The organism is Leifsonia sp. HAY1-4F, assembly GCF_056755275.1.
In genome coordinates this window covers 1-55942 of record NZ_JBNDHX010000011.1, presented here as the reverse complement: position 1 = coordinate 55942, position 55942 = coordinate 1, and the positions used below count along the sequence as shown (strand labels likewise).

The window sequence follows — 55942 nt, the reverse complement described above, 5'->3', positions numbered from 1 at the left end:
AGGGCACCTCGGGTGTCGCGGACGCCACCAAGAACGCGAAGAACTCGATCACGTACATCGACGAGTCGGGCTCCGCAGGCCTCAGCATCGCCCAGCTGAAGGTCGGCAGCGACTACGAGAAGATCAGTGCCGACGGTGCTGCCGCGGTGGTCGCCGCCTCCCCGATCGCCTCCGGTCGCGACACGAACGACCTGGCCATCCAGATCGACCGCAAGGACACCAAGAAGGGCGCCTGGCCGCTCGTCCTGGTCTCCTACGTGATCGCCTGCCAGCAGTACAAGGACGCCGCCAAGGCGGACCTGGTCAAGGGCTACGTCGGCTACCTCATCTCCAGCGACGCCCAGAAGGCCGCTTCCGAGCAGGCCGGCTCGGCCCCGCTGGCGAACGACCTGTCCGCCAAGGTCCAGAAGGCCGTCGACAGCATCAAGTGACACCGGACCGTTCGGCCCGGGCTGCTCCTAGCCCGGGCCGAACGGTGCTTCCATCCTCAGCCGCCCGCAACGGCTCACCCGATGAGAGAAAGCAAGGAATGACCGCCGGAACCGCAGGAGCCATCAGGCCGAAGGCGAAGGTCCGCCTCGGCGACCGGGTCTTCTCGACCAGTACCGTCGTCGCGGGATCGCTGATCCTCGCCACTCTCGCCGCTGTGGCGATCTTCCTCGTGGTCCAGAGCATCCCGGCCCTGTTCGCCGGCCCCGGCCAGCTCCCGAACATCGCCAGCAACTTCTGGGCATGGGTCTGGCCCCTGGTGTTCGGCACGATCTGGGCCGCAACACTGGCATTGCTGATCGCCACGCCGCTGTCCATCGGCATCGCGCTCTTCATCTCGCACTATGCGCCGCGCCGCGTGGCCGCGGTGCTCGGGTACATCATCGACCTGCTCGCGGCCGTTCCCTCCGTCGTCTTCGGCCTGTGGGGTATCGCGACGCTGTCAACCTTCGTCCAGCCGTTCTACGCCTGGCTCGGCTCCAACCTCGGCTGGATCCCGCTGTTCGCACCGCCCGTATCCGGTACCGGCCGCACCATCCTCACCGCCTCGATCGTGCTCGCGGTCATGGTCATCCCCATCATGACCGCCATCTGCCGCGAGATCTTCCTCCAGACCCCGCGCCTCCACGAGGAGGCCGCGCTGGCACTCGGCGCGACCCGGTGGGAGATGGTCAAGATGGCCGTCCTGCCCTTCGCCCGCAGCGGCATCATCTCGGCGATCATGCTCGGCCTCGGTCGCGCCCTCGGCGAGACGCTCGCCGTCGCGATGGTCCTCTCCCCGGCCCTGATCGTGAACATCTTCGTTCTGCGGGCTCAGAGCCCGAACACGATCGCCGCCAACATCGCCCTCCAGTTCCCCGAGGCGAGCGGCGTGAGCGTGAACGCGCTGATCGCATCCGGCCTCGTGCTGTTCGTCGTGACGCTGCTCATAAACATGCTCGCCCGGTACATCGTCAGCCGCCGCAAGGCCTTCTCTGGAGCGAACTGATGGCCACGACCACCGCCACCGCCCCGCGTCCCCTCGCCAACTCGTACACGGCGGGGAAGCTGCCCCGCTGGGCTCCGTGGACGATGCTCGTCGCCTCCTGGTTCGTGTTCGGCGCCGTCTTCGCCATGCTGGCGGCCAGCGGCGCGACCAAGGACTTCAACATCGTCGGCGCGGTGTTCTTCGGCACGATCCTCTTCGACATCGCCATCTACGCCACCTCGCTGCTGGTGGAGGGCTCCCGCAAGGCGATGGACCGGCTCATCACGTCGCTCGTCGCCACGGCGTTCATCATCGCGCTGCTCCCCCTGATCTCCCTCGGCTGGACCGTCGTGTCGCAAGGCCTCGCACGATTCGACGTGGCCTTCTTCTCGGAGTCCATGCGGAACGTCATCGGCGACGGGGGCGGGGCGCTCCACGCCATCGTCGGAACCCTCGAGATCACCCTCCTCACGGCCGTGATCTCCGTGCCGATCGGGCTGCTCACCTCCATCTACCTGGTGGAGTACGGGCGCGGGATGCTCGCCCGCGGCATCACCTTCTTCGTCGACGTGATGACGGGCATCCCGTCGATCGTGGCCGGCCTCTTCGCCTACGCGCTGTTCGCCCTGTTCCTCGGCCCCAGCATCCGCAACGGGTTCATGGGCGCCATCGCCCTCTCCGTGCTGATGATCCCGGTGGTGGTGCGATCCAGCGAAGAGATCCTGCGGATCGTTCCCAACGAGCTGCGCGAGGCCGCGCTTGCCCTCGGCGTGCCGAAGTGGCTGACCATCCTCAAGGTCGTGCTGCCCACCTCCATCGCCGGCCTCGTCACGGGCGTCATGCTCGCCATCGCGCGAGTGATCGGCGAGACCGCACCGCTGCTCATCGTCGCCGGCTTCACGACGAGCATGAACTACGACCCGTTCAGCGACCGGATGATGGCACTCCCGCTCTTCGTCTACACGCAGTACTCCCAGGCCGCCGGATTACACGCGCAGGCCTCGATCGACCGCGCGTGGACGGCCGCCCTCGTCCTCATCATCATCGTGATGCTCCTCAACCTGGTCGGACGCATCATCGCCAAGGTCTTCGCCCCCAAGTACGGCCGCTGAGCCGCGACAACCCGTAGCCTGAAGGAAACCATGTCCAAGCGCATCGAAGTCAACGACCTCAACGTCTACTACAGCGCCTTCCGCGCGGTGGAGGGCGTGTCGCTCACCATCGAGCCCCGCACCGTCACCGCCTTCATCGGGCCGTCCGGCTGCGGCAAGTCGACGTTCCTCCGCACCCTGAACCGGATGCACGAAGTCATCCCCGGCGCGTACGTCGAGGGCGAGGTCCTCATCGACGGCAACAACCTGTACGGCACGGGCGTGGACCCGGTCCTGGTGCGGCGCCAGGTGGGCATGGTGTTCCAGCGCCCGAATCCATTCCCGACCATGAGCATCCGCGACAACGTGCTGGCCGGCGTGAAGCTGAACAACCGGCGGATGTCGAAGAGCGAGTCGGACGAGCTGGTCGAGCGGTCGCTGCGGGGCGCGAACCTGTGGAACGAGGTCAAGGACCGCCTCAACCTGCCCGGCTCCGGCCTCTCGGGCGGGCAGCAGCAGCGCCTCTGCATCGCACGCGCGATCGCCGTCTCGCCCGATGTGCTGCTGATGGACGAGCCGTGCTCGGCCCTCGACCCGATCTCGACGCTCGCCATCGAGGACCTCATCGAGGAGCTGAAGAACGAGTACACGATCGTGATCGTGACCCACAACATGCAGCAGGCGTCGCGTGTCTCCGACCGCACCGCATTCTTCAACATCGCGGGCACCGGCAAGCCCGGCAAGCTGATCGAGTACAACGACACGAACCTGATCTTCTCGAACCCGACCGAGCAGGCCACTGAGGACTACGTCTCCGGCCGCTTCGGCTGATCCATCCGGGAGGTCGCTCTTCTCGGGCACAGAAATGCCGGGCCGCAGAACGCCTCTCGGCGCGAGGCCGCTCGAAGCGGCTAGTTTTGGAGCCCGGGGTTACTGCGGCCCGGCGGATTCCAGTGTACAGGAGCGTCTCCCGCGGGTCTCGGCGTGGCGTTCGCAGCCAGAGAACGTGGATGCGGCTGAGACGAGTGCGAGCGCGGTGCGGCTCAGGGCATCCCGCGGCTCACCGCATCCAGATCCGGAATCTCAGTCGAGCGAATCCGACCGCCACAGCCGTGCGCACACCGTCAGCTCCTCGGCGGTGCGGGTGAAACGCAGGGCGCGGGTCGTCAGCTCGCTCGCGCGATCCGGGTCGACCGCGTCACGGTCGTCGGCGACGGACGCCGCGCCGGACGCCGCCACCCGGCAGAAAGCGGCGGCCCGGTCCAGGGCGACCGCGAAGTCGCCCTCGAACAGCCCGCGGAGGATGCGGTCCGCGAGTTCCGTGATCTCCGCCGGCCCCGTCGGGTTCGGCGCCCCGGCGACGACGACGTCGATGGACGCGAGCCCCTCGCTGCCCCGCTGGTACAGGTACGCCGTGCCCTCCGCATCCTGCCGGATGAGCAGTCGCAGCAGGTAGATGCGCCACAGGGCGCCCGGGAGGCTCTTGGCGTTCGACCGTGACCACAGTTCGGCGAGCGCATCGATGCCGTGCGCGTCGGTGAAGGCGACGAGCCGATCCACAACCTCCGGATCCGGATCGGCTCGCACGCGTGCCAGCAGCGCCTGCGCGGTCTCGTGGGCGACCCTGCTGATCTGGGCAGGGTCCTCCCCTCCGAGGAACGCCTCGAACATTCCGCTCGTGAACAGCGTGGGCTTGTGGAACCGGTCCGACATCCCTCCATTCTGCCCCCGCCACGGGGACGGGTGAATCCACGCTAGATTGGTGGTGAGGGCCTGTAGCTCAGTTGGCAGAGCATCGGACTTTTAATCCGCGGGTCGTGGGTTCGAGCCCCACCGGGCCCACCCTTACATTTATTGGGATCCCAGCCCAGGCGTGACCGAAGCCGCCAAGCCCCAAGCAAACGCCCACGCTGCCGAGCACAAAACGATAAATGGTCAACCATCCGACGGCGAAGACCGCTTCGTCGAGCGCCGATCGCGACGTATACGGACTATGGCGACCGTCACCCCGACCGTTAGCAGGAGACTGTATAGCCATCCGGAGATCGCGAGGCCGAGATCAATCCAATCCATTTTCTTCGGCGTTGCTACAGAGGCCCATACCGCGAAGGCAGCTCCCGCCGTCATGACGATCGTGGCTGTCCAGCGAACCGCGAGCCTCCAAAGCATTCCCCACGCATCAAGATGCGGCGGGGGCACCGCGACTCGAGCAAGCCACATTCCTGGGCGTACCAGGCCGGGCGCACCCTTTGCCTCGCTCATACACCGAATCGTACTTGTTGGCCTAGAGCGCGGAATGGTACGATATCTTGTACCACTTGGAGGAACCATGGCCATCACAGCAAGCGAGGCGCGCAGCGACCTGTTCGGCCTCATCGAACGCGTCAACCTCGACCAGACCGAGGTTGAGATCACGTCCAAGCGCGGTTCGGCCGTGCTGATGTCCAAGGACGAGTACGACTCGCTGCTCGAGACCACCTACCTCCTGCGCTCCCCCAAGAACGCACGCCGCCTCATCGACGCCATGGAGAGCGCCCGCTCGGGAAGCATCAGCGAGCACGACCTGACCAGTGAGTGAACGCAAGGTCGCCTGGACCGCCGGCGGCTGGGAGGACTACCTCTACTGGCAGGGCCAGGACCGGCGAACGCTCAAGCGGATCAACCTGCTGATCGAAGACATCCTGCGCGAGGACCCCTTCGAGGGCGTCGGCAAGCCGGAACCGCTCAAACACGCGCTGGCTGGGGCGTGGTCACGACGCATCGATGAGGCGAATCGACTTGTGTACTTCGTCGATGACGCCTATGTGATCATCCTTCAGGCTCGATATCACTACTGACCCGAAGGACTAGATAGCGCGTCCGTTGTCCGTCTGATGCAGAACCATGATTGGGCTGCGGAAGACCCGACGTCAGCAGGTTGTGAGAGTGAGCAGCTCGTCGCCAAGAGGGTTCGGGCCGCCGACAACCGCGACGTAGCGAGTTGCGAGCGAGTGGATGAGATCTCTGGCCGCGACGGGAACGCAGCCGGGCTCCGCGAGCAGAAGTGGAGCCCCGGCATTTGCGGCGACTGCGGACGCTGCAAGCGCGTCGGGGAATTGTAGCCCCGTAGCGATGTACGCCTGATCCGAAGGGCCCAGGAAAGCGCTCTTCGCGACAAGGAGCGATGTCTCGAAGCGATCGCTACCCGCAATCCTGTTTACGTTGTGCAGAACGGTCGCCATTGAGTTCTGCAAGCCCGATGACACGACCGCCGGACCGCCGACGATCGAGACGCTGGCGTTTGCGTACGGGGTTAGTGCGGCCTCGGTGGGCGAGTCGAGTGCGGTTGCTAAACCGTCGACGAGAAGCAGCGCTCCGTGGTAAGCACCTGCTGCGGCCGATGCGGAGAGTGCGTCGGGGAAGTCGCGCCCGGTTGCGGCGTACAAAATGCCGGCCCCGTTCGGAAAGGCGTAAGCAAGCAGTTTGCGCGAGGTGTCATATCGGTCGGCGCCGGCTATTCGTGTGACGTTCGGGCCGAGGCGGCGGATCGCCTGCTCAACGCCGGCCGAGACCACGGCCGGCCCACCGACAATAACGACCTGCGCGGGACGGAGACGCGATATCTCTGCGCCGACCGAGTCGGGGAGCCAGTTCGGTCCGGTGAGCAAAAGCGGACCGCCCGCCAAAGCAGCCGCGGGCCCTGCGGACAGAGCGTCAGCGAAACCATACCCGTCGACGACATATACGGTCGGCGCGGTCGTAGGGAACGCCGATTGTGAGAGCGCGATCGCAGTGGCGAAGCGGTCGGTTCCAGCGACGCGCGAAACGTTTGGGAGGAGAGGATTGGGTTTCTGCAGATCGACGGCGCCCTCGATACGGAGGGTATCCATCGGTGCCGGAGAGGTCTCCGAACCACCGCTCACCTCGAATACGGCCGGTGTCGGTGTTGGCCAGAAATACGGGGAGAAGTCCGCGTCGGCCGGCAGTGTCGCGTCCAGTTCTGAGGCACCCACTTCAGTCTCAGAGAGTCCGGTGTCGTGAGCGTTCATCGAAGAGGTCGGAGTGGCCAGTCCTCCTCCCCAGGTCATCCCGGCGAACAGGCCTGGCGTTCCGCCGAAGTGAATCGAGTCGCCGGGCGCGAGTGGGATCGTGTCGGGGACCCAGTAGCTGGACGCATTTATGACGTTGCTCGGATCGGCAGCCGAGGTTGCCAGCGAAACGTCCGCTTCGGATCCGCCAGCGGTCGACGAGTAGGCGATGGTTCCGGAGACGATAATGCTGTACGGCATGTTCGAGATGACCTCACCCGGCGGCGCAGGGGCGCTGGACCGTGCTGACACACCCTTGATCAGGAAATCGACATGTGGTGTCGCGGTCTTGTTGTCCGTTGCTGCCGGCGTGCCAGCGGGGATAGTCACTGTGACCGACTCTGTTGCGGTATCGATCGGCGCAGTCGCCGCCGGGCTGGTCCCCGTCAGCCAGTATGTGACGGTGTCAATTCCGTGGCCCTGCCACGCGCCGTCGGGGAGGTGCAGGACGACCGTTGTCGTCGACGGCGTAATTGCGGTTGCGGTGATGTTGTACTTGATCAACGTGAACGCGGCATATGCCTCGGGAAGAGGAACGTCGTGCGTCGTTCCAGCGGGCACAGGGACGGCTCCCGCCACAACGGCTTTCGTTTTCGGTGTCAGGCCCTGGGCGGGCAGCCCCGAAGTCGCGACTCCAGCTAGGGCGAAGACAAGAACTGCGGCGGCTGAAACCACATTCCTACGACGCTGCGACACTTCGTCCCCTGACCTGATCGATGCGGCCGATAGCTCGGCGCTCATGAGGTCACACCGATCATTCATTGATGAAGCAGCGAAAGACTATCGGTGGTCTAGCGCCCTAGCAACCAATGGCGGTCTGGGGCCTAAAAGACCCACAGCCCAAGGGCCCCGCCGACCTGTCACCGATGTCTTGGTACCACGCTGCCGATGGGGTCCCAGCGCCCGGCATCTGCCCACACTTTGCCCACACTTGGTTGAGATCTCTTGAGATGACAGTGATCTACTGTTATTCAAAATCCGCGGAATTCCGCGGAGTTTCGGACCCGCGGCTCCCCTGGCGCGGGACCTGAGCGGACTTTTAATCCGCGGGTCGTGGGTTCGAGCCCCACAGGGCCCACCCTTACATTCCTTGGGATCCCCGGGAATCGTCGGGCGAAGCAGACCTGCGCGCTCAGGGTCTGCGACTTCGGCCGGACAAGTGCTGTCACTCCCCAGCCGCAAGTCCGGCAAGCTTCAGGAGCTTCGGTGTCAACGCGACTCCAAGACGGAATGTGGTTCCGTTCGATGCAATCCTGCAACCGGATAGGCCGACAGTCAGTTCGCTGCGGGCTGTCCGACTCCAGAAGGCGAAATAGGCGGACTCGCCGTCGTCCATCGGGCAGTTGATGGACCCCGTGTTGTACGTACCCGTGTGATCCAGGAAGGACGCCAGCTCGGCGGCATCCTTCGCGCTATACACAGCGGCGCTCGACACGAGCGACTCGGACTGCTGCATGCCGCCGTAGTGACACACCAGGACGCCGGTAGGCCTGATCGGCACCAACTGGGAGTGAGCACTCGGGAGCGTCGACGCGGTCAATCTCGGCACGGGTCGGGGAGGACACGACGCCGCCTCTCCTGCAGGGTGGGAAGCAACCGGTGCGGAAGGCGCTGAAGGCGTGCACCCGACAAGGGCCAGCACGCATACGGCAGCAGCGACCAGGATCCCGGACCACCTCATCGCCGCCATAGGAACACGATAGACCTGCAGTACTGTCCGGCGGTGAGATTCGTGATACCCCTCCGCCGCCGGACCGGTCGTGCGCAAGAGGGTCGCGGGCCGGCGACTGCTGCAGTTTGGAACGTTTGCGGGTGCTCGCGCACAGGCAGTTGTACCGCGCCGCCGCATTCGCGTCGAGAGTGAGGTTCCGGGGTCGGCCTCGACGCCGGATCAGCTTTTGGGGAGCGATCGGTCGTTCGCGAGATCGATCAAGGTGTCGAGTCGGGCGACTGAGACGGCCAAAGCGGCCGGCGACTCCCCATCCGGATGCTCAAGGGAATGAAGAGTCGCTCGGTGACGCCTGATCATTCGTGCAGCCGCGTTCAGCAACAGACGTGTTCCGCTTGGATGCAAGGGTCGTCGGTACGTCGCGCTTCGCGGGCCTGCGATGGTGCGCCTTCGCTGTCGCCCTACGGCGTCTTGGAAAGAGGGAGCGTGCGCTCTGTTCTGGGGGCAGATGGTGGCCCGCGCTGCGGCTAGGGTATGAAATCGAGCCATTTCCGCCTGAGGGCGTTCGCGGTCCAGGACGATTCCGCCGTGCTGGCGTTGAGGAAGGTCACGTATGAGCGCACCGCACGGTACCGGTCGGACTATTCAGGTTCGGCCGGTCGGCTGGCAGCGAACCCGCGGGTTCGTCCACTCGGCGTGGCGGGTGCGGGTGGCGGCGCTGATCGGGGCGGTCGCCCTGGCGGCCCCGCTGGCTGTGTTCGGTGGCGCGGTGTCGGCCTCCGCCGCCACCAGCTATGTTGAGAGCGCCGCCGTGTCCGTCGGAAACGACCCGACGGGGGTGGCGGTGAATGCGACCACCGACACCGTGTACGTGGCCAACTCCAGCGACAACACGGTGTCCGTGATCAACGGGGCCACCAACACGGTCACAGCCACCGTGCCCGTCGGCGGCAGCCCGACTGAGGTGGCGGTGAATGCGACCACGGACACCGTGTACGTGCCCGACTCCAGCGACGACACGGTGTCGGTGATCAGCGGGGTCACCAATACGGTGACCGCCACCGTGCCGGTAGGCAGCAGCCCGTACGGAGTGGCGGTGAATGCGGCCACGAACACCGTGTACGTGACCAATCAGAACGCCGACACGGTGTCGGTGATCAGCGGGGCCACCAACACGGTGACCGCCACCATCACCGTCGGCGGTGGCCCGTATGGGGTGGCAGTGAATCCGGCCACGAACACCGTGTACGTGGTCAACTCCGGCGGCCTCACGGTTTCGGTGATCGACGGGGCCACCAACACGGTGACCACCACCGTGCCCATCACCGGGACCTCATACGAGGTGACGGTGAATGCGGTCACAAACACCGTGTATGTATCCAACTACGCTGCAGGCACGGTGACCGTGCTCGATGGGGCCACCAATACGGTGACCACCACTGTGTTCACCGGCGGCGGCGGCAGCACCTATGGGGTGGCGGTGAATGCGGCCACGAACACCATCTACGTGACCAACCAGGGCGACTTCGAGGTGTGGGTGATCGATGGGGTCACCAACACGGTGACCGCCGAAGTGCCCATCACCGGCAGCAACACGGATGCGGTGGCGGTGAATCCGACAACGAACACCGTCTACGTGACCAGCTACCCCGGCAACACGGTGTCGGTACTCAGCCCGGAAACGACTCCGGGTGCACCGACAGGAGTTTCGGCTACGGCCGGTAATGGGCAGGCGTCCGTCGCGTTCTCTCCTCCGGCCAGTGACGGCGGCTCGGCCATCACCGGGTACACGGTCACCGCCACCGATACGACGACGCCGGGCAACGGTGGACAAACCGCGACCGGCACAGGTTCTCCCCTCACCGTGACCGGGCTCACCAACGGAGACACGTACACGTTCACGGTGACCGCGAGCAACGCCATCGGTACCGGCGCGCCCTCTCAGGCATCCAACGCCGTCACCCCGGCAAAGCCGACGACCACGCCGGTACCAACGCCAGCAAGCCCGGTGACCTCATCGGCGACGACGACATCGTTGGCCGCGACCGGTTCGGACCAGTCGCTGCCAGCCGGACTGGCTGGACTTCTGCTGATCGCTGGAGCGGCCGCGCTCGGCGCCGCCCGGTTGCGCAGCCGGCCGAAGAAGTCCCAGATCGGCTGAGCCGGCAACGCACACCGCACACCGCACAGCCAGACCGGCGAGCGCCCGTTGAAAACGGTGTGGATGGGTTGGCGTCGCATCGGGATCCCCGGCCCCTCCGGCGCCGGACCGGTCGTGCGCAAGAGGGTCGCGGGCCGGCGACTGCTGCAGCTTGGAACGTATGCCGGCGTTCGCGCACGGGCAGTTGCACCGGGCCGCCGCATTCGCGTCGAGAGTGACGTTCCGCGGTGGATCCCGACGCGGATCAGCTTTTGGCGAGCGATCGATCGTTCGCGAGATCGATCAAGGTGTCGAGTCGGGCGACGTCACTGAACAACATGAGCGATGACACCAGGATCAGGAGCACGGACACCGGCGCTCCCAGGGCGTGGGTGACGAACGCGAGCCACAGGAGCGCGACGTAGAGGGCACACTGCCAGCCGCGGCGAAGGTAGACGGCGTGCGCGCCGATCATGCCGGCCACAGCGAACAGGCTCGCCGCCGGACGGAAACGCCGGCGACGGACGCTCGGCGCGGGAACCCTGGGTGCGATGACAGCGGGTCTTCGGGGGAGCGACCACGCAATCGTCGCCGCGACGCACAAGGCCGCAGCGCATACGAGATTGGCCCACCACAGGGAAACGAGCCCGCTCTGGAACAGCGGCGCGACGTTCAGGACTGCGACGAGGGTGAGAAGGATGCGGCCAAAGAGCGCTCCCCGAGCGGCGGCGCGTAGCGAGAACAGGGGCAGCACGACGAAAAGCGCCCACGCCGGCGCCGAGACGACGGAAAGGACGAGCGCCGCCGCGCCACCGAAACGCTGAACCAGCTCTGCGGAAGTGGTCAGGCCCAGCCATCCCGACCCCGTCACTGTCGAGGAGATGACCGTCCCGAGTGCGCCGGCGATGACGAAAGACCAGAATCGGCGCGGTGCCGACGAGGCGACGACGCCGAACGGACGGAGGCGGGTCACGGCCGCGAATACACCCTGGCGGTCGAGGACATTCAGACGTGATCCATCCACAAGCGTTGCCCTCTCAGCGGTGCCGCGATCGTTACGTGGTCGGCGTTAGGGCCGCCTCACCGCGGTGGCGGTCAGCGTCCATAGGTTATCAAGCGGCGTGATTGCTGCGATTCGGTACGTGTGCCGGTGCTCGCCCGCCCGCAGACGTAACGAAATGCCGCATTCGCGCCGCGCCGCCATGCGATTCGGCGGCGACGCGTTCGGCAAACCTTCGCCGGAAGCCTCCCTCGCAGGGGCCGGATACGACATGCTGGAGGGCGTGGAGCCCCAGGTAGACGAGCCCGCCGCCGATGCCGGCATCGACGCCGACCCGCGCGCGGACCCCCGCAGCGCCCGCGACCTAGCGGAGGATGCGCCAGCGCGCGGATGGTCGGATCGCGAGGCGAGTGGACGGTACGGTCGCAGCGTGTCCGCCGCGCCCGGCGGCGTCGACGTGTGGTGGTGGCTGGGCGCGCTCGCGCTGGGGTGCCTCGCGGCCATCCTGATCCTGGCGACGGCCCTGCACACCGAGTTCCCGCTGTTCTCGGAGGCGTCGGCCGCACGGGGACGTGATTGCGCCACGATCCGCAGCGCGCGCCATGCCCTCGAACCCGCGCTGGAGCTCCGCCTCGACGCGCTCGCAGCGCATCCGGTCGAAGCGGGTTCCGGCATCCGGCATGCGGTGGATGCGTTCCGCGCCTCCACCGCGGACATTGCGACACCGGCCGTGTCGGATGCCCTCTCGCCGGTCGACGGCGACCTTGAACGGCTCGCCGACGCCGTCGACGGAGCGGCGATGGTCGACGACCCGGTTCACGCCGTTCAGTCGGCGCGCGACGCCATGGCCGATCTCCAGGACTCCTGGGGAGGCGCGCTCGCGCGCGTCTGCGCGTAGCGAGAGCGCCTAGCGTCAGCCGGCGACGAACGCCCCGACGGTGAGCAGCGAGACGGAATCGGAGGTGCAGGCGGTCACGCCGGCGTCCTTGATGAAGAGCGACTCCGTCGATCCGGGCGGGTACACCCGGAAGCCGTCCGCCGGCTTCGGCTTGCACTCGGACTCGGAGTAGTTGAGCGCCTGCACGATCCGCAGGGGCGCCTGGGCTGTGCCTCCCGGCTGCAGCACGACGGTGGGATGCGGCTTCGTCCGGTCGAGCTGCGCCGCCGCTCCCAGCTGGGTGCCGTTCCCGTCGCCGACGAAGGAGACGCCGGGCCAGCCCTGAAGCGAGCACTCCGCCGAGCCGTTGTTGGTGAGGACGATGCTGACCTCGACGCTTCCCGCCGCTCCCCCGCCGCCCTGCCCGATGGCGCCGCTGAGCTTGCCGGTGTCGCACTGCCCGTTGATCGGGACCGCGGTGGTCGTCCCGGTGGGCCGCGGCGAGGCCGATGGCGAGTCCGAGGACGAGGCGGACGCACTGCCCGTCGTCGGCGCCGAGTTCGGCGTTGTGCAGCCGGCCAGGACGAACGCCAGCGTGAGAGCGACAAGAGCGGAGCCCGCGAAGCGCGGAGCAGGGATGCCAGTCATGTGGCCATTCAACCGGTGCTGACAGGGAAGCGCCTGCGACTCGCCGGACGGTCGCCGGTCCGGAAGCGGAGCCGGGCTCTCGTCCGGCTAGCGGGTAGCGGCGTCGAACAGCTGCTCGGCGGCGAGGCGGGCGGCGTCGGGCGTCCCACCGCGCACGGCGGCGCTCGCGGAGGCGCCGTCGAACAGCAGCGTCAGCTGCTGGGCGAGGAGATTCGGCTGGCGGGCGCCGGCCGCGGCGGCCTGACGCTCGAAGTACGCCGTCAGCTCGTCCTTGAAGCGCCGGGCGACCACGGCGGCTGGATGATCCCGGTCGCGCAGCTCGGTGGCCACGTTGACGAAGGGGCAGCCGAAGAAGTCGCCCGCTTCGGCGGCCGTCTGGAGCGCGTCGAACACGTGGAGGGTGCGCTCGCGTGGCGTCTGCTCCTCGTCGTCCGAGAAGTACCCGGCGACCACGCGCGGGCCGTACTCCCGGAGCATCGTGGCGACGATGTCGTCCTTGCCCTCGAAGTGCTGGTAGACGGAGCGCTTGGAGACCTCGGCCTCCTGAGCGAGCCGGTCGACGCCGACGGCGTTGACGCCTTCGCGAATGAACAGCCGCGCCGCCGCAGCCAGGACGCGGTCGCGCGGCTTCGGCCGAGGGAGGGTGGACGTCGTGCTCACAGTTCTCATGCTAGAGCCGGGCTTGCAAAAAGTAAACCGATCTGTGTACATTGCAGGTACACCAATCGGTTTACTTTGGAAGGACTCCCCCATGACCGACATCACCGGACGTGTCGCTCTCGTCACCGGCGCCAACCGCGGCCTCGGCGCCGCCTTCGTCGCCGAGCTCCTCGAGCGCGGCGCCGCCAAGGTCTACGCCGCCGCACGGCGCCCCGAGAGCATCGTGTCGGACGACCCCCGCGTCATCCCCCTGCAGCTGGATGTGACCGACGCCGACAGCATCCTCCGCGCCGCCGCCGTGGCCACCGATGTGACCGTGCTCGTCAACAATGCGGGAATCGCGTCCGACCAGTCGCTCGTGTCCGGCGACCTCGACGAGATCCGGCATGAGTTCGACACCAACTTCTGGGGCCCGGTGCTGATCACGCGCGCCTTCACACCGGTGCTCGAGGCGAATGGAGGCGGCGCCATCGTGAACATGCACTCGGCGCTCAGCTGGCTCGGCACCGGCTCGTACAGCGCGACGAAGGCAGCACTCTGGTCCGCGAGCAACTCGGCGCGCGTGGAGCTCGCGCCCGCGGGCATCCAGGTCGTCGGCGTCCATGTCGGCTATGTCGACACGGAGATGGCCGCGCACGCCACCGGCGACAAGGTGCCGCCGCGCCAGGTCGTGGAGGAGGCGCTGGACGCCGTGGCGGCGGACGAAGCGGAAGCGGTCGTCGGCGACACCGCGCGCTACGTCAAGTCGCACCTCCACGAAGACGTCCGCGCGCTTTACCCCCAGCTGGCCAGGTAGGCCTCCCCGCCGAACCCCTCCGGCCGGATGCCCCAACTCACCGTCCACGTCTCTCCGGGCTCCAGCCAGCGCAGACCGCGACCGGAGTTGAGGGCGTCCGCCGGCGCGGTCATCGGCTCGATGGCGAGAGCCACTCCTCCCGGCTTCGTGGCGAAGGAGCGGTGGGTGAAGACCTGCACATAGCGGAAGGCCTCGTCGCCCCAGAGCACGAGGCGCCGGCCGTCGTCGGCGGCTAGCACATGCTCCGCCGGTCCGTCCGGCAGGTCGCCGAAGCCGGTGTCCAGCTCGAGCTCGCTAAGGCGGCGGCCGCCGGACAGGTCGAAGGGCGTCCCCTCGACAGCCGATTCCCCGATGACGTTGCTGCGCTCATCCGTCTCGAAGCGGGTGCGCGCGGCGACGGTCACCGTCAGCTGCTCGGGCGGCACATCAGCGATGCGGAGGTAGGGATGCGCGCCCACCGCGACGGGCGCTGGCACCTCGCCCGCGTTGCTGATCGTGTGGGTGACCTGCAGGCCGTCGGTGTGGAGCTCGTGCGTGACGGCGGTCTCGAGCAGGAACGGATATCCCGGCTCGGGGAAGATGGCCGCGGCCTGCGTCACGGTCGAGTCCGTCCGGTCCACCAGCTCGTAGGGACGGCGGCGCAACAGCCCGTGGATGGCGTTGCCCTTCGCCGGTTCCGTCAGGTCCAGCTGCCGGGGCTCGCCCTCGAACTCCCACCGGCCGTCGGCGACCCGGTTGGGCCACGGAACCAGGACGATGCCGCAGGCCGAGGGCGGCTGCGCGCCGGCGGGATACGGCTCCGTCAGGTCCGATTCCGCGAAGCGGAGCGACCGGATGCCGGCCCCCACCTGCACGATCGTGGCGCTGAGGTCGCCGAAGTCGAGTTCGTACTGTTCACCGGTCGCGGGACGCATGGAACCAGGGTAGGCCTCAGGCGACGACCACCGGGAGACCTGCTTCCCGCAATGCAGACACTGCGACACGGGGAGCGGATGCGCCCGTGATCAACTCCGCCACCTCATCCACTGCGGCGATCCGGCCCAGGTGCGTTCGGTCGAGTTTGGATCCGTCCGCCACGACGATCGCGCGCTCCGCCGAGCGGACCATGACGCGTTTCAGGTCGGCCTCCGGCAGGTTCACGTTGGTGATGCCACCGGTGGGATGCACGCCCGTGCAGCCGATGAACGCCACATCGGCATGCATGCGTTCCAGCAGCACAGCGGCCAGCGGCTCCACCAGGGAGTGCTGCAGCGGCCGCAGGGTCCCGCCGGTCACCACGACGGCGAAGCGCGGGATGGCCCGCTCGAGCTCCAGTGCGATGGTCAGGCCGTTGGTGATGACGGTCACGTTCTCGAGATCGTCACGCTCGACGAGGGCTCGCGCGATGGCGGCCGTCGTCGTGCCGACATCCAGGAGCACACTGCTGCCGGACGTGACCATGGCGGCGGCGGTCTGACCGATGCGGCGCTTCTCGTCGGCGGACGACTCCAGCGCCTCCTCGAAGCTCGCCTCGCGCATCCCCGCCGTCCGCAGCACGGCCCCACCGTGGATGCGGCGGATGCTCTGCTCGCGATCGAGCGCATCCAAGTCGCTGCGGACCGTCACATCGGAGACCTGGAACGCTTCGCTCAGGTCGGAGACGCGGGCGAAGCCGGCGCGGCCGATCAGCTCCAGCATCCGCTCGCGGCGGAGGGCTGCTGGCAGCGGTTCGGTCATAGGCCCATGCTGGAACGCTTGCGAATCCTTGTCAATACGAAAGCCGTTGCCGTATTCTTGCTTTCGGAATCGAAAGGATGGCATGGCTGCGATCACGAAGCGTCCCACTCGTCTCTCCGACGGCCGGGAGCTCATCTACTACGACGACGCCGACACGACGCTGAACGCCGAGCGCAAGCCCGATCTGCGCGAGCCGGCACCGCGGCCCGCCACCGCCACCATGCGGCAGGATCCGCTCACCGGCGAGTGGGTGTCCATCGCGGCGGCACGGCAGAACCGCGTCATGCTCCCGCCCGCGGAACTCGACCCGCTGGCGCCGGCCACGCCATCCAATCCCTCCGAGATCCCCGATCTCTACGACGTCGCGGTGTTCGAGAACAAGTCGCCGTCGTTCGGTCCGCTGCTGGAGGACGGGAACGCGCCGGAAGGGATCGAGGACCTCGCGACCGTCGGTCTGGGCCGCACGCGGACCTCGGTCGGCCGCTGCGAAGTGGTCTGCTTCAGCCCGGCCACGACCGGCTCGTTCGGGAGCCTCACGCCGTCACGCGCCCGCACGGTCATCGAAGCGTGGGCCGACCGGACGACGCAGCTCTCCGCCCTGCCCGGCGTGCAGCAGGTCTTCCCGTTCGAGAACCGCGGGGAGGCGATCGGCGTCACGCTGCACCACCCGCACGGCCAGATCTACGCCTACCCGTACATCACGCCGCGGACCGCGGCACTCCTGCGCTCGCTGGACTCCTACGGACCCACGCTCTTCGCCGACATCCTTGAGCGGGAGCGCGCGTCCGAGCGCGTGGTGCTCGCGGGTGAGCACTGGACCGCATTCGTCCCCTTCGCGGCACGCTGGCCGATCGAGATCCACGTGCTGCCCCACCGGCACGTCGCCGACCTCGCCGAGACGAACACGGCGGAGCGCGACGAGCTCGCGACGCTGTACCTGCGGGTACTGCGCGGCGTGGATGCGCTGTACGACTCCCCCACGCCGTACATCGCCGCGTGGCACCAGGCTCCGGTCGGCGTCCGGAGGGACGAGATCCGGCTGATGCTGCAGCTCACGTCGCCGCGACGCGGCGCGGATAAGCTGAAGTTCCTGGCCGGCTCGGAGGCTGCCATGGGTGCGTGGATCGGCGATGTCCCGCCGGAGCAGGCGGCCGCGGCCCTCCGCGAGGCGATCGCCCGCGCCGATGAGTCGAACCCCGTGGGCGCGCTGCCGGTCGAGGTGACCGGGCTCGTCACCGCTGCGACTGGCGCGCCGGGCGGCTCGGCCGAGGCGACCGCATCCACCGCCACCGCATCCGCTACCACCGCCTCCACTACCACCGCATCCACTACCGACAACGACAACGACCGAGAGGCTGACCGATGACCGACCTGCGAACGGGAATCCGCGACGACTTCATCCAGACCTTCGGCCGCGAACCCGACGGCATCTGGTCGGCGCCGGGGCGCGTGAACCTGATCGGCGAGCACACCGACTACAACCTCGGGTTCGTGCTGCCGTTCGCCATCAACCGCCGGACGGTCGCTGCGATCGGCGTCCGCGACGACCGCGTCCTGCGCGTCGGGAGCACGTTCACGGACGAGCTGGTGGAGGTCGCCATCGACGACCTCTCGCCCGAGATCCTGAGCGGCTGGGCCGCCTATCCCCTGGGCGTCGCCTGGGCGATGAGCGAGTTCGGGGTCGACCTCGCCGCCGTGCCCGGCATGGACATCCTCCTCGACTCCAACGTGCCGGTCGGCGCCGGCCTGTCGTCGTCCGCGGCGATCGAGAGCGCCGTCGGTCTCGCACTCGACGAGCTCTGGAGGCTGGGACTCGACCGGCGCACCCTCGCGCGCGTCGGACAGCGCGCTGAGAACGTGGCGGCCGGCGCACCCACCGGGATCATGGACCAGTCCGCGTCCCTCCTCGGCGAGCCGGACGCCGCCGTGTTCCTCGACTGCCGCTCGCTCGAGTCCGAGGTCGTCCCTCTGGGCCTCGAAGCCGCCGGGCTCGAGATCCTCATCATCAACACGGGCGTCACGCACGCTCACGCGGACGGCGGGTACGCCGAGCGCCGGGCGTCCTGCGAAGAGGGGGCGCGCATCCTCGGAGCGGAGTCCCTCCGGGATGTCTCGCTCTCCGACCTCGACCGGGCGCGCGAGCTGCTTGACGACGTGACCTTCCGCCGGGTGCGCCACGTCGTCACCGAGGACCAGCGCGTGCTCGACACGGTGCGGACGCTGCGCGAGCTGGGGCCGGCCGCGATCGGGGAACTGCTGGACGCATCCCATATCTCCATGCGCGACGACTTCGAGATCTCGGTGCCGGAGCTCGACCTCGCGGTCGAGACGGCGCAGGCGAACGGCGCGATCGGCGCGCGGATGACCGGCGGAGGCTTCGGCGGCTCGGCCATCGCGCTGGTGCCGTCCGACACGCTCAGCCGCGTACTCGTGGCGCTCGACGGTGCGTTCGCCGAGCACGGCTTCGGCCAGCCCGAGCTGTTCACCGTGCGCCCCTCCGAGGGCGCCCGCCGCGAGTCCTGACGCGTCCCGCCCGTCGCGTTCCGCCTTCGACGCGAAGTGCTCGTAGTTGCAGGGTTCCACGGCGTGTCGCCTGCAACAACGAGCACCTCGCGTTGAGGGAGGGTGCGTTCACCCGGGCGTTACCGGAGGCGGGCAGACTGGGAGGGTGAGCGGACAGGGAGCGCGGGAGCCGCAGGTGACCTGGCTCGACCCGGACACCGTCCAGCTGCGGCAGCCGAAGGCGTCGCACTGGGAGGCGCCCTTCCTGTACCTACTGTTCGGGCGGGAGCGCGCCCTCCTGATCGACACCGGCGCGACCTCCGATGAGGAGCAGTTTCCGCTGCGCGCGGCGATCGAACAGTTGATCGCCGAGTGGCTGCGGCGCAACCGGGTCGTGTTCGTCCGTCCGTATCCCTTAATCGTCGCCCATTCGCACGCCCATGGCGACCACATCGCCGGTGACCTGCTGCTGCGCGACAGGCCCGGCACGACCATCGTCGGGACAAGCCCGGCCGAGGTGATCGGGTACTTCGGCTTCCGGTCCTGGCCGGAGGAGACGGTCGCCTTCGACCTCGGGCGCCGCGTGATCGACGTGATCGGTGGGCCCGGCCACGAGCCGTCGGCGGTCGTGTTCTTCGACCGGAGGACGGGCATCCTGTTCACTGGGGACACCGTCCTGCCGGCGCGACTGTACGTACGGGACCTGCCGCAGTTCCGCGCGACGATCGAGCGGCTGATCCGTTTCCGGGACGACCCGCCGGCGCCGGTGCGCGAGGTGCGCGGCGCACACGTCGAGATGTCGTCGACGCCTGGCGAGGACTATCCCGCCGGGACCATCGACCAGCCGGATGAGGCGCCGCTCGCGCTGCGCCCCGGCGTCCTCGACCGCGTGCTCTCCGCCCTCGACGAGCTGCGCGGCGAGCCGGGCGAGCGTATCGTCCGCAAGCGCTTCATCCTCGTCCTCGACCGCTGACCGCGCCGCGCCGCCCCGCCCCGCCTGCGGCGCTCCCGCCCGCCCCGCCTGCGCCGCTCCCGCCCCACCATCGAGTCCACAAAGACTGCACGCGAAACGCCGCCACACCGTGCAATCTCTGCGGACTCGACGGTGGGGCTGAGCCCGGCTGGGTCAGGAGAGGCGGCGCTCGGCGGTCTCGACGACGTTCTGCAGCAGGAGGGCGCGGGTCATCGGTCCGACGCCGCCCGGGTTCGGCGAGATCCATCCGGCGATCTCGGCGACCTCGGGCGACACGTCGCCGGCGACGACGCTCTTGCCGGTGAGCGGATCCTCCACTCGGCTCACACCGACGTCGAGCACCACCGCGCCCGGCTTGACGTCGGCCGCGGTCACGAGTCCCGCGACGCCCGCTGCCGCCACGATGACGTCCGCCCGGCGCAGGTGCTCGCCGAGGTACCGCGTGCCCGTGTGGGTCAGCGTCACCGTCGCGTTGAACTCGCGGCGGGTGAGGAGGGAGCCGATGGCGCGACCGACGGTGACGCCGCGGCCGACGACCACCACATCCGCGCCGCGGAGGTCGATGTCGTGACGCAGCATCAGCTCGATGATCCCGCGCGGCGTGCACGGCAGCGGCGAGGTGATCGGACGGGTCACGTTGAGCATCAGCCGGCCGAGGTTCGTGGGATGCAGGCCGTCCGCATCCTTCGCCGGGTCGACCAGTTCGAGGATCGCGTCGGTGTCGAGGTGCGCCGGCAGCGGGAGCTGCACGATGAAGCCGGTGCAGTCCGGGTCGCCGTTGAGCTCCTCGACCACGGCCTCGAGCTCGGCCTGCGAGGTCTCAGCCGGCAGGTCGCGGCGGATGGAGGCGATGCCCACCTCCGCGCAGTCGCGGTGCTTGCCGGCGACGTACCACTGCGAGCCCGGGTCATCGCCGACGAGGATGGTGCCCAGGCCCGGGACGATCCCCTGCGCACGCAGGGCGTCCACCCGCTCCTTCAGCTCGGCTTTGATCGCGGCGGCCGTCGCCTTCCCATCCAGAATCCGTGCCGTCACGCGTCGTTCCTCTCGTGCAGGCCGACGGTTCCCGAGTCCTTCGAGCGGATCCGCGGGGAGCGCTCGAAGAACTCAGGAACCGAAGGCGCAGGGATGGTCAGATCGAGGAGGGCAGCTCGACGGAGAAGGCGTCCTGACCGGAGGGGGTCAGGCCCGGGTACAGCGGGAAGGCCGCGGTGAGGGCGTCCACGCGGGCGCGGAGCGCGCGAGTGTCGGCGCCGGGGCGCAGCGCGAGCGCGATGATGTCGGCCACCTCGGTGAACTCGGTGTCGCCGAAACCGCGCGTCGCGAGCGCCGGCGTGCCGATGCGCAGGCCGGAGGTCACCATCGGCGGGCGCGGGTCGAACGGGACCGCGTTGCGGTTCACGGTGATCCCGACCTCGTGCAGCACGTCCTCCGCCTGCTGACCGTCGAGCTCCGAGGTGCGGAGGTCGGCGAGCACCAGGTGGACGTCCGTGCCGCCGGTGAGCACATCCACACCGGCCGCCTTCGAGTCCTCGGCGGTGAGCCGCGCAGCGAGCAGCTGGGCGCCGCGGATGGTGCGCGCCTGACGGTCCTTGAACTCCTCGGTCGCCGCCAGCTTGAACGCGGTGGCCTTCGCAGCGATCACGTGCATGAGCGGACCGCCCTGCTGGCCGGGGAAGACGTTCGAGTTGAGCTTCTTCGCCAGCTCCGTGTCCCGGCTGACGATGAAGCCGGAGCGCGGGCCGCCGATGGTCTTGTGCACGGTCGAGCTGACGACGTCCGCGTAGGGGACGGGAGAGGGATGCAGCCCAGCGGCGACGAGACCGGCGAAGTGCGCCATGTCGACCCAGAGCTTCGCGCCCACCTCGTCCGCGATCTCGCGGAACGCGGCGAAGTCGAGCTGACGGGGGTAGGCGGACCAGCCGGCGATGATCACGCGCGGCTTGTGCTCGATCGCCTTGTCGCGCACGACGTTCATGTCGACGAGGAAGGTCTCCGGGTCGACGCCGTAGGACACGGCGTTGTAGAGCTTCCCGGAGAAGTTGAGCTTCATGCCGTGGGTGAGGTGCCCGCCGTGGGCGAGCTCCAGGCCCAGGATGGTGTCGCCGGGCGTCGCGATCGCGGACAGCACGGCCGCGTTCGCGGAGGCTCCGGAGTGCGGCTGCACGTTGGCGTACTCGGCGCCGAAGAGGGCCTTCGCCCGGTCGATCGCCAGCTGCTCGGCGATGTCGACGTACTCGCAGCCGCCGTAGTAGCGGCGGCCGGGGTAGCCTTCCGCGTACTTGTTGGTGAGCACCGAGCCGACCGCTTCGAGCACGGCACGCGGCACGAAGTTCTCTGAGGCGATCATCTCGAGGTAGTCACGCTGGCGACCGAGCTCGAGCTGCAGCACCTCCGCGATCTCGGGGTCGACTTCCGCAAGTGGTGCGGTGAACGTCGAGGGGAGGGTATCGGTCATTGCCGGCTCCTTCGTACAGGGATGGACCAATTCGTAGCGACCCAGGCGCGCGGCCGCATCCATCCGTGTTTCGAGGTACCGTGTCGCTCCCCGATGGTGACCATCTGAGCGCCAGTCGCGACGGGCCAAGCATAGCAAAGCGCACGGTGCGCGTAACCCGTGCGGCTGGTCGGCCGCCCCCGCGGACGACGGCTCACGAACACCGACGACTCGCGGATGCCCGGCGGCTCACGGATACCCGACGAACCAGAGCAGCACGATCGCCACCGGCTGCAGCGCGACGCACGCGATCAGCGCTGCCTTCCGCGCGCGCCGGTGACGGGTGAGCCCGCGCGCTCCCGCCAGCGGCGAGAGCGGCAGGAGCAGCCGGAACGTGCTCTGCTGCGGCAGGAACACCGCGAACAGATAGAGCCCGTAGCTCCCCGCGTAGGCGACCAGCTCCGTCCCGAGCGCACGGATGGATGGCCGGGTGATCACCCACGCATAGCCGGCGATGATCGAGATGACGATGAGAGCGCCGAGGATGCTGAGGTACCGCCAGCTGAGCAGGAACCACGGCGTCAGGGGGATGAAGGCGACCTTGCCGATGAACCCGGTCCACCACGACAGCTCGGTGCTGATGTATGCGTCGCCCGTGCCGGTGACGACCGCGGCGATGATCGGCCAGGACAGGCCGGCCAGAGCGGTCAGAGCGCCGGTGAGGATGATCGCGAGCCGCTCGCGCGGCCGGAACCCGTCGCCCCCGCGCCGGGCGTTGATGGTACGCACGAGCAGCACGATGAAGAGGGCCAAGGGCAAGGCGAGCGCTCCCGGCCGGGTGAAGGCCGCCGCGACGCCGAACGGCAGCATCAGCCAGTACCGGCGATGCACCATGGCCAGCAGCGCGGCGAACATCAGGAAGAAGAACATGCTCTCGGCGTAGGCGATCTGCAGCACGAACGAGAGCGGGCCGAAGCAGAAGAACGCCGTCGCCCAGAACGCGCTGGAGACGCCGGCGCGCGCCGCCACCAGCCGGAACAGGACCACGCTCGCCGCGGCGCCGAAGGCCATCGCCACCACGAAGCCGGCCGGATAGAAGCTCAGCCCGGTGAACAGCATCACCACGCGCGCGGCCATCGGGAACAGCGGAAGGAAGGCCCAGGGATTCTGCTGCACCGAGCCGTCGCTGTCCAGCGGCAGGGACGTCGGGTATCCCTGCTCGACGATCTGGCTGTAGTACGCGCCGTCCCACGATCCCGAGAAGGTGAAGAACGTCGGGTCCATCAGGGGGCTCGAGTAGTCCCAGTGGCCGAGGTTCGCCGCGACGAACAGCGCCAGCATGAGCGTGGTCGTCAGCAGCCGCGAGACGGCATAGACGACGAGCACGGCCGCCCACCACGGCACCTCGCGCCCGGCGAAGCGCAACCGGCGAGGAACACGCAGCGGGCCCGAGAGGTCCGGCCGCCTGGTGCTCGTCGTCCCCGCTGTCATCGTCCTATCCGGTTGAGTATCGGCTGATCGCCTCTTGGATGGTACCCGTGACCCGGTGGTGCCGGGCAGAGGTTGACTCCGGCCTGAGAAGGTCTTCATCCGGCGGGAGGCGACCGCGTCGCGCCACACGGGCGGCGCCTCCCGACGAATCCTCAGGGGGGCTATTTCACGCTGCCCGCGGTCAGTCCGCCGACCAGTCGCTTCTCGATGAGCATGAAGAGGATCACCACGGGGATGACGGCGACCACGGACACGGCGAAGACGTACTGCCATGCCGCGTCGTACTGGCCGACGAACTTGGTGAGGGCGACGGAGAGCGGCTGGTTGGCATCCGTCGACAGGATCACCAGGCTCGCCGCGAACTCGTTCCAGGACGCGACGAAGGTGTAGATGATCGCGGTCACGATCCCGGGCCAGACCAGCGGCAGCTGGACCCGGAACAGCACCGCCCACTTGCCCGCGCCATCCAGCTGGGCGGCCTCGTCGACCTCCTTGGGCACGCCGGAGAAGAAGCTGTGCATGATCCAGATGGCGAACGCCAGGTTGAACGCCGCGTTCACCAGGATCATCGCGAGCCACGTGTCGTTGATCCCGAGCGCCACCATCTCCTTGAAGAGGCCCGTGGCGAGCACGGTGGGCTGCAGCATCTGCGTGACGATCACCAGGAAGAGGAAGATCCCCCGGCCGGGAAAGCGGAACCGCGCCGTGTAGTACGCGGCCGGCACGCAGACGACCAGCACGAGGGCCGTCGCGAAGACGGAGATCACGATGGTGGAGATCAGGTTGTACGGCAGCGGCGTCTCGGGTGTCGACCACATCGTGAGGTAGTTCTCGGGATGCCACTGCTCGGGCAGGTAGGTCGGCGGGACGGCGAGGATGTTGTTCCGGCTCTTGAACGAGCCGGTGAGCATGATCAGGTACGGAGCGATGAAGACGAGCGCGATGACGATTCCGGCGATCGTCTTCCCGGCGACGCGCCAGGAGGACCCGGACGCCCGGGGACGCCGGGGAGGCGCCGTCGGAGCGCCGGCGATCAGTGTGGGGGCCGGCGCGGTCACGAGACCTCCTTCATGGGTTTGACGATCCAGAGATAGAGCCCGACGACGACCAGCACGATCAGGAAGTTGATTACGCTGAGGGCGCTGGAGAGGTCGATGCGCTGCTCGTTCTGCAGCAGTTTGAAGACGTAGGTCGTCGTCGTATCGGCCTTGTACCCGGGGATGGATCCGGTCATCAACTTCAGGATCGGCAGCGAGTTGAACACGTTGATGATGTTGATGAGGGTCGCCAGCGCGATCGCGTTCCGGAGGTTCGGCAGGGTCACGCCGAAGTAGGAGCGGAAGGCGCCTGCTCCATCCACCTTGGCCGCCTCGAGCATGTCGCCCGGGATGCCGGCCAGGCCCGCGAGGATCGTGTAGGTCGTGAACGGCAATGACACGAACACCGCGATGCCGATCGACGAGATGAACGCCGGGAGCGGCTCCTTCGTGAACCCGAAGGGCTGCGCGAGCAGGTGGAGGTCGACCAGGAACTTGTTGATGATCCCGTAGTACGGGTCGAGGCCGTAGACGAACACCGTGGTGGTCATCACGACGCTGGCCGCCCACGGGACGATGATCGCCATCCGGACCCAGCGACGGCCCGGGAAGTTCTTGTCCAGGAACTGCGCGAGGGCGAGCGAGATCACCACGGTGATGACGACGACCGAGACCACCCAGACGAGCGAGTTGAGGAGGATGCCGGGAAGCTCGGGCCGCGAGAGCACCGTGAGGTAGTTCTGGAGGCCGACGGAGCCGTGGTCGATTCCGGCGAGCGAGATCTTCCGGGTGGAGTTGAAGACCATGTAGCCGGCAGGGAAGAACACGACGCCGAAGATCAGGAGGAGGGCGGGCAGCGTCCACGGCACGGCACGCCAGAGGTCGGCGGCTCCGCCCGTCGAGGAGGGGGACGCCCCGCGGCGGGGACGGCCGGTGGCCGCCCCCGCGCGGGTGGTTTCAGCAGTGCTGGTCATATTCAGGGCCGGTCGTTCGGCTTACTGCCCGCTGGCCTTGGCCTGGATGGACTTCAGCAGGTCGGCCGGGTTGGCTCCCTGTCCGAGTTGACCGATCTGGCTCTGGAGGGCGCCCTGGGCTGCCGACCAGTTGGGGTTCGTCGACGGGTAGAACTTGGCGTTCGGCAGCAGGTCGAGGAACGGCTTGATCGACTCGTTCGAGCTCATCGCGTCGGCGCCGGACTTGGTGGTCGGGAGGAAGCCCTCCGCGGTCACCCACTTCGTGTAGACGTCCTTGGAGTAGAAGTAGTCCAGGAACTTCTTGATCGACGCGGTCTTGTCGGTCTTGCTCTTGAACGCCATCAGGTGGTCGGCGACGCCGAGCGTGAAGGCCGAGCCGTCCTTGGTCGGGATGGGCGCGATCCCGTACTTCAGGGACGGGTTCTTGTCCTTGAGCTGCCCGACTGTCGGCGGGAGGCCGACCTGCATGCCGAGCTGTCCCTGGATGAAGACGTTCAGCAGCGGGGTGCGGTTCGTGGATCCGGGGTTCGGCTCCGTGTACCCCTGGTCGATGATCTTCTTCATCTCCGTGGCGCCCTCGATGTTCTGGGGGCTGTCGATGGTCAGCTTCTTGGCGTCGCCATAGCCTCCGCCCGCTCCGTAGAACCAGACGGCCGTCTCGGCCTGGGCCTCCTCGCTTCCGAGCGGCATGCCGTACGGGGTGACGCCTGCCGCCTTCAGCTTGGCGGCATCCGCCTCGAAGTCGGCCCACGTCTTCGGGGGCTCCGCGATGCCGGCCTTGCTGAAGTCGTCCTTGTTGTAGAACAGGGCTCGCGCGGAGGCGATGAACGGCAGTCCGTACTGGGTGCCGTCGATGCTCGCGTTCTTCTTGAAGGCGTCCTGGAAGTCGTTCAGCGTCGAGGACGAGACGATGTCCTTGGCCGGGTACAGCAGGTCGTCAGCGGCGAAACCGGCGAAGGCGTCGATGTTCAGGATGTCCGGCTGCTTCTGCGCCTGGATGCGCGTCTTGATGACGTTGTTGATGTCGGTCCACGACTCGACGTCCAGGTCCACCTTGATGCCGGAGTTCTTGGCCTCGAAGTCCTTGATGATCTGCTGCCATTCGGACTTGGTGTTGTCCGAGTAGCTGGCGACCATCAGGTTGAGCGTCTGTGCGCTTCCGGACGAGCCGCCGGACCCGCCGCTGAAGCCGCAGGAGGCGAGCGTCATGGTGGCGACGGTCGCGGTGGCGATCGCCGCCCCCCAGCGCAGTGACTTCTTCATTGACTTCCTCACTTCTTGAAGGGAAACACGAATCGTCACGGCGATGGTTCCTGCGCGACGATGCGTAGCTGTTGATGTTTAGTGATTTGTTTTTGCTCAAAACAAGCACTTGCACTCATTGATTGATCGAAATCATGGCCTGTCCGCCCCGTCCCGTCAAGGACTAGGCGGAAGATCGTTACGCGGGGTTTACACGAGACCCCGAGGTTTGTAGGGATTACGCGGGAAACGATTGAAGCTGCTCACTGGACAGATGCTTCGATCATCCGCAATCATTGGAGTCAGACATTCACGCATCAAGCGACGCACGCAGAACAGGAGCGATCAGTGACGCACGCATCCATCACCGGGTCCCACATGGAGGCGGAACTGCGCTCTCAGCCGCAGACCTGGGCGATCGCGGCCGGCCTGCGCGAGGAGCAGTCGCTCCTGCCTGCGGCCGGTGAGCGCATCGCCGTCGTGGGCTGCGGGACCTCGTGGTTCATGGCGCAGTCGTACGCGGTCTTGCGTGAGCGCGCCGGGCACGGCGTGACCGACGCCTACGCGGCCTCCGAGGCGTTCGTCGACGCTGACGCTTTCCGCGCCCGGGATTACGACGCGATCGTCGCGATCACCCGCTCGGGCACGACGACCGAGGTCCTCGAGCTGCTCGACGGGCTCCGGTCTGCAGGGAACCGCATCCGCACGGTCGGGATCGTCGGCGACCCCGACACGCCGCTGGTCCAACTGGTGGACACGGCCATCCGCCTCCCGTTCGCGGACGAGCAGTCGGTGGTGCAGACCCGCTTCGCGACCACTGCCCTGGCGCTCGTGCGCGCCTCGCTCGGTCACGACCTCGCGGCCGCGATCGACCAGGCGGCCGCCGCGGTCGAGGAAGACCTCGACGACGCGCTGATCGACGCAGAGCAGTACGCCTTCCTCGGGACGGGATGGACGGTCGGCCTCGCGCACGAAGCGGCGCTCAAGATGCGCGAGGCGTCCCAGTCGTGGACCGAGTCCTACCCGGCGAAGGAGTACCGGCACGGCCCGATCGCGATCGCCGCACCGAACCGCGTGACGTGGATGCTCGGCGAGGCGCCCGACGGGCTGTCCAGCGACGTCGCCGCGACCGGGGCACGCTTCGAGGACCGGCCGATCGACGGAATGGCGGACCTCGTCCGCGCCCAGCGCGTCGCTCTGGCCCGTGCCCGGAGGGCCGGGCTCGATCCCGACAGCCCGCGCAACCTCACCCGATCGGTGATCCTCCCCTGATGAGCACCGAGTCCGTGAATCCGGCGGTGGATGCGGCGGTGACCGCTCCCCCGGCCGTCGCCGGCCCGCTGGGCAGCGGCGCGCCGGTGCTGGCGTTCGACGTCGGCGGCACGGACACGAAGGCCGCGCTCATCGACGACGCCGGCCGCCTGGCCGAGGTCCTGCGTCTCCCGACCCCGCACGACGGACCAGGGACCGGGGATGCGGTGATGCGCGCCATCGACGGGATGGCGGCACGGCTCCGAGCGCAGCATCCCGAGATCGTCCCTCGGGCCGCCGGCCTGCTGGTCCCCGGCCATGTCGACGACGACGCGGGGATCGGCATCTTCGCCGAGAACCTGGGCTGGCACGACTTCCCGTTCCGCGACCGGGCGGAGCAGTCGCTCGAAGTGCCCGTCTCGTTCAGCCACGACGTGCGCGGCGCGGGCGAAGCCGAGCATCGGCTCGGGGCCGCCGCCCCCTTCCGCGATGTCGTGGTCATGGCTATCGGCACCGGGATCGCCGGCGCCGTCTTCCTGGACGGCCGCATCCACACCGGCGGAGGGATGGCCGGCGAGATGGGGCATTCGCGCGTCGCCGACGGCCCGGCGTGCGCCTGTGGCGGGATGGGCTGCCTCGAGGCGGTCGCGTCGGCCGCGGCCATCGCCCGCCGCTACAACGCCCTGACCGGGGCGGACGTGCACGGGGCTAGGGAGGTCCTCGCCCGCGCCGAGGCCGGAGACGATGCCGCGCGCTCCGTGTGGGATTCGGCCATCGACGCGCTGGCTCTCGACCTCTCGCACACGGTCGCGCTGCTCGCGCCGGAGGCCATCGTGATCGGCGGCGGGCTGGCGCAAGCCGGCCCCGCCCTCTTCGGGCCGCTCGCGGAGAAGCTGGAGCGCATCCTCACCTTCCAGCGGCGTCCCGTGCTGCTCCCCGCCAGCGTCGGCGAGAACGCCGGCGTCATCGGTGCCGGACTGAGGGCGCGCGACCTGCTCGCGGCTGCGGAGGCGACGTCGTGATCCTCACCGTCACGCCGAATCCCGCGCTCGACCTGACCTACCGGGTGCCCGCCCTGCACGCCGGGGAGACGCACCGCGCCGCTCCCCCGGCCGTCCGCGCGGGCGGCAAGGGCCTCAACGTCGCCCGCGTCATCGCCCAGACCGGCGGGCACGCGTTCGTGCTGACCACGGCGGGAGGGCCCTCCGGCGTGCGACTGGCCGACGAGCTGGAGGCGTCGCGGCTGCCGGTCGAGCTCATCCCGGTCAGCTCCCCGACCCGGAGCAGCATCGCCATCGTCGACGAGCGCTCCGGGGAGACGACCGTCGTCAACGAGACCGGCGGGCCCCTGACCGACGCGGAATGGGCCGCACTCCGGGATGCCGCCGAGCGGCTCCTCCTTCCGGCGACCTGCGTGGTCGGCTCGGGCAGCCTCCCTCCGGGCGCGCCGGAATCCTTCTATGCCGACCTGGTCCGCCGCGCTGCCGGCCACGGCCTCCCGAGCGTGATCGACGCGGTGGGTTCCGCCCTTCGGCTCGCGGCTGAGGCGGGAGCCACCGTCGTGAAGCCGAATCGCCGCGAGCTGGCCGAGACGACGGGGCACGACGACCCCGTCGCCGGGGCGCGGTCGCTCCTCGACGCGGGCGCGGGGCTGGTCCTCGTCTCGCTCGGCGCGGCGGGGATGCTCGCCGTGCCGCGCGTGGGCGAGCCGCTGGACGCGCGCCTTCCCACGCCCCTCAGCGGCAACGCCACCGGCGCGGGGGATGCGGCGGTGGCCGCCGTCGCGTGCCTGCTCAGCGCGGGCGTCGACGACCCGGCCGCGCTGCTGCAGCGGGCGACCGCGTGGTCGGCGGCGGCGGTGCTCGCTCCGCTCGCCGGGGAGGTCCATCCGTCCTACTCCGAACTCGAAGGTCGTCTCGTGACCGGGTGAGGAGGTTGCACAGCTCCACGTCCGTCCATCCACGTCCGCCCATCCACCCCGAAAACGCGCCGGAGCCGCCGCCATGCCTCTCGTCCCCACAGCCGACCTGCTGCACGCGGCCGCCGGCCACCGCACGGGCCTTGCCGCGTTCAATGTCATCCAGCTGGAGACCGCCGAGGCGCTCGTCGCCGCCGCCGAGCAGACCGGCCTCCCGGTGGTGCTGCAGATCTCGCAGAACTGCGTCGCCTATCACGGGTCGCTCGACCCGATCGGCGCTGCCACCCTCGCCCTCGCCCACGAATCCCCCGCTCATGTCGCCGTGCACCTCGACCACGCCGAGGACGAGCACCTGGCCCGCCGAGCGGTCGAGATCGGTTTCGGATCGGTCATGTTCGACGGGTCGAAACTCGACGACGAGCACAACATCGCCGCGACCATCCGCGTGGTGGAGCACGCGCACGCCAACGAGGTGATGGTCGAGGCCGAGCTCGGCGAGATCGGCGGGAAGGACGGCGCCCACGCCCCGGGCGTGCGGACGGACCCGGATGCGGCACGCCGCTTCGTCGCGGAGACGGGCGTCGACGCCCTCGCCGTCGCGGTCGGCAGCTCCCACGCGATGACCGAGCGGACCGCCTCCCTCGACCTCGACCTGATCGCGCGCCTGCGACACGCCGTACCGGTTCCGCTCGTGCTGCACGGGTCGAGCGGCGTCACGGATGAGACGATCAGGGCGGCGATCCACGCAGGGATCACCAAGGTCAACATCTCCACCCACCTCAACCGGTTCTTCACCTCTGCCGTGCGCGAGTACCTCGCCGCGCATCCCGAGGTCGTCGACCCGCGGCTCTACGTGCGGGAGGGACGGGCCGCGGTGACCCGGGAGGCGGCGCGCCTGATGACCCTGCTCGACACGGCAGGCGGAATGGAGACACCCCAGCGATGAACAGAGCGGAACGGTTGAACGCCGTCCTCGATCTCCTGGCCGAGGCCGGCCAGATCGACGTCGACGACCTCGTGGCCAAGCTCGACGTCTCCGCGGCCACGGCGCGGCGCGACCTGGACGCCCTCGCCTCGCAGCAGCTCCTCACCCGCACCCGCGGGGGCGCGATCGGCCAGTCCGTCGCCTACGACCTGCCGATCCGGTACAAGCGGGAGCAGCACGCGCCCGAGAAGCTCCGGATCGCGCAGGCGGCGAGCGCTCTGGTGACGCGCGGTGCCGTGGTGGGCCTCTGCGGAGGGACGACCAGCACGGCCGTCGCCACCGTGCTCGGGTCGCGGCCCGACCTGATGGAGCCCTCACCCCATCCCAGCCTCACCGTCGTCACGAACGCGATCAACATCGCGGCGCAGCTCGTGATGCGCCCGCAGATCAAGACCGTGGTGACGGGCGGCGTCGTCCACGCGCGCTCCTACGAACTCGTCGGGCCGTACAGCGACGTGGTGCTGGAGAAGATCACGATGGACATCGCCTTCATCGGCGTCAACGGCATCGATCCGATCGTCGGAGCGACCGTGCACGACGAGGGCGAGGCGAGCGTCAACTCGCTGATGGCGCGCCGGGCCACCCGAGCCGTCGTCGTCGCGGACTCGTCCAAGATCGGCCGGACCGCGTTCGCCACCCTGGGCGGGCCGAGGGTGCTGACCACGCTCATCACGGACGACGGCATCACCGCCGAGCAGCGGGCGGCCTTCCTGGACCACGGCTACGAGGTGATCGTCGCGTGAGCGGTGCCCACGTCATCCACTCGGCGCGGCTGGTCGACGGCGGGACCGTGGTGGAGGACGGGTGGGTCAGGTTCGAGGGCGAGCGGATCGTCGCGAGAGGCACGGGACGGACGTGGGTCGCGGAGGCGGGCGAGCTGAGCGCGACGGACGCTGCGGGCGACTGGCTCACGCCCGGGTTCGTGGACATCCACGTGCACGGTGGAGGGGGTGCGGCCTTCGACGACGGCGCCGAGGCGATCGCCCGCGGGCTGGCGCTCCACCGCCGGCACGGCACGACACGCTCGGTGGTCTCCCTGGTCACCGCGACCGTCGACTCCCTGGCGCAGCGCGTACGGGAGGTGGCCGCACTCGCGGCAGCGGACCCGCGCATCCTCGGCTCGCATCTGGAGGGGCCGTTCCTGGATGCCGGGCACAAGGGGGCGCACGATCCGGCGCTGCTGCGTCCACCGACCGCGGCCGATGTCGACCTCCTTCTGGAGGCCGCCGGCGGCACGCTGCGGCAGGTCACGCTCGCTCCGGAGCTGCCGGGCGGGATGGATGCGATACGCGCTCTCTCCGCGGCCGGCGTGGCCGTGGCGGTCGGCCATACGGCTGCGGACTACGACCAGGCGCTGGCGGCGTTCGACGCGGGAGCGAGCATCCTCACTCACGCCTTCAACGCCATGCCGGGGCTGCATCACCGCGCGCCCGGCCCGGTCGCGGCTGCGACGCGCACTCCGGGTGTGACGCTGGAGATCGTGAACGACGGCGTGCACGTGCATCCCGAGGTCGTGCAGATGGCGTTCGCCGCCGCCCCCGGACGCGTGGCTCTGATCACGGACGCCATGGCCGCCGCAGGATCCGCCGACGGCGACTACCGTCTGGGCGGGCTCGACGTGGAGGTGCGCGAGGGAGTGGCACGGGTGGCGGCCGGCGGATCGATCGCGGGCTCGACGCTCACCCTCGACGACGCCCTGCGCCGCGCCGTTCTCGAGGTCGGCATCCCGGTGGCGGAGGCGGTGCGTGCCGTGACCTCCACGCCGGCTGCCGCCGTCGGTCGCGGCGGCGACCTCGGGCGACTGCTGCCGGGCTACGCGGCGGACGCCGTCCTCCTCGACGCGGACTTCGCCGTGCGCCAGGTCTGGAGCGCGGGCGCCCCCGTCCTCTGACGCTGCGCCTCCTGCGCCACATTCGTCACGAATGTTGCCCTACGCCGCCGCCACGTGCACATTCGTCACGAATCTCGCCTCACGCGAGAACGCACCGGAAACGCACATTCGTGACGAATGTGGCCCTGCAGCGCCGCCAAGTGCACATTCGTCACGAATCTGCGGAGGCGTCACGAATCAGCGGAGGCGGCGGGGCGCTGCCGGGTCATGCGGCCGACGAGCACGACGAGAGCCAGCGAGACCACCAGCAGGGCAACATAGCACCACGGGAGCAGCATCAGGCCGCCGGCAGCGAAGACGAGCGATCCGAGCAGCGCTCCCCCGCCGATCCCGATGTTGAAGGAGGTCGTGTACAGCGCACTCGCGGTGTCGCGGAAGGCGGCGGACGAGGTGTGCAGCATCCGCGTCTGCAGCAACGGCGGCAGGGCGCCGAAGGCGAGCCCCCAGAGCACGAACGCGATCAGCGCCGGGATGGGCTGGCCGGCCACCACCGCAAGGGCGGCGACCGCCGCACCGGTGACGAGCAGCGCGAGCACGAGCCCGAGCTGAGGACGGGGACCGAGCACGGATCCCGCCAGGACGAGGCCGACCGCACCCGCGATGCCGTACACGAACAGCAGGGCGCCGACAGCGCCGGCCGGGATGTGCATCGGGCCCGTCAGGAACGGCACCACGAACGTGTAGAAGGCGTAGTGCCCGACCATGGTCACCGCCGCGATCAGGCAGACCATCACGACGGCCGGGATGGTGCGGTCGCGCGGTCTCGCCGCCGCGCGGTCGTGGCGGCGATCGCCGCGCGCGTCCGCATCCCGCTCCACGGTGGGCAGCAGCTTCGCGACGACGAGGGCACCGACAGCCATGAGAGCGGCGAGCAGCCCGAAGGACAGGCGCCAGCCGAACAGGTGACCGGCGAAGGTCCCGAGCGGCACCCCGAACACGAACGCGAGCGTTCCCCCGCCCAGAGTGATCGACACGGCGCGCCCGATCTGCTCCTTCGGGACGAGATGCCCGGCGTAGGCGCCGACGATCGACCAGAACATCCCGTGCGCGACGCCGCCGAGCACCCGCGAGCCGACCACGAACGCATAGTCCGGAGCGATCGCGGTGAGCAGGTTCGACACTCCGAGCACGATCAGGATGCCGACGATCATCCCGTGGCGCGGCCATCGGCGGGTCAGCGCGGTGAGCGGCGTGCTCGTCACCACCACGGTGAAGGCGAACACGGTGACCAGCAAGCCGATCTGCGCCTCGATGACCCCGAGGGATGCGCTCATGTCGGGCAGCAGGCCGGTCGGGATCATCTCGCTCGTGACCGACACGAAAACGGCCGAGGCGAGGGCGATGAGTCCCGCCCAGGGGAACTTCGGAACGGCGTGAAGGGATGACGTCGAAGTCGCAGTCATACGGGTCTGTCCAACGGACGGCGTTCCCCGGCCATTCCGCCGCATGGGGGCCGGGCCCGGAGAGTCGGGCCGCAGGAATGAACTGCCGGGTCGTCTACGCGCCGATGTGCGCGCCCAGGGCCGCGCGGGAACCGCCGACCGTGGATGATTCTACCCGAGCTCCCTGAGGATTTCCGTGCTGTCGGTGATCTCGATGAGCGGCGCGTAGAGGGCCATCGCATCCAGGGCCCGCTGGTGGTCGGCGTCCGAGAGACCGGCGCAGGCATCGGCTGCGACCCGGATGCGCACCCCGGCATCCGCCGCGCCCAGGGCGGTGCTCAGCACGCAGCAGTCGGTCGAGACTCCGGCGAGCACCACATCCAGAGATCCGCCGAGGGCCGCGCGCAGGTCCGGCCCCCACTTGCCGAAGGTCGGCTCGCTCACCACCGGGTGGCCGGTGTCGCGGAAGGCGAGGACGAGGTCGTAGATCGGGTCGTCGGCGGGAACCAGCGCGAACGGCCACTGCTCGTAGTACGGCACCCAGGCTCCTTCCGGCCGCTCGGGTGCGACGAACCGGGTGAAGACCACGCGATCGCCGAACGCCGGCACCATCCCGGCGATCGCCGCCTCCGCCTCCGGGAACCGCGGCGTGAACCACGGGCTGGCCGGGTCACCGAAGACCTGCTGCATGTCGACGACGACGAGGACCGGTCCCGTCATCGCTCCTCCTGCCGCCGGACGGTGCCGCGCGCGAACAGCAGGACGCCCAGGTAGCCGATGACGAGCGCGGCGAGAACACCCAGGTTCGCGTATGCCCAATCGCCCTTCGTGCCTCCGATCGGCCCGAGGAGGTACCCCTGCCAGCCGAGCCAGCTCGCCGAGCTGTTGGTGACCAGGCCCCAGCCGACGGCCGTCCCGATCACGATGAGCGCGATCGGCAGCCAGTTGACCGCTCCGTAGCGACCACGCCGGTCGTACAGCTCGGCCTCCGCATAGTCGCGGCGGCGCAGCTGGATGTCGGCGATGAAGATCCCGCACCAGGCCGCGATCGGCACGCCGAGGGTGATCAGGAAGCCCTGGAACGGCCCGAGGAAGTCGGTCGCGAAGAAGACGACGTAGATGGAGCCGGCCGTCATGATGACCCCGTCGATCCCCGCTGCGACGTACCGCGGGACCCGCACGCCGACGCTCAGCAGCGCCAGGCCCGAGGAGTAGATGTCGAGCACCGCGCCGCCCACCAGCCCCAGCACGGCGACGATCACGAAGGGCACGAGGAACCAGGTCGGAAGGAGGGACGCGAGCGCGCCGATCGGGTCCGCAGCGATGGCCGTGCTCAGCTTCCCCGACGAACCGGCGAGCAGGATGCCGAAGATCAGCAGGATCACGGGGGCGAGCGAGGAGCCGAACGTCGTCCATCCCACCACTCCGCCGCTCCGCGCGGAACGGGGCAGGTAGCGGGAGTAGTCGGCGGCCGCGTTGACCCAGCCGAGGCCGAAGCCGGTGAGCATGAAGACGAAGCCGCCGATCACGTGCGGCGCGTCCCCGGCTTTGAGCGCCCCGATCGCGCCGAGGTCGATGTGGTTCAGCACGAGCAGGATGTACAGGACCGTGAGCACTCCGGTCACGATCGTGATGACCATCTGCATCCGCATGATGAGGTGGAAGCCGATGACCCCGCCCACGATGACCAGGGCGACGACCACGATGAGGGCGACCAGCTTCGTGATGGTGCCCCCCTCCCAGCCGAGCTGGGTGAACACGGTGGCGGTGGCCAGCGCGGCCAGCGACACGAGCACCGTCTCCCAGCCCACGGTGAGCAGCCACGAGAGGAACGACGGGACGCGATTGCCCTCCACTCCGAACGCCGCACGGCTGAGCACCATGGTCGGGGCCGATCCCCGCTTGCCCGCGAGCGCGATCACGCCGCACAGCAGGAAGGAGGCGACGATCCCGACCAGGCCGATGATCGTCGCCTGCCAGAACGAGATCCCGAACCCGAGCAGGAACGAGCCGTAGCTCAGTCCGAACACGGACACGTTCGCGCCGAACCAGGGCCAGAACAGGTCGCGCGGCCGGCCCCTCCGCTCGTCCTCATGGATGGTGTTGAGCCCGTTCAGCTCCACATTGAAAGCGGATGCGGGCCCCGTGCGGGTATCCGGCGCGTCCTCACCAGTGCTGGTCATGCACTGATCGTGCTGCACCCCGCGGTGTCCGTCAACTGCCGAACGCTACGGTCTTCGGCTCGAGCCTCGACGGTCGTCCACACGATTCCCCAGCACATTGGTGTCGACCAGGATCATTCGTCGAACGCCTCGACACGGTTGCGGATGAACTCGACGAACCCGAGCTTCTTGACGTTCGGACGCGGGTCGACGGGTTCACCGACAGCCACCCGGCCGGCGATGTATCTCAACTCCTCGCCCACGGTGCGACTCTCATCGTGAGCGATTCGCTCGATCGTCGCGTAAATGTCCTCGTCGAGGTCGACGGTGACGGCCACCTGCTTGATCATGCACTGCCTCCTAATGCAAACATATGTTGGATATCAACCAACCCTAACATCCGGCCGCTACCCTGAAGAGGTGACCGACTCCTCCCCCTCCAATCACTGGGTGCTCACTTTCAGCTGCGCCGACCGTCCGGGGATCGTGCACGCGGTCAGCGGCGCGATCGTCGCGGCCCGGGGCAACATCACGGAGAGTCAGCAGTTCGCGAGCACCGACACCGGGCGGTTCTTCATGCGCCTGCAGGTGGAGTCGGAGGCGCGCCGCGACGAGTTCGAGCACGCCCTGGCTCCCGTCGTCGAGGAGTTCGGGATGACGCACCACGTCGACAACGTCGGCCGGCCCCTGCGGACGCTCGTGCTGGTGTCGAAGGCGGCGCACTGCCTGAACGACCTGCTGTTCCGGCAGCGCGCCGGGCAGCTGCCGGTCGACATCCCGGTGGTGCTCTCCAATCACGACACGCTCAGCGACCTGGCCGGGTTCTACGGCGTCCCCTTCGAGTCGCAGCATGTCGCCGATGCGGCATCGAAGGCCGCCTTCGAGGCGCGCATCCTGGAGGCGGTCGAGGAGCACGACATCGAGCTCGTGGTCCTCGCCCGCTACATGCAGATCCTGTCGCCCGAGCTGTGCGCGCGGCTGGCGGGCCGCGCGATCAACATCCACCACTCCTTCCTCCCCGGCTTCAAGGGCGCCAACCCGTACCGGCAGGCCCACGCGCGCGGAGTGAAGCTGATCGGCGCGACGGCGCATTTCGTCACCAGCGACCTGGACGAAGGCCCGATCATCGAGCAGAACGTGGTCCGGGTCGACCACACGAACACCGTGCAGCAGCTGGTCGCCATCGGCCAGGACGAGGAGAGCCGCACGCTCACGCAGGCCGTCAAGTGGTTCGCGGAGGATCGCGTGCTGCTCGACGGCGCGCGGACCATCATCTTCCGGTGAGTCGCGCCACTAGACTGTCGCGCGTGACCTCCGCGCCCGAACAGCACGCCCCGCTCAAGGTGGGCGCGAACGACGTCCTCCGCTTCCTCCTCGAAGTGTTCGCGATCGTGTCGCTCGCCATCTGGGGGTTCACCGGCTGGCCGCTGCCCTGGAACATCGTGGTCGGAATCGGGGCGCCGGCGATCGCGATCCTGCTCTGGGCGCTGTTCCGCTCGCCGCGCGCCGTGCTGCACGTCGACCCGTTCGTGAAGGCGATCGTCGAGATCGTGGTGATGGGGTCCGCAGCCTTCGGCTGGTGGAACCTCGGCCAGCCGATCGTCGCACTCGTGTTCGCCGTGATCGCGACGATCAGCGGCGTCATCAACGGGCGACGCGAGTTCTCATGACCCGGCTCGTCGTCCACGGAGCCCGCAAAGTGGATGCGGACGGCCTGGTCGACGACTTCTGGCTCGTCGCCGACGGCGCGCACATCAGCGCGACCGGCACGGGCTCGGGGTGGCGCACGGCCATCGGCGGCGCGGCGATCGACGACCCTCAGCTGGACGATGCCCGGATCGTCGACGCCCAGGGCCACTGGCTGACCCCGGGCTTCATCGACCTCCACTGCCATGGCGGCGGCGGCCATCCGTACGACGACGGCATCGACGAGATGCGCGCCGCGCTCGCCACCCATCGCGCGCACGGCACGACCCGCTCGCTGATCTCCCATGTCGCCAACCCGCTGGCGTCCCTCCGCGAGAGCCTCGGCGTCGTCGCGCAGCTCGCGGCGACCGATCCGCTCGTGCTCGGCTCCCACCTGGAGGGCCCGTTCCTCGCGCCCGAGCGACGCGGCGCCCACGACGCGCGCTTCCTCCGCGATCCCGAGCCGGAGGCCGTCGAGGAGCTGATCGGCGCCGCCCGCGGGACGCTCCGCACCGCCACGCTGGCGCCCGAGCTGCCGAACGCGCTGGAGTCCATCGGCGTGCTGATCGAGGCGGGCGTGGTCGTAGGAGTGGGCCACACCACCGCCGACTACGCCCAGGCAGCCCGCGCGTTCGAGGTGGGCGCCCGGCTGCTGACGCACGCCTTCAACGCGATGCCCGGCATCCATCACCGCGCTCCCGGTCCCGTCATGGCGGCGATCCAGAACCCGGAGGTCACGCTCGAGCTGATCCTGGACGGCCTCCACGTGGATCCCGTCGTCGCCGGCCTGCTCTTCCGGGAGGCGCCCGGTCGCGTCGCGCTGATCACCGACGCCATGGCCGCCGCCGGCGCCTCCGACGGGGACTACCAGCTGGGCGGACTCAACGTCACGGTCCACGACGGCCTGGCCGTGCTCTCGGGCACCGACACGATCGCGGGGTCGACCCTCACTCAGGATGCGGCGCTCCGCCACGCGGTCACCCTCGCCGGCATCGACCCCGTGCATGCGGTCGCCGCGCTGACCCGCACGCCGGCGCGCGTGCTCGGGGAGGAGCACCGGCTCGGCCGGCTGGCGGCGGGCTACGTCGCGGACGCCGTGCTGCTCGACCACGAGTGGAACGTGCGCACCGTCGTCGCCGACGCCGCGATCCTCTGACTCCCCAGCGGCCGAGCGCTACAACCTCTGCCAGGCCGGCTTGTTCGCGTAGGCGTAGCGGTAGTAGTCGAGGTACTTCAGCCGGGATGCGGCAGCCTCGTCGACGAGAACCGTGACGTGGGGATGCAGCTGGATGGCCGATCCCGGATTCGACGCCGACACCGGCCCCTCGACCGCTCCGGCCAGCGCCTCGGCCTTCCGCTCCCCGAAGGCCAGGAGCATCAGGTGCCGTGCCTTGAGGATGGTCGACAGCCCCTGCGTGATGCAGTGCATCGGCACGTCGTCCTCCGAGGCGAAGAAGCGCGCGTTGTCCCGGCGCGTCTGCTCGGTCAACGTCTTCACGCGCGTGATCGACGCGAACGAGGAGCCGGGCTCGTTGAAGCCGATGTGTCCGTCCGTCCCGATGCCGAGCAGCTGCACATCCACCCCTCCCGACTCGGCGATGGCCCGCTCGTAGTCGGCGCCGGCGTGCTCGATGCCGTCGAGCGACCCGTTCGGAACGTGGATCAGCGACGGCGTCAGCCCGAGCGGCTCCACCACTTCGCGGGTGATGACCGCGCGATACGACTGCGGGTGGCCGGGCGGCAGGCCGACGTACTCGTCGAGCGCGTAGCCGCGGACGTGGGACACATCCACGTGCTGTCCGCGCGAGCGCTCGTCCCGGATGCCCTCTTCGAGCGCCCGGTAGACCGCCAGGGGCGTGGATCCGGTGGCGAGGCCCAGCACAGCGTCCGGCTTGGTGGCGATCAGGTCCAGGATGCTGCGGGCTGCGAGCTCCCCCGCGGCCTGCTGGTCGCGGACGACGACGATCTCAGCCATCAGTTCCCTCCTGCCCGGGTCGCGCGGACGTGCCGGTACCCGTTGCGAGCACCGGGACGCGCACCACGGCGACGATGTCCCGTGCCAGCCTAGCGTCGGCTGCGGCAGCCGCCCGATCGATCGCGAGCCTCACGACACAGGGCCGAGGAGTTCGAGGAGCGCCCGTCCGACGAGGCGGGATGCACCGAACGTGGCGATGTCGGCGTACGCGCGATCGTCGCCGGGCCAGCCCATGTCGACGACCAGGACCCGCTCGCGCTCGGCGCGCAGCCGGTCGATCGCCGCCCGGGCGAACGCGTGCCGGTGGTTGTCCTTGCCGATGACGAGCACCGGCGACTGGGCGGCGAGCACGAGGTCGGGATGGTCGTTCTCGGTGAACACGACGGCCGGATTCGCCTCGAAGGCTTTCGCCCAGGCAGCATCCGGCTCGGCATCGACCGCCGAGAACGGCCCCCACGGCGCCGTCCCCACCGCGAGGTTGGCGACCGTCTCGATCCGGACCACGGAGTACCGCCCGCCGCGATAGTCCGCCAGCCACGCCTCCGCCCGCGCACTCACCTCGAACGCGCTCCTCACCAGTTTCGCCTCAAGCCCCACCGTCGAGTCCGCAGAGATTGCACGCGACACGCCGTGCGAGCCGTCAGTCTGTGCGGACTCGATGGTGAGGGGCACGGTGCGGGCGAGGGAGAGGACGCGGGCGGAGGCCTTGGCGAGACGGGAGGGGGCGAGGCGGCCGGAGGAGACGGCCGCGACGACGGCCTCCTCGATGGCGGCCAGTTCGTCGTCCGTGTTCTCCGTGCCGAGGCACAGCAGGTCGCAGCCGGCGGCGAGCGCCAGGACCGCCGCCTCCGCGATGCCGCGGCCGCCGCCGCTCGCACCCTCCATGTCGAGCGCGTCGCTGACGACGACGCCGTCGAAGCCGAGCTCGCCGCGCAGCATCCCGTCGAGGATCGCGGAGCTGAGGGTTGCGGGCAACGCAGCGTCCAGCTGGGGCAGCAGGATGTGCGAGGTCATCACCGCGCGGGCACCGGCGTCGATGACCGCCCGGAACGGCACCAGCTCGCGCTCGCGGAGCTGCTGCGCCGACAGATCGACGACCGGCAGCGCCAGGTGCGAGTCGGTGGCGGTGTCGCCGTGTCCCGGGAAGTGCTTGGCCGCGACGGCGACGCCCGCCGCCTGCAGCCCGCGCGTCCAGGCCGCGCCGTGCTCGGCGACGATCGACGGCGACGAGCCGAAGCTGCGCACGCCGATGACCGGGTTGTCCGGGTTGGAGTTGATGTCGATGTCGGGCGCGAAGTCGAGGTTCACGCCGGCCCGGCGCAGCTCCTCCCCCACCCGCCGGGCGACCTGCTCCGTGTAGGCGGTGTCGCCGAGCCGGCCCAGGATGGCATTGCCCGGGTACGGCGAGCCACTTCCGTAGTAGAGCCGGGTGACGTCCCCGCCCTCCTCGTCGATCGCGACCACAGCATCCGGATTGGCGGCGTAGATCGCGTCCGTGAGCCGGCGCAGCTGCCCCGCCGACACGATGTTCTGCCCGAACAGGCACACCCCGCCGAGTCCGCCGCGCAGGCGCTCCGCGAGCCAGTCCGGGAGGGTCGTCCCGAGGAATCCGGGCAGCAGCGTCCCGGCGATGGCGCGGCGCAGATCGGTCCCGGTCACGTCGGCGGGGGCCACGGATACGCCGCTCATCCCTTCACCGCCCCGCTGACCAGGCCGCTCGTCATCCGTCCCTGCACGATCAGGAAGAACACGATGACGGGCACGGCGACGAGGGTGGATGCGGCCATGACCTGGCCCCAGTCGGTCGCCCGCGACGCCGACTGCTGCACGAAGCCGCGCAGCCACAGCGGGAGCGTCGCACTGCTCGACTGCGGCAGGATGACGAGGGCGACCGTGAACTCGTTCCACGCCTGCAGGAAGGCGTATACCCCGGAGGCGACGAGTCCCGGCGCGAGCAGCGGGAACGTGATGCGGAGGAACGCCTGCGTGCGGCTGAGCCCATCCACCATCGCGGCCTCCTCCAGGTCGACCGGGATGCCGGCGACGAAGCCCCGGAGCATCCAGATCGTGAAGGGCACGACGGCAGCGATGTAGAGGATGCTGACCCCGACCACGGTGTTGAGCAGGCCCAGCGTCCCCATCAGCTTGTACTGCGCGATGAACAGGCCCTCGGCGGGCAGCATCTGGATGAGCAGCACGGCGAGCACGAACGCCCGGCGTCCGCGGAACCGGAACCTGCTGATCGCGAGCGCGGCGAGGAAGGCGAACGCGAGACAGCACACGACCGTGATGAGGGCGACCGCGACGCTCATCCCGAGCGCCGGGAAGAACGTGCCGCCCTGGACGACCGCGATGACGTTGTCCCAGGAGCCGCCGAACGGCAGCCAGGTCGGCGTGGTGTTCTGCAGGATCACGTTCGGCAGCAGTGCCGAGTTCATCATCCAGTAGACCGGGAACACCCAGATCAGGGCGAGCGCGATGCCGAGCGCACCCATCAGGATCCGGGAGGTGCGGATGCGGCGGCGCGACCGCGGCCGGCGGCGGCCGGCCGCAGCGGGCGTCCGGGTGGATGTGGCGACGGTCACGATTCGTCCTCCTTGAGCAGGTGGCGCACGTAGAACCAGCTGAGCGCGACGGTGAGCAGGAGCACGAAGACGCTGACGGCGCTGGCCATCGCGAAATCGCTCGATCCGACGCCGAGCTGGTAGATGTAGGTGCCGAGCAGGTTCGTCTCGCTGGCGATGGACCCCTTGTCCTGCAGCAGCTTGATCTGGGCGAAGACGCGGAGGTCCCAGATGATCTGCAGGAGCAGCACGATCCCGAGCACCGGCCGGATGATCGGCAGGATGATGTAGCGCAGCCGCTGCCATCCCCGGGCGCCGTCCATCTGCGCCGCCTCGACGACCTCGGAGGAGACCTGGGTCAGCCCGGCGTAGACGGAGAAGGCCACGAACGGGACACTCATCCACGTGACGATCACCATCGCGACGAAGAAGAAGGAGAGCGGATTCTGCAGCCAGTTGTGGTCCTGGAAGTCGAGGCCCCCGGCGGTGAGGAGGTAGTTGACGACACCGCGGCGCCAGTCGAACAGCCAGTTCCAGACGGTCATCGCCGCGACCACGGGCATCGCCCAGGCGAGCAGTAGGGCGATCTGCAGGATGATCCGGATGGCCTTGTGGACCGCGTTCATCAGCAGCGCCATCCCGATCCCGATCACGACCGTGACGGCGGCCGTCACCAGGCAGAACGCGATCGAGCGCCCGACGACGACCCAGGTGTAGGGGTCGGTGAAGAGGGTGATGTAGTTCTCGAACCACACGAAGTCGGCCGGCTTGCCGAACTGCTGGGCCAGCCCGAAGTGCTGCAGCGAGGTGACCAGCTGCCACACGAGCGGATAGCCGAGCGCGAGAAGCAGGATGAGGATGGCCGGGAGCAGCAGCGTGTACGGCGTGAGGGGGGTTCGGCGGCGGCGCGGTCCGTCCGGCGTCCGCATCGGCGCGGGCGTGGGCGGGCGCGGGACGGCGACCCGGGTGTCCTCGGCGGCGGTCACTGTCGCCCTCCTTCCTGGTGGTGATCGAGGGGACGCAACACGCCGTTCCGGCATGTACCGCAACGGCGTGTTGCGTCCCGCAGTTCGGTGACGGTCAGCTCTTGACGTTGAGCAGAGCGTCGATCTTCTTGTCGTACTCCTGCGCCAGCGCCTTCAGGTCGGCGGCGTCGCGGATCTTGGAGAAGAACTCCTCCATCACGTTCCCCGCCTCGACCGAAGCCCAGCCGGGAGCGGCCGGGGTCAGCTTGGAGTTCGACGCCGACTCGATCAGGGCCTTCGCGAACTGGTCGTTCCCGAGCGACGACGTGTACTTCGCGTTCGCAGGTCCCAGGCCGTTCTTGCCGAGCAGCTCCTGGTACTGCTTCGAGAAGATGATCTTCAGCAGGGTCTTCGACAGACCCGGCTCCTTCGTCTTCGCGGAGATGCCGATGTTGGAGCCGCCCGCGAACACCGGGGCGGGCTTGCCGTCGTTGCCGGGGAGGACGAACGTGCCGAACGTGGCGTCGTTCCAGGTGCGGGTCGGCTTGCCGTCCGCGCCCTTCCCGAGGTCGCCGATCGACCAGTGCGCCCATCCCGGAGCCATGATGGTGGCGGCTGCGAGGGAGGTGTCACCGGTCTTGTTGCCGCTCGCGTCCAGCGTCTGGTCGGTGTCGTTCAGGTAGATGTACTGGTTCGAGTCCTTGGCGTCGTTGGGTGCCTTGGATGCGTTCTTGTACAGGTCCTGGAGCTGCTGCAAGCCCTTGAGCGAGTCGTCGGACTCGAGGGTCGCGACCCACTTGCCGCCCTGCTTCTTGGCGATGTCGCCGCCGTTCGCGAAGATCCAGGAGATGCCGTCACGCCAGTCCTGGCCACCGAGGAAGAAGCCGGAGAAGTTGGCGATGCCCTTCGGGTTCTTGGCCGTGATCTGCGCAACGTCGGTGTTGAACTGGTCCAGTGTGGTCGGGACGCTGACTCCGGCCGCCTGGTAGACGTCCTTGCGGTAGAACATGTACCGCGAGCCGAAGTAGTAAGGCAGCGTGTAGTTCTTGCCGTCCACCTTCCCCGCCTCGACGAACGACGGGAGCAGGTCGCTTCCGCCGAGGTCCTTGTACATGTCCGAGATGTCGAGGAACGCCCCCACATTGGTGAAGGTCGGCGACTGGGTGTTGCCCATCTCCGTCACGTCCGGCGTGTTGTTCGCGTCGGGCAGGGCGGTGGTGAGCTTGGTGACGATGTCGCCCCAGTCCTGCTGCTCGATCTTCAGGGTCGCCCCGGTCTCCTTGTGGAACTCGGTCTTCAGGTAGCTCCGCAGCGCATCCGGTGTGTCGGAGCCGACCAGCCACAGCGTGACCGTCTTCCCCTTGCCGTCGGTGCTGGCTCCGGTGGATCCGCCCGAGGCGCATCCGGCGAGCACGAGAGCGGAAGCCGTAGCCACAGCGGCGAGGCCGACGAGCTTTCTCTTCATTGCACTGTCCTTTCGTGAGTGTCGGTGTGGCGCTTGCTCACACCGTCGGTGCAGGGGTCGTCTTCGGGTGATGCTGTGTCATGAGACCCCGAGTCGTCCGGAGAGGACGAGTACGGCCGCGCCGCGGAGGACGATGTCCTGCCCCTGCGTGGTCATCCGGAGGGACAGGTCGGCGTGGTTCTGCGCCATCGTCCGGTTCCGGAGCGTGTGGACGGTCGCCTCGGCGAGGGGACCGTCGAGGAGTCCGGTCGGGCCGCTGAGCACGATCTCCGACAGGTTGAGGGCGCCGACGACCGGCGCGAGCGCGATTCCGAGGCGCTGGCCAGCCTCGCGCAGGAGGGGCGTCGCGTCGGCCCCCGCAGCCTCGGCCTCGCGGATGCCGCGCTGCAGCTGCGGGACGCTGAGCCAGTGCTCGAGCACCTGATCCCGGTCGTACGTCGTCTCGAGCCCCCGATCGGTGCCGACCATGACCTGCCCGATCTCTCCTGCGGCGAAATGGCTGCCGTAGACGAGCGCCCCGGCGACGAGCAGGCCGGCACCGATGCCGTGCCCGACGCGGATGAGCATCATGTCACCCGCCGCGCCGCCGTAGGTGTGCTCGGCGAGCGCCGCGGCGTTGGCGTCGTTCGCGACGAGGACCGGCAGCCCGGTGCGAGCGGCCAGCCTCCGCTGCAACGGGACGGCCTCCCAGCCCAGGTTCGGAGCCGTGAGGATGGTGCCGCTCAGGTCGACGACACCGGGTGACCCGATGCCGATGCCGAGGATGGGAGCGGTCGCAGCGGCGACGAGGCGGTCGACGAGAGCCTCCACCTTGGTGGTGGCGGCCTCGCCGGTCGCCGCGGCAGCCGAGCCGTCGGCGAGCAGCTCCTCGGCGCGGGCGAGGATGCGGCCGTCCAGATCCATCACCACGCCGCGGAAGCGGTCGTGGTCGCTGAGGTCGACGCCGACGATCTGGTGCGCCGTCCGGTCGATGTCGAGGAGCACCGCCGGCTTGCCCGGGCGGACCGACTCGCGCTGACCGAGCTCGATCACGAGCCCTTCGGTGAGCAGCTCGGCGACCAGGTCGGACACGGTCACGCGGGTCAGGCCCGTCTCGCGCGCGAGGTCGGCCCGGCTGCGCCGACCCGACCGGTAGAGCGTCTGGAGGACGAGCGACCGATTGTGGCTGCGCGCGTGCTCCGGGAGCACTTTGGCGCGGGGCCGCAGAGCGCGGCCGGGGGCCAGCCCTCCGGCGCTTCCCTGCACCTCGGTCGTTGTCATGTTTGTTAGTAAAGCTTACGAACAAATGAAGCGCAAGACCCAGTTTCGCGGCGTGACCCGGGTCGTCGGAGCACATTCGTCACGAATCACGGCTTGAATCGTGCCAAAGCGCACATTCGTCACGAATGTTGAGCCAGCCGTCGAGGAACGGCCGGGGCCCCGTGTCCGCGCTCCCTGACGACGTCCGCACGGGGATACAGGGAGCGCGGGCACCAGGCCCCGTCCGGAGGTCAGACCGGGACGCGCACCAGGGCTGCGATCGCTCCCCCGACGAACGAGTCGCCCAGCCCGATCGTCGTGGGCGATGCGACGTCGCTGAGGTCGAGCGCGGGGACCACCACGAAGGGACCGCGCGCCGGGAGCGCGCGAGCCATCGCGACGCCGCTGGCGTTGCGCCGGCCGGTCTCGGCGAGCCGTTCGACCTCAGCCCTCGTGATGCCGTCGCCGAGCGCGTAGCGGGCACCGGAGACGGCGACGCCCCCCTCGACGACTGCCCGCAGCCGCTCCGCGTCCTCGCCGAAGGCCAGCGCGTAGAGACGGGTGTGCAGGATGATCGCGGGCACGCCCAGTCGGAGGGCGAGCTCCCGCACGGCCGCATCCACCGCATCCACGTCGAGCAGGTCGACCGGCCGGCCGACCGCCGTCATCAGCTCGTCCTCGTTGAGGCTGAACACATCCAGCACCGGCGCGAGAGCAGCGTGCACCTCGGTCGCGAACGCGGGCACGTGGTATCCGCCGTCCTCGTACAGGACCACCGCCCCGGCCGGAAGGGCACGTACGGCCGACCGCAGCTCGGACAGCCGCGCCTCCAGGATGTCGCGCTCCTGGATCGAGTTGAGGCCGGAGATCAGGAAGACCCGGGCCGAAGCGAGCGCCTCCGGCAGGCGGTCGCTGAGCACGAGCACCGCATTCGGGATGTCGCACGGATAGATCAGCCGGTTGGCCGCGGGCGCGACGATCTCCTCCTCCGCCATCCGGATCCGTGCCCCCGCCGGGAACTGCACGATCAGGTGCGGGTCGGTGGAGTCGTGGTCCGCGCTGCAGAGGTAGTCGACGTCCGCAGGGAGGAGCCGGCGCACATCGTCGTCGATCGAGACGAGATGGACGGTGCTCCCGATTCCCAGCGCACTCATCGCCAGCGCCGCGCGGACGGGTGTTCCGCCGAGCGTCGTACGGTAGCCGAAGCGTCCGGCGAAGGCCTCGATGACCTCCGTCGACTCCACGAAGTGCTCGCCACCGGTTCCGGCCGCGAGATGGTGGAGCACGGAGAGGACCAGCGCGCGCTCCGAGTCGATCGCCGGCGGCGGCGACGCGGGAAGGGAGGCGATCCCGAGCTCGGAGGCCGCCGACTCGAGCGCGCCGGCATCCCAGTGCAGCTCGAAGTCGATCGTGCCCCCGAGCCCGAGAACCGCATCCCCCGCCATCAGCCGACCAGCACGCCCTGCTCGCGCTCGGCGAGCGTCGCGTCGACCAGGCCGTCCGCGTACAGGTGGGCCTTCCCGGCAGCGCCGAACAGATCGATCTTCTCCGCCGCGACCTTCTGCATCGCGAGAACCGCCGGCGGCTCGATCAGGTTCGGCTCGCGCAGGTCGCGATCTGCGAGCACGGCCCGCATCTCGTCGAAGTAGGCGACCTTGATGTCGCTGGAGATGTTGATCTTGTTGATGCCGAGAGTCACCGCCTGCGCGATCTCCGAGTCCGGGTTGTTCGAACCGCCGTGCAGCACCAGCGGGATGCCGACGACCCGCTTGATCTCGGTGAGGAGGTCGAGCCGGAGCTCGGGCTTCAGCGTCGACGGGTAGATGCCGTGCCGCGTCCCGATCGCCACCGCGAGGCTGTCCACGCCCGTGCGCTCCACGAACTCGGCCGCCTGCGCGGGCTCGGTATAGATGATGTCGTCCGTGCCTGCCTCGGCCTGGTCGTCCGTCTTGCCGATCGTGCCGAGCTCGCCCTCGACCGACAGCCCGACCGCGTGCGCGGCCTCCACGACCCGCCGCGTCAGCGCCACATTCTCCTCGAACGGGAGCATCGAGCCGTCGATCATGACCGAGGTGAAGCCGATCCTGATCGCCGTGAGGATCTCGTCGTAGGCCCCGCCGTGATCCCAGTGGATGGCGACCGGCACCGACGAGCGGTGAGCGCGTTCGCGAAGGGCCACGATCACATCCTGGCCGATGTGCGCGACCTCGTCGGGGTGGATCGCGAGGATCCACGGCGCGCCCTTCCGCTCGCAGACCTCGAAGAGGCCGTTGCTCATCGCGTAGTCGCTCACATTGAACGCGGGAACCGCGAAGTTGTGGGCGTCGGCCACGGCGAGCAGGTCTTTTCCATCGATCAACACGTTGGTTCTCCTTGATTCTGTTGGTTCGGTTCAGGGCTTGCCGGCGTCAGGACTTCACGGCGCCGGCCGCGAGGCCGCCGATGAAGTAGCGCTGGAAGATGAGGAAGAGGACGAGCACCGGGATCGAGCCCAGGATGCTCATCGCCATGACCTCGTTCCACAGGTAGTTGTTCTGCCCCATCAGCAGTTGGATGCCGACGGGCACCGTCCGGCGGTCGTCGGTCTGCGTGAGGGTGAGGGCGAAGAGGTATTCGTTCCACGAGATCATGAAGGTGTAGAGGCCGACGGAGACCATCCCCGGCACGGACACCGGCACGAGGATGCGCCACAGGATCGACCGGGAGCTCGCCCCATCCACCTTCGCCGCCTCATCCAGCTCGCGCGGCAGGCTGTTGAAGTACGCGGTCATCATGATCACCGCGTAGGGCAGGGTGAACACGACGTAGGTGATGATCAGGCCCTGGTAGGTGTTGTAGAGGCCGAGGCCGACCATGATCCCGAAGAACGGGATCAGCAGGGTGATCGGCGGCACCGCCTGGACCCCGATGATGACGACGTTCAGGATGCGCTTCAGCGGGAACTCGAAGCGGCTGAAGACGTAGCCGGTCAGCACGGCGACGACCAGGGTCACCAGCGTGACCGACAGCGCGACGATGTAGCTGTTGACGAAGTAGCCGATCTCGACCGGATTGCTGAGGACCGCGAGGTAGGGCGCGAACGAGAACGAGCCGTCGAACAGCTTCGGCGGGTAGGCGAAGATGTTGGCGTTCGACTTGAACGAGCTCGACAGCATCCAGAGCACGGGGAATCCGGCGAACAGCGCGCCGGCGGTGAGAGCGGCGTACAGGCCGATGCGTGCCGAGACGCGACGGCGGGCGGAACGCGAGGCGAGCAGGCTCATCAGCGCTCCTCCTTCCTCTGGCGGCGGACGTAGAAGATGGCGACGATGAGGGAGGCGGCGAGCACCAGCACCGCACTCGTCGAGGCGAGCGAGAACTGGTAGCTGTTGAACGCCAGCTTGTACGTGTACGTGCTGAGCATCTCGGTCGCGCCGAGCGGGCCGCCGCCGGTCGTCGCCCAGATCAGGGTGAACTGCTGCGTGGTCCAGAGCAGGTCGAGCAGCGCCATGCTGTAGAGGATGGGCTTGAGTCCCGGCAGGGTGACGCTGACGAACTGCCGGAGCGGGCCGGCGCCGTCCACGCGCGCCGCCTCGTACAGGTCGGAGGGGATGCCCTGGAGGCCTGCCAGCAGGCTGATCATGAAGAACGGGTAGCCGGACCAGATGTTGATCGCCGTCACGGCTATCAGCGCCGTCTGCGGCAGCCCCAGCCACGGCACGGACTCGTGGATGACGCCCAGACTCTCCAGCAGGTAGTTGATGACGCCGCTCGGGTCGAGGAGAAGCCGCCACAGCACAGCGACGACGGAGGCGGTGAAGATCCACGGGAGGATGTAGATCGCTCGGAAGATCGCCCGCGGCACCTTCGCCATGGTCTTCGAGTTGAGCATCAGGGCGAAGAGGACGCCGATCACCATGTGGGCGGCGACGCTCACGACCGTGAAGACCAGGGTGTTGGCCGCAGCGCCCCAGAACGCCGGGGAGCTGAGGACGGTGAGGTAGTTGCCGAGGCCGACGAACTTCGGCGACGGGTTCGTGATCGTGTTGTCCATCAGCGAATAGCCGATGACGATCACGATCGGGACGACCATCAGGCCGACGATCAGCAGCACCGTCGGGCTGATCAGGAGGTAGGGCTCCACACGCGCGCCGAGGGGGCGGTGGTGCCTACGCTTCGGGGCGGGCGGCGCCGGGACCGCTTCATCGCGGGGCGGGGCCGGGGTCAGCAGATTCGTGGTCATGTCCTCTCCCTCCCGCCGGCCGCGCATCCTGTCGGGGATGCGCGACCGGCGGCGGGTCTGATCGCTGGCGTTCGGTCTGATCGCTGGCAGCGGACCTGGCCGCTGGCAGTGGGTCAGCGGGAAGCTAGAACTGCTGCTTCCAGGCGCTCTGCACGTTCGAGAGCATCTGACTCGTGGACTCCTGCCCATCGGCCGACTTCTGGAACTCCGTCAGGAAGTCCGTCATCAGCTGGTTGGCGGAGGGGAGGCCGGTGAACTCGTTGACCGGCTTGCTCTGCTTGTAGATCTCGAAGGCCTGCTGGAAGTGCGGGTCCGCTCCCGACAGGTCGGGTGTCGCCGTCTTGTTGCCGGGGAACCCGTTGGCGAGGGTCGACAGCTTCGCGTTGGCCTTCTCCCCCATCAGGTACTGGACGAGCTTCCACGCCTCCGCCGGGTGCTTCGACTTCGCCGAGATCCCGATGCCCCAGGAGGCGGTGAGGATGCCGCGCTCGCCGGAGTAGCCGTCCTTCGCGGGCTGAGCCGACACACTGAACTTCAGACCGGCGTTGCCCTTGGTGATCGTGGTGATGTGGGCGAGGGAGTCGACCATCATGCCGACGCGTCCGTTGATGAAGTTCTCGACCTTGTCGGTCTCCTGGAGGGCGTTCGCGCCGGGCAGCACCGCGTTGGCGCTGATCAGGCTCTTGACCAGGTCGACCGCCCCGGAGACGTCGGAGTTGCCGGTCAGGTCCGGCTTGCCGTCCTTCAGCATGCTGCCGCCGGACGCCCACGCCCAGGAGAGGATGTCGTTCTGCACGCCGTTCGGGTTGGTGGTGCCCAGCGGGACCACCCATCCCTTCGCGGCTCCCGACGCACTGATCTTCTTGGCGTCGTCGGCGAACTCCGACCAGGTCGACGGCGGCTTCGCGATGCCGGCCTTCTGCAGGATCGCGTCGTTGGTGAACAGCGGGTACACGAAGTTGACCACGGGGATCATGTACGTGGATCCGCTGTAGCCCACCTGGCTGGCGAGGTCCTTCGGGTCATAGGACGCCTTCTTCATGGCGTCGCTGAGGTTGAGGATCGCTCCCTGCTTGTACAGCGGGTTCACCCAGGCGCCGTCGAGGCCGACGACATCGGGCAGCGTCCCGGATGCGGCCTGGGAGATCGTCTGGGTCTGGAGGGACTGGAACGGCGCGCTGATCAGCTTCACCGAGATCTTCGGGTTCTGCTTCTCGAAGTCGTCGATCAATCCCTGAAGGGCGCCGGTGGGCATCTCCGGCGCCCACCACTGCGAGAAGGTCAACTGGACCTTGCCGTTCGCGTCGCCGCCCGACGTGCCTGCGCAGCCGGCCATGGCGATCAGCGCGGCGGTCGCGACCGCGACGGCCGTCGTGGTGCGAGCGAGCCGGCGTGACCGGCCCCGAGCATCGTTGCTCATCGTTCTCCTATCCGAGGGCATTCGAGCTTTTGCTTGAATTTGCTTGAAATTACCGATTTGTGCGGACTGATGCGATTTTACGCATGGCTCTGCGGGGAATGCAAGGGTTTTGACTCTTGACACGCAGATTTCGGCTTAAAGCTGGCACAAACGCGCAAACCCTGTTACGAATGTTCTGTGGTCAAGCGAATGTCATCAGCGTCGGGACGACTGCCTGCGGGCCGGAAGGCCGAGCTGGTGGCGTTCGTCTCGCAGGCGGAACAGGTCACGGTCTCCGAGCTGGCCGAGCGCTTCGACGTGTCGCCCGACACCGTGCGCCGCGATCTCCAGCAACTCCACCAGGAGGGCCTCGTCGTACGCACGCACGGCGGCGCGGTCAGCGTGGACGCCGTCGCGGGCGTGGAGAAGAAGCTGGATGTGCGCCTCCAGCTGCACACAGAGGAGAAGGACCGGATCGGCGCCCTCGCCGCGACGCTCGTCAGCAGCAACTCCGTGCTGATGATCAACGCCGGCACCACGACTCTTGCCGCCGTGCGCCACCTCGGCGACCGCCGCGACCTGACCATCGCCACGAACAACCTCCGCATCGCCACCGAGATCTCGCCCAAGATCGTGCGGGAGCTGTACTTCTTCGGCGGCACCGTCCGGCTGATCGGACAGGCGACCGTGGGACCTGTGAGCCTGCAGCTGCAGGGCGGGCGGGACCTCCAGCTGCGCTGCGACCTGGCACTCATCTCCGTCGGCGCCGTCTCCGCCGAGGGCGGCTACACCACGAGCAACCTGGCAGAGGCGGTCATGATGGGCGAGATGATGGAGCGGGCGACCCGGGTGGCCGTGCTCGCCGACTCGTCCAAGTTCACGGAGCCGCTCTTCGCCCAGATCGCCGGACTCGACCGCGCCGACTACCTCGTCACGGACGCCGAGCCTCCCGCAGAACTGGCCGAAGCGCTGGCGCACGCCGGCGTGGAGGTCCTGGTCGCCGACTCGACGTCCTCCGCTCGCTAGGCCGCACCCCGCGCGACATTCGTCACGAATGTCGCGCTGAGCCGCGTATCGGGGCACATTCGTGACGAATGTCGCGCTGAGCCGCGTGTGGGTGCACATTCGTCACGAATGTCGCGCGTGCCCGCTGGGCCGCTGGCCGAACGGATGGAGGACACGCCGCGTCACGCTATACCTGCAGTTCACTCTCATGCGATTGACTGAGCGCGCCTCACCCAAACACGTGTCTTGGAAAGGACCCATCGTGACGACACCCCAGTACCCGACCGCTCCGCCTGCCTCCGCAGGCGAGACCCCGCTCTGGGCGCCGCTCTACGGCGCTTCCTTCGGCCAGTCCATCCAGCGCTACTTCAAGAAGTATGCGGACTTCACCGGCCGCGCCAGCCGCAGCGAGTACTGGTGGTGGTTCCTCGCGTACTTCATCGTCATCATCGTGCTCGAGGTCCTGCTCTTCACCATCGGCACCGCGGGCACGACCGTGAACGAGGACGGAACCATGACCCCCGGCCCGCTCTACTGGCTCCCCATCCTGCTGCTCATCGTCTGGTCCCTCGCCACGATCGTCCCGCAGCTCGCCCTGACCTGGCGTCGCCTGCACGACGCCAACCTCGCCGGGCCGTTCTTCTTCCTCGGCTTCATCCCGTTCGTGGGCGGCATCATCGTGCTCGTCCTCACGCTGCTCCCGCCGAAGCCGGAGGGCGCCCGCTTCGACCGTCCGCGCGCCTAGCGGATCGATCGCACCAGCGACGAAGAGGCCCCGCGGACATCGTCCCCGGGGCCTCTTTCGTGCGTCTCGCGAGTGCGTCAGGCCACGCGAGCCTTCAGGTTGTCGCTGATCGCCTCGAGGAACTCCTCGGTGGTGAGGAACTTCTGCTCGGGGCCGACCAGGAGCGCGAGGTCCTTCGTCATCTTGCCCTGCTCGACCGTCTTCACCACGACGTCCTCGAGGGTGTGTGTGAAGTCGATCAGGTCCTGGTTGCCGTCGAGCTTGCCGCGGTGCGCGAGGCCGCGCGTCCAGGCGAAGATCGAGGCGATCGGGTTGGTGGAGGTCGGCTTGCCCTGCTGGTACTGGCGGTAGTGACGGGTCACCGTGCCGTGCGCCGCCTCCGCCTCGACGACCGAGCCGTCCGGGGTGGTCAGCACCGAGGTCATCAGGCCGAGCGAGCCGAAGCCCTGTGCGACCGTGTCGGACTGGACATCGCCGTCGTAGTTCTTGCAGGCCCAGACGTACCCGCCCTCCCACTTGAGGCTCGAGGCGACCATGTCGTCGATCAGGCGGTGCTCGTACGTGAGGCCGGCAGCGTCGAACTTCTGCTTGTACTCGGTGTCGAAGACCTCCTGGAAGAGGTCCTTGAAGCGGCCGTCGTACGCCTTCAGGATGGTGTTCTTCGTCGACAGGTACACCGGGTACTGGCGGTCGAGGCCGTAGTTGAACGACGCGCGGGCGAAGTCGCGGATCGACTCGTCCTGGTTGTACATGGCCATCGCCACGCCGGCGCCCGGAGCCTGGTAGACCTCGAAGCTCTGCGCCTCGCCGCCGCCGTTCGGCTGGAAGCTGATGGTCAGCGTGCCCGGGCCGTCGAAGACAAAGTCGGTGGCGCGGTACTGGTCGCCGAAGGCGTGACGGCCGATGATGATCGGCTTGTTCCAGCCCGGGACCAGCCGCGGGATGTTGGAGATGATGATCGGCTCGCGGAAGACGACGCCTCCGAGGATGTTGCGGATCGTGCCGTTCGGGCTCTTCCACATCTTCTTGAGGCCGAACTCCTCGACGCGCGCCTCGTCGGGCGTGATCGTCGCGCACTTCACGCCGACGCCGTGCTTCTGGATGGCGTGGGCCGCGTCGATCGTGATCTGGTCGTCGGTCTCGTCGCGCTTCTGGATTCCGAGGTCGTAGTACTCGAGGTTCACATCGAGGTACGGGTGGATGAGGGAGTCTTTGATCGCCTTCCAGATGATGCGCGTCATCTCGTCGCCGTCGAGTTCGACGACCGTTCCGTCAACCTTGATCTTGTCCATGCTTCTCCTGGGGTGTCTGCCGTTTCAAGCCTCCGTCAGCTTACCCGAGTGCGACAACTATCTTGACATCGAGACAGTTTCTCTCGGGGAATCGTCGGCTGCGCGCGACTATGCCGCGGTCGCTCCCGCACGTTACCCTTTCGTCATGGCTGAGTTGAGACTGGAAGAGTTGAGTGCGCGGACCGTCGTGGCGGCGAACGCGCTGACACTGAAGCCGGGCCAGGAGCAGTTCATCGCTCCTGTGTCCTACTCGGCCGCGGCCGCGGTCGCCGATCCGAACACGTCGTGGCAGCGCGTCGTGCTCGACGGCGACGAGGTGGTCGGCTTCATCATGGGCAACTTCGACCCCAATGCGGAGCACGAGGAGTTCAAGGCGATCCTCTGGCGCATCAACGTCGACGCCGACGACCAGGGCCGCGGAATCGGCACGTTCGCCGTCCGCGCGCTCGCCGACGAGGCGCGGGCCCGCGGCCACCAGCGGCTCCATGTGATCTGGGAGTCCGGAGAGCTGGGTCCGGAGCAGTTCTTCCTGCGCAGCGGCTTCAAGCCGGTGGGCGAGACGCAGTACGGCGAGACGATCGGTGCCCTCGATCTCTGACCATCCGGACTCGTCCGACCGTCCGGACTCGTCCGACCGTCCGGATTCCTTCGTCGATCGGGTCCTCGAGGTCGTCGACGCCATCCCTCCCGGCCGGGTGATGACCTACGGGGACGTGGCGGCGACGCTCGGATCGCGCGCCGCGCGCATGGTCGGGCAGGTGATGGCGTTCTACGGCAGCGAAGTCCCCTGGTGGCGCGTCGTGCGAGCCGGCGGGCATCCACCCGTGAAGCACGAGCACCTCGCGCTGGAGCACTACCGGGCCGAAGGCACGCCCCTCCTCGGTGGCGCCCGCGCCGCCTACCGGATCGACATGCGCGCGGCACGGCTCAGCGGCCCGGTACTGTTCGAGGAGGCGGAACCGGATCCGGAACCGGAGCCGTCCGGGGAGAACGGCCGGAATCATCCCTCCGACCGATGAT

55 protein-coding genes, 2 tRNA genes and 1 riboswitch (1 of these 58 cut by a window edge) are annotated in these 55942 nt (G+C 68.6%); of the genes, 27 read left to right on the top strand and 30 right to left on the bottom strand.

All coding sequences use genetic code 11. The features are described 5' to 3' along the window. The 4 genes from pstS to pstB form a co-directional block, all read left to right on the top strand. A protein-coding gene (pstS, locus tag ACPYOG_RS04145; RefSeq protein WP_481292992.1) for a phosphate ABC transporter substrate-binding protein PstS crosses the window boundary here: on the top strand, window positions 1-431 show its 3' portion. It extends 664 nt beyond the left edge of the window; the window shows 431 of its 1095 coding nt (coding positions 665-1095); its start codon lies off the left edge, out of view; the stop codon is at window positions 429-431. 98 nt (window positions 432-529) lie between these two features. Next, window positions 530-1477, top strand: coding sequence for a phosphate ABC transporter permease subunit PstC (gene pstC, locus ACPYOG_RS04140; RefSeq protein ID WP_481292991.1), 948 nt, complete (start codon window positions 530-532; stop codon window positions 1475-1477). After that, entirely contained in the window at window positions 1477-2568 is a 1092-nt protein-coding gene (gene pstA, locus ACPYOG_RS04135; RefSeq protein WP_481292990.1) for a phosphate ABC transporter permease PstA, read from the top strand. Before pstC ends, pstA begins: the two co-directional genes overlap by 1 nt. 30 nt (window positions 2569-2598) lie before the next feature. After that, complete coding sequence (gene pstB, locus ACPYOG_RS04130) at window positions 2599-3378, top strand: phosphate ABC transporter ATP-binding protein PstB (protein ID WP_481292989.1); 780 nt, start codon at window positions 2599-2601, stop codon at window positions 3376-3378. Window positions 3379-3630: 252 nt separating this feature from the next. Here pstB and ACPYOG_RS04125 read toward each other — a convergent pair whose 3' ends face one another. Continuing rightward, window positions 3631-4260, bottom strand: a complete 630-nt coding sequence (locus ACPYOG_RS04125) for a DNA-directed RNA polymerase subunit beta (protein ID WP_481292988.1) — start codon at window positions 4258-4260, stop codon at window positions 3631-3633. A gap of 56 nt (window positions 4261-4316) precedes the next feature. Here ACPYOG_RS04125 and ACPYOG_RS04120 point away from each other — a divergent pair. The 3 genes from ACPYOG_RS04120 (at window position 4317) to ACPYOG_RS04110 (ending at window position 5384) form a co-directional block, all read left to right on the top strand. Further along, a tRNA-Lys gene (locus ACPYOG_RS04120) sits at window positions 4317-4389 on the top strand. Window positions 4390-4876: 487 nt separating this feature from the next. After that, entirely contained in the window at window positions 4877-5125 is a 249-nt protein-coding gene (locus ACPYOG_RS04115) for a type II toxin-antitoxin system Phd/YefM family antitoxin (protein ID WP_481292987.1), read from the top strand. Then, complete coding sequence (locus ACPYOG_RS04110) at window positions 5118-5384, top strand: Txe/YoeB family addiction module toxin (RefSeq protein WP_481292986.1); 267 nt, start codon at window positions 5118-5120, stop codon at window positions 5382-5384. Before ACPYOG_RS04115 ends, ACPYOG_RS04110 begins: the two co-directional genes overlap by 8 nt. A gap of 72 nt (window positions 5385-5456) precedes the next feature. On the opposite strand, the gene ACPYOG_RS04105 is transcribed toward ACPYOG_RS04110, so the two are convergent. Continuing rightward, a complete protein-coding gene (locus tag ACPYOG_RS04105) occupies window positions 5457-7289 on the bottom strand; it encodes a cell wall-binding repeat-containing protein (protein ID WP_481292985.1) in 1833 nt (610 codons plus the stop codon). A gap of 339 nt (window positions 7290-7628) precedes the next feature. Here ACPYOG_RS04105 and ACPYOG_RS04100 point away from each other — a divergent pair. Beyond that, window positions 7629-7692: transfer RNA gene (locus ACPYOG_RS04100), tRNA-Lys, on the top strand. An 87-nt stretch (window positions 7693-7779) separates the two neighbouring features. Here ACPYOG_RS04100 and ACPYOG_RS04095 read toward each other — a convergent pair. Beyond that, window positions 7780-8070, bottom strand: coding sequence for a hypothetical protein (locus tag ACPYOG_RS04095; protein ID WP_481292984.1), 291 nt, complete (start codon window positions 8068-8070; stop codon window positions 7780-7782). 826 nt (window positions 8071-8896) lie between these two features. On the opposite strand from ACPYOG_RS04095, the gene ACPYOG_RS04090 reads away from it, so the two are divergent. Continuing rightward, window positions 8897-10444: a fibronectin type III domain-containing protein gene (locus ACPYOG_RS04090; RefSeq protein WP_481292983.1), complete on the top strand. Its 1548-nt coding sequence runs from the start codon at window positions 8897-8899 to the stop codon at window positions 10442-10444. A 244-nt stretch (window positions 10445-10688) separates the two neighbouring features. Here the strand turns inward: ACPYOG_RS04090 and ACPYOG_RS04085 are convergent, their stop codons facing one another. After that, entirely contained in the window at window positions 10689-11294 is a 606-nt protein-coding gene (locus tag ACPYOG_RS04085) for a hypothetical protein (RefSeq protein WP_481292982.1), read from the bottom strand. 307 nt (window positions 11295-11601) lie between these two features. Here ACPYOG_RS04085 and ACPYOG_RS04080 point away from each other — a divergent pair, with 307 nt between their 5' ends. Further along, entirely contained in the window at window positions 11602-12321 is a 720-nt protein-coding gene (locus ACPYOG_RS04080) for a hypothetical protein (RefSeq protein ID WP_481292981.1), read from the top strand. Between the two features lie 15 nt (window positions 12322-12336). On the opposite strand, the gene ACPYOG_RS04075 is transcribed toward ACPYOG_RS04080, so the two are convergent. Both ACPYOG_RS04075 and ACPYOG_RS04070 read right to left on the bottom strand, forming a co-directional pair. Then, a complete protein-coding gene (locus ACPYOG_RS04075; RefSeq protein ID WP_481292980.1) occupies window positions 12337-12948 on the bottom strand; it encodes a DUF4232 domain-containing protein in 612 nt (203 codons plus the stop codon). 87 nt (window positions 12949-13035) lie between these two features. Then, window positions 13036-13608 (bottom strand): TetR/AcrR family transcriptional regulator, encoded by a 573-nt coding sequence (locus ACPYOG_RS04070; protein WP_481292979.1) that lies wholly within the window; start codon window positions 13606-13608, stop codon window positions 13036-13038. Between the two features lie 91 nt (window positions 13609-13699). Here ACPYOG_RS04070 and ACPYOG_RS04065 point away from each other — a divergent pair, with 91 nt between their 5' ends. After that, a complete protein-coding gene (locus tag ACPYOG_RS04065) occupies window positions 13700-14404 on the top strand; it encodes an SDR family oxidoreductase (RefSeq protein ID WP_481292978.1) in 705 nt (234 codons plus the stop codon). Here ACPYOG_RS04065 and ACPYOG_RS04060 read toward each other — a convergent pair. Then, entirely contained in the window at window positions 14383-15318 is a 936-nt protein-coding gene (locus ACPYOG_RS04060) for an aldose 1-epimerase family protein (RefSeq protein WP_481292977.1), read from the bottom strand. The two genes, ACPYOG_RS04065 and ACPYOG_RS04060, sit on opposite strands and share 22 nt — an antisense overlap. Window positions 15319-15334: 16 nt before the next feature. After that, the gene (locus ACPYOG_RS04055) at window positions 15335-16120 is read right to left on the bottom strand and encodes a DeoR/GlpR family DNA-binding transcription regulator (RefSeq protein ID WP_481292976.1); all 786 of its coding nucleotides are present in this window, start codon (window positions 16118-16120) and stop codon (window positions 15335-15337) included. 82 nt (window positions 16121-16202) lie between these two features. On the opposite strand from ACPYOG_RS04055, the gene galT reads away from it, so the two are divergent. From galT to ACPYOG_RS04040, 3 genes are all read left to right on the top strand, one after another. Next, window positions 16203-17486, top strand: coding sequence for a galactose-1-phosphate uridylyltransferase (gene galT / locus ACPYOG_RS04050; protein WP_481292975.1), 1284 nt, complete (start codon window positions 16203-16205; stop codon window positions 17484-17486). Further along, window positions 17483-18643 (top strand): galactokinase, encoded by a 1161-nt coding sequence (galK, locus tag ACPYOG_RS04045; RefSeq protein WP_481292974.1) that lies wholly within the window; start codon window positions 17483-17485, stop codon window positions 18641-18643. Before galT ends, galK begins: the two co-directional genes overlap by 4 nt. Before the next feature lie 145 nt (window positions 18644-18788). After that, window positions 18789-19595: an MBL fold metallo-hydrolase gene (locus tag ACPYOG_RS04040; RefSeq protein WP_481292973.1), complete on the top strand. Its 807-nt coding sequence runs from the start codon at window positions 18789-18791 to the stop codon at window positions 19593-19595. A 153-nt stretch (window positions 19596-19748) separates the two neighbouring features. Here ACPYOG_RS04040 and ACPYOG_RS04035 read toward each other — a convergent pair whose 3' ends face one another. The 6 genes from ACPYOG_RS04035 to ACPYOG_RS04010 form a co-directional block, all read right to left on the bottom strand. Then, window positions 19749-20630: a bifunctional methylenetetrahydrofolate dehydrogenase/methenyltetrahydrofolate cyclohydrolase gene (locus ACPYOG_RS04035; RefSeq protein ID WP_481292972.1), complete on the bottom strand. Its 882-nt coding sequence runs from the start codon at window positions 20628-20630 to the stop codon at window positions 19749-19751. 97 nt (window positions 20631-20727) lie between these two features. Continuing rightward, the gene (glyA, locus tag ACPYOG_RS04030) at window positions 20728-22053 is read right to left on the bottom strand and encodes a serine hydroxymethyltransferase (RefSeq protein WP_481292971.1); all 1326 of its coding nucleotides are present in this window, start codon (window positions 22051-22053) and stop codon (window positions 20728-20730) included. Window positions 22054-22085: 32 nt separating this feature from the next. Next, a riboswitch (ZMP/ZTP riboswitch) is annotated at window positions 22086-22182 on the bottom strand. A gap of 99 nt (window positions 22183-22281) precedes the next feature. Further along, window positions 22282-23523 carry a hypothetical protein gene (locus ACPYOG_RS04025; RefSeq protein WP_481292970.1) on the bottom strand — a complete coding sequence of 414 codons (1242 nt, stop codon included), beginning with the start codon at window positions 23521-23523 and terminating at the stop codon, window positions 22282-22284. Window positions 23524-23684: 161 nt separating this feature from the next. Beyond that, window positions 23685-24581 carry a carbohydrate ABC transporter permease gene (locus tag ACPYOG_RS04020; protein WP_481292969.1) on the bottom strand — a complete coding sequence of 299 codons (897 nt, stop codon included), beginning with the start codon at window positions 24579-24581 and terminating at the stop codon, window positions 23685-23687. Further along, window positions 24578-25534, bottom strand: coding sequence for a carbohydrate ABC transporter permease (locus ACPYOG_RS04015; RefSeq protein WP_192629790.1), 957 nt, complete (start codon window positions 25532-25534; stop codon window positions 24578-24580). The genes ACPYOG_RS04020 and ACPYOG_RS04015 overlap by 4 nt, the downstream gene beginning before the upstream one ends. A 21-nt stretch (window positions 25535-25555) precedes the next feature. Then, window positions 25556-26797, bottom strand: a complete 1242-nt coding sequence (locus ACPYOG_RS04010) for an extracellular solute-binding protein (RefSeq protein ID WP_481292968.1) — start codon at window positions 26795-26797, stop codon at window positions 25556-25558. A 357-nt stretch (window positions 26798-27154) separates the two neighbouring features. Between ACPYOG_RS04010 and ACPYOG_RS04005 the strand changes: the two genes are divergently transcribed. The 6 genes from ACPYOG_RS04005 to nagA (ACPYOG_RS03980) all read left to right on the top strand — a co-directional run bounded on the left by ACPYOG_RS04005 (window position 27155) and on the right by nagA (ACPYOG_RS03980) (window position 32821). After that, window positions 27155-28048, top strand: a complete 894-nt coding sequence (locus ACPYOG_RS04005) for an SIS domain-containing protein (protein ID WP_481292994.1) — start codon at window positions 27155-27157, stop codon at window positions 28046-28048. Beyond that, window positions 28048-29049, top strand: a complete 1002-nt coding sequence (locus ACPYOG_RS04000) for an ROK family protein (RefSeq protein WP_481292967.1) — start codon at window positions 28048-28050, stop codon at window positions 29047-29049. Before ACPYOG_RS04005 ends, ACPYOG_RS04000 begins: the two co-directional genes overlap by 1 nt. Further along, a complete protein-coding gene (locus ACPYOG_RS03995) occupies window positions 29046-29957 on the top strand; it encodes a 1-phosphofructokinase family hexose kinase (RefSeq protein WP_481292966.1) in 912 nt (303 codons plus the stop codon). The genes ACPYOG_RS04000 and ACPYOG_RS03995 overlap by 4 nt, the downstream gene beginning before the upstream one ends. Before the next feature lie 73 nt (window positions 29958-30030). After that, window positions 30031-30891, top strand: coding sequence for a class II fructose-bisphosphate aldolase (locus ACPYOG_RS03990; protein WP_481292965.1), 861 nt, complete (start codon window positions 30031-30033; stop codon window positions 30889-30891). After that, window positions 30888-31673: a DeoR/GlpR family DNA-binding transcription regulator gene (locus ACPYOG_RS03985; protein WP_481292964.1), complete on the top strand. Its 786-nt coding sequence runs from the start codon at window positions 30888-30890 to the stop codon at window positions 31671-31673. Before ACPYOG_RS03990 ends, ACPYOG_RS03985 begins: the two co-directional genes overlap by 4 nt. Next, on the top strand, window positions 31670-32821 hold the full coding sequence (gene nagA, locus ACPYOG_RS03980) for an N-acetylglucosamine-6-phosphate deacetylase (RefSeq protein ID WP_481292963.1): 1152 nt from the start codon (window positions 31670-31672) through the stop codon (window positions 32819-32821). Before ACPYOG_RS03985 ends, nagA (ACPYOG_RS03980) begins: the two co-directional genes overlap by 4 nt. Window positions 32822-32991: 170 nt before the next feature. Here the strand turns inward: nagA (ACPYOG_RS03980) and ACPYOG_RS03975 are convergent, their stop codons facing one another. The 4 genes from ACPYOG_RS03975 to ACPYOG_RS03960 form a co-directional block, all read right to left on the bottom strand. Further along, complete coding sequence (locus ACPYOG_RS03975) at window positions 32992-34224, bottom strand: MFS transporter (RefSeq protein WP_481292962.1); 1233 nt, start codon at window positions 34222-34224, stop codon at window positions 32992-32994. A 150-nt stretch (window positions 34225-34374) separates the two neighbouring features. Further along, window positions 34375-34923: a cysteine hydrolase family protein gene (locus tag ACPYOG_RS03970; protein ID WP_481292961.1), complete on the bottom strand. Its 549-nt coding sequence runs from the start codon at window positions 34921-34923 to the stop codon at window positions 34375-34377. Further along, a complete protein-coding gene (locus ACPYOG_RS03965) occupies window positions 34920-36386 on the bottom strand; it encodes a purine-cytosine permease family protein (RefSeq protein WP_481292960.1) in 1467 nt (488 codons plus the stop codon). Before ACPYOG_RS03965 ends, ACPYOG_RS03970 begins: the two co-directional genes overlap by 4 nt. 113 nt (window positions 36387-36499) lie before the next feature. After that, window positions 36500-36703, bottom strand: a complete 204-nt coding sequence (locus tag ACPYOG_RS03960; RefSeq protein WP_244528327.1) for a hypothetical protein — start codon at window positions 36701-36703, stop codon at window positions 36500-36502. Between the two features lie 82 nt (window positions 36704-36785). Between ACPYOG_RS03960 and purU the strand changes: the two genes are divergently transcribed. Genes purU through nagA (ACPYOG_RS03945) form a run of 3 tightly spaced genes read left to right on the top strand, consistent with a single transcriptional unit; the run spans window position 36786 to window position 39207 of the window. Continuing rightward, window positions 36786-37649 (top strand): formyltetrahydrofolate deformylase, encoded by an 864-nt coding sequence (gene purU, locus ACPYOG_RS03955; RefSeq protein ID WP_481292959.1) that lies wholly within the window; start codon window positions 36786-36788, stop codon window positions 37647-37649. Between the two features lie 23 nt (window positions 37650-37672). Beyond that, a complete protein-coding gene (locus ACPYOG_RS03950; RefSeq protein ID WP_481292958.1) occupies window positions 37673-38035 on the top strand; it encodes a YrdB family protein in 363 nt (120 codons plus the stop codon). Then, the gene (gene nagA, locus ACPYOG_RS03945) at window positions 38032-39207 is read left to right on the top strand and encodes an N-acetylglucosamine-6-phosphate deacetylase (RefSeq protein WP_481292957.1); all 1176 of its coding nucleotides are present in this window, start codon (window positions 38032-38034) and stop codon (window positions 39205-39207) included. Before ACPYOG_RS03950 ends, nagA (ACPYOG_RS03945) begins: the two co-directional genes overlap by 4 nt. A gap of 18 nt (window positions 39208-39225) precedes the next feature. Here nagA (ACPYOG_RS03945) and ACPYOG_RS03940 read toward each other — a convergent pair whose 3' ends face one another. The 11 genes from ACPYOG_RS03940 to ACPYOG_RS03890 all read right to left on the bottom strand — a co-directional run bounded on the left by ACPYOG_RS03940 (window position 39226) and on the right by ACPYOG_RS03890 (window position 51901). Further along, a complete protein-coding gene (locus ACPYOG_RS03940; protein WP_481292956.1) occupies window positions 39226-40026 on the bottom strand; it encodes a glucosamine-6-phosphate deaminase in 801 nt (266 codons plus the stop codon). Between the two features lie 129 nt (window positions 40027-40155). Further along, the gene (locus tag ACPYOG_RS03935) at window positions 40156-41715 is read right to left on the bottom strand and encodes a glycoside hydrolase family 3 protein (protein WP_481292955.1); all 1560 of its coding nucleotides are present in this window, start codon (window positions 41713-41715) and stop codon (window positions 40156-40158) included. Then, window positions 41712-42611, bottom strand: a complete 900-nt coding sequence (locus tag ACPYOG_RS03930; protein ID WP_481292954.1) for a carbohydrate ABC transporter permease — start codon at window positions 42609-42611, stop codon at window positions 41712-41714. Before ACPYOG_RS03930 ends, ACPYOG_RS03935 begins: the two co-directional genes overlap by 4 nt. After that, a complete protein-coding gene (locus ACPYOG_RS03925) occupies window positions 42608-43576 on the bottom strand; it encodes a carbohydrate ABC transporter permease (protein ID WP_481292953.1) in 969 nt (322 codons plus the stop codon). The genes ACPYOG_RS03930 and ACPYOG_RS03925 overlap by 4 nt, the downstream gene beginning before the upstream one ends. A gap of 94 nt (window positions 43577-43670) precedes the next feature. Beyond that, window positions 43671-45020 carry an extracellular solute-binding protein gene (locus tag ACPYOG_RS03920; protein WP_481292952.1) on the bottom strand — a complete coding sequence of 450 codons (1350 nt, stop codon included), beginning with the start codon at window positions 45018-45020 and terminating at the stop codon, window positions 43671-43673. Window positions 45021-45098: 78 nt separating this feature from the next. Beyond that, the gene (locus tag ACPYOG_RS03915) at window positions 45099-46280 is read right to left on the bottom strand and encodes an ROK family transcriptional regulator (RefSeq protein ID WP_481292951.1); all 1182 of its coding nucleotides are present in this window, start codon (window positions 46278-46280) and stop codon (window positions 45099-45101) included. A 230-nt stretch (window positions 46281-46510) separates the two neighbouring features. Continuing rightward, entirely contained in the window at window positions 46511-47704 is a 1194-nt protein-coding gene (locus ACPYOG_RS03910; protein ID WP_481292950.1) for an ADP-dependent glucokinase/phosphofructokinase, read from the bottom strand. Continuing rightward, on the bottom strand, window positions 47704-48621 hold the full coding sequence (locus ACPYOG_RS03905) for a ketose-bisphosphate aldolase (RefSeq protein WP_481292949.1): 918 nt from the start codon (window positions 48619-48621) through the stop codon (window positions 47704-47706). The genes ACPYOG_RS03910 and ACPYOG_RS03905 overlap by 1 nt, the downstream gene beginning before the upstream one ends. A 46-nt stretch (window positions 48622-48667) precedes the next feature. Further along, window positions 48668-49522 carry a carbohydrate ABC transporter permease gene (locus ACPYOG_RS03900; protein ID WP_481292948.1) on the bottom strand — a complete coding sequence of 285 codons (855 nt, stop codon included), beginning with the start codon at window positions 49520-49522 and terminating at the stop codon, window positions 48668-48670. After that, a complete protein-coding gene (locus ACPYOG_RS03895; protein ID WP_481292947.1) occupies window positions 49522-50481 on the bottom strand; it encodes a carbohydrate ABC transporter permease in 960 nt (319 codons plus the stop codon). The genes ACPYOG_RS03900 and ACPYOG_RS03895 overlap by 1 nt, the downstream gene beginning before the upstream one ends. A gap of 124 nt (window positions 50482-50605) precedes the next feature. Further along, a complete protein-coding gene (locus tag ACPYOG_RS03890) occupies window positions 50606-51901 on the bottom strand; it encodes an ABC transporter substrate-binding protein (RefSeq protein WP_481292946.1) in 1296 nt (431 codons plus the stop codon). A gap of 189 nt (window positions 51902-52090) precedes the next feature. On the opposite strand from ACPYOG_RS03890, the gene ACPYOG_RS03885 reads away from it, so the two are divergent. Both ACPYOG_RS03885 and ACPYOG_RS03880 read left to right on the top strand, forming a co-directional pair. Continuing rightward, entirely contained in the window at window positions 52091-52906 is an 816-nt protein-coding gene (locus ACPYOG_RS03885) for a DeoR/GlpR family DNA-binding transcription regulator (RefSeq protein WP_481292945.1), read from the top strand. Window positions 52907-53147: 241 nt separating this feature from the next. Next, entirely contained in the window at window positions 53148-53630 is a 483-nt protein-coding gene (locus tag ACPYOG_RS03880; protein ID WP_481292944.1) for a DUF805 domain-containing protein, read from the top strand. 77 nt (window positions 53631-53707) lie between these two features. On the opposite strand, the gene ACPYOG_RS03875 is transcribed toward ACPYOG_RS03880, so the two are convergent. Next, window positions 53708-54922, bottom strand: coding sequence for an NADP-dependent isocitrate dehydrogenase (locus tag ACPYOG_RS03875; RefSeq protein ID WP_481292943.1), 1215 nt, complete (start codon window positions 54920-54922; stop codon window positions 53708-53710). 145 nt (window positions 54923-55067) lie between these two features. Here ACPYOG_RS03875 and ACPYOG_RS03870 point away from each other — a divergent pair, with 145 nt between their 5' ends. Then, window positions 55068-55520: a GNAT family N-acetyltransferase gene (locus ACPYOG_RS03870; RefSeq protein WP_090036031.1), complete on the top strand. Its 453-nt coding sequence runs from the start codon at window positions 55068-55070 to the stop codon at window positions 55518-55520. Next, the gene (locus ACPYOG_RS03865) at window positions 55504-55941 is read left to right on the top strand and encodes an MGMT family protein (protein WP_481292942.1); all 438 of its coding nucleotides are present in this window, start codon (window positions 55504-55506) and stop codon (window positions 55939-55941) included. The genes ACPYOG_RS03870 and ACPYOG_RS03865 overlap by 17 nt, the downstream gene beginning before the upstream one ends. Window position 55942 lies beyond the last annotated feature (1 nt).

What these genes read in the sequence shown, in the direction of transcription:
- ACPYOG_RS04000 (WP_481292967.1), top strand. Translation starts at nt 28,048, where the DNA reads ATGAGCACCGAGTCCGTGAATCCGGCGGTGGATGCGGCGGTGACCGCT.
- ACPYOG_RS03920 (WP_481292952.1), bottom strand. Translation starts at nt 45,020, where the DNA reads ATGAAGAGAAAGCTCGTCGGCCTCGCCGCTGTGGCTACGGCTTCCGCT.
- ACPYOG_RS04060 (WP_481292977.1), bottom strand. Translation starts at nt 15,318, where the DNA reads ATGCGTCCCGCGACCGGTGAACAGTACGAACTCGACTTCGGCGACCTC.
- ACPYOG_RS03970 (WP_481292961.1), bottom strand. Translation starts at nt 34,923, where the DNA reads ATGACGGGACCGGTCCTCGTCGTCGTCGACATGCAGCAGGTCTTCGGT.
- ACPYOG_RS04080 (WP_481292981.1), top strand. Translation starts at nt 11,602, where the DNA reads ATGCCGCATTCGCGCCGCGCCGCCATGCGATTCGGCGGCGACGCGTTC.
- ACPYOG_RS04015 (WP_192629790.1), bottom strand. Translation starts at nt 25,534, where the DNA reads ATGACCAGCACTGCTGAAACCACCCGCGCGGGGGCGGCCACCGGCCGT.
- glyA (WP_481292971.1), bottom strand. Translation starts at nt 22,053, where the DNA reads ATGACCGATACCCTCCCCTCGACGTTCACCGCACCACTTGCGGAAGTC.
- ACPYOG_RS03975 (WP_481292962.1), bottom strand. Translation starts at nt 34,224, where the DNA reads ATGACTGCGACTTCGACGTCATCCCTTCACGCCGTTCCGAAGTTCCCC.
- pstB (WP_481292989.1), top strand. Translation starts at nt 2,599, where the DNA reads ATGTCCAAGCGCATCGAAGTCAACGACCTCAACGTCTACTACAGCGCC.
- ACPYOG_RS04005 (WP_481292994.1), top strand. Translation starts at nt 27,155, where the DNA reads ATGGAGGCGGAACTGCGCTCTCAGCCGCAGACCTGGGCGATCGCGGCC.
- ACPYOG_RS03915 (WP_481292951.1), bottom strand. Translation starts at nt 46,280, where the DNA reads ATGACAACGACCGAGGTGCAGGGAAGCGCCGGAGGGCTGGCCCCCGGC.
- ACPYOG_RS04065 (WP_481292978.1), top strand. Translation starts at nt 13,700, where the DNA reads ATGACCGACATCACCGGACGTGTCGCTCTCGTCACCGGCGCCAACCGC.
- ACPYOG_RS03985 (WP_481292964.1), top strand. Translation starts at nt 30,888, where the DNA reads ATGAACAGAGCGGAACGGTTGAACGCCGTCCTCGATCTCCTGGCCGAG.
- ACPYOG_RS03940 (WP_481292956.1), bottom strand. Translation starts at nt 40,026, where the DNA reads ATGGCTGAGATCGTCGTCGTCCGCGACCAGCAGGCCGCGGGGGAGCTC.
- ACPYOG_RS03870 (WP_090036031.1), top strand. Translation starts at nt 55,068, where the DNA reads ATGGCTGAGTTGAGACTGGAAGAGTTGAGTGCGCGGACCGTCGTGGCG.
- ACPYOG_RS04115 (WP_481292987.1), top strand. Translation starts at nt 4,877, where the DNA reads ATGGCCATCACAGCAAGCGAGGCGCGCAGCGACCTGTTCGGCCTCATC.
- ACPYOG_RS03890 (WP_481292946.1), bottom strand. Translation starts at nt 51,901, where the DNA reads ATGAGCAACGATGCTCGGGGCCGGTCACGCCGGCTCGCTCGCACCACG.
- ACPYOG_RS03965 (WP_481292960.1), bottom strand. Translation starts at nt 36,386, where the DNA reads ATGACCAGCACTGGTGAGGACGCGCCGGATACCCGCACGGGGCCCGCA.
- ACPYOG_RS04095 (WP_481292984.1), bottom strand. Translation starts at nt 8,070, where the DNA reads ATGCAGCAGTCCGAGTCGCTCGTGTCGAGCGCCGCTGTGTATAGCGCG.
- ACPYOG_RS03875 (WP_481292943.1), bottom strand. Translation starts at nt 54,922, where the DNA reads ATGGACAAGATCAAGGTTGACGGAACGGTCGTCGAACTCGACGGCGAC.
- ACPYOG_RS03935 (WP_481292955.1), bottom strand. Translation starts at nt 41,715, where the DNA reads ATGAGCGGCGTATCCGTGGCCCCCGCCGACGTGACCGGGACCGATCTG.
- ACPYOG_RS04125 (WP_481292988.1), bottom strand. Translation starts at nt 4,260, where the DNA reads ATGTCGGACCGGTTCCACAAGCCCACGCTGTTCACGAGCGGAATGTTC.
- ACPYOG_RS04075 (WP_481292980.1), bottom strand. Translation starts at nt 12,948, where the DNA reads ATGACTGGCATCCCTGCTCCGCGCTTCGCGGGCTCCGCTCTTGTCGCT.
- ACPYOG_RS03910 (WP_481292950.1), bottom strand. Translation starts at nt 47,704, where the DNA reads ATGGCGGGGGATGCGGTTCTCGGGCTCGGGGGCACGATCGACTTCGAG.
- ACPYOG_RS04090 (WP_481292983.1), top strand. Translation starts at nt 8,897, where the DNA reads ATGAGCGCACCGCACGGTACCGGTCGGACTATTCAGGTTCGGCCGGTC.
- ACPYOG_RS03885 (WP_481292945.1), top strand. Translation starts at nt 52,091, where the DNA reads ATGTCATCAGCGTCGGGACGACTGCCTGCGGGCCGGAAGGCCGAGCTG.
- pstA (WP_481292990.1), top strand. Translation starts at nt 1,477, where the DNA reads ATGGCCACGACCACCGCCACCGCCCCGCGTCCCCTCGCCAACTCGTAC.
- nagA (WP_481292957.1), top strand. Translation starts at nt 38,032, where the DNA reads ATGACCCGGCTCGTCGTCCACGGAGCCCGCAAAGTGGATGCGGACGGC.
- ACPYOG_RS03990 (WP_481292965.1), top strand. Translation starts at nt 30,031, where the DNA reads ATGCCTCTCGTCCCCACAGCCGACCTGCTGCACGCGGCCGCCGGCCAC.
- galT (WP_481292975.1), top strand. Translation starts at nt 16,203, where the DNA reads ATGGCTGCGATCACGAAGCGTCCCACTCGTCTCTCCGACGGCCGGGAG.
- ACPYOG_RS04010 (WP_481292968.1), bottom strand. Translation starts at nt 26,797, where the DNA reads ATGAAGAAGTCACTGCGCTGGGGGGCGGCGATCGCCACCGCGACCGTC.
- ACPYOG_RS03900 (WP_481292948.1), bottom strand. Translation starts at nt 49,522, where the DNA reads ATGAGCCTGCTCGCCTCGCGTTCCGCCCGCCGTCGCGTCTCGGCACGC.
- galK (WP_481292974.1), top strand. Translation starts at nt 17,483, where the DNA reads ATGACCGACCTGCGAACGGGAATCCGCGACGACTTCATCCAGACCTTC.
- ACPYOG_RS04025 (WP_481292970.1), bottom strand. Translation starts at nt 23,523, where the DNA reads ATGACAGCGGGGACGACGAGCACCAGGCGGCCGGACCTCTCGGGCCCG.
- ACPYOG_RS03895 (WP_481292947.1), bottom strand. Translation starts at nt 50,481, where the DNA reads ATGACCACGAATCTGCTGACCCCGGCCCCGCCCCGCGATGAAGCGGTC.
- pstC (WP_481292991.1), top strand. Translation starts at nt 530, where the DNA reads ATGACCGCCGGAACCGCAGGAGCCATCAGGCCGAAGGCGAAGGTCCGC.
- ACPYOG_RS04055 (WP_481292976.1), bottom strand. Translation starts at nt 16,120, where the DNA reads ATGACCGAACCGCTGCCAGCAGCCCTCCGCCGCGAGCGGATGCTGGAG.